The sequence below is a fragment of the Nakamurella deserti genome (assembly GCF_003260015.1).
Classification (GTDB): domain Bacteria; phylum Actinomycetota; class Actinomycetes; order Mycobacteriales; family Nakamurellaceae; genus Nakamurella; species Nakamurella deserti.
In genome coordinates this window covers 57,047-114,717 of record NZ_QCXS01000003.1, presented here as the reverse complement: position 1 = coordinate 114,717, position 57,671 = coordinate 57,047, and the positions used below count along the sequence as shown (strand labels likewise).

The window sequence follows — 57,671 nt, the reverse complement described above, 5'->3', positions numbered from 1 at the left end:
AGCGCGAACCCGACGCGCACCGGGAACACCGCGAACCACAGCAGCACGAACCCGACGCGCACCGGGAACACCGCGAACCACAGCAGCACCGTGAGCAGCGCGAACCACGCCAGCGCCGGGATTCCCGACTCCGTGAGTGCGGTGGCCGGCGCCGACACCGCTACCGACACCGCGGGCGCCGGGCACCACGGCACGAACGCCGCGAACCCCGGCGATCTGACGACGGCGTCCCCGGACCGGGTGGCCCCGTCGATGCCGCGGCACCTGCTCTCGGCGGGGCAACTGTCCCGGGACGCCGTCGAGCACCTGCTCGACACGGCGCAGCGGATCGACCAGGCCATCGCCGGCCGGGAGATCCGCAAACTGCCGACGCTGCGCGGCCGCACGGTGGTCAACCTGTTCTACGAGGACTCGACCCGCACCCGGATCTCGTTCGAGGTCGCGGCCAAGCGGCTGTCCGCGGACGTCATCAACTTCTCCGCCAAGGGCTCCTCGGTGTCCAAGGGCGAGTCGCTGAAGGACACCGCCTGGACGCTGCAGGCCATGGGCGCCGACATCGTCGTCTGCCGGCACTCGTCGTCGGGCGCGCCGCAGCGGCTGTCGAACTGGGTCGAGGGTCACGTCGTCAACGCCGGCGACGGCACCCACGAGCACCCCACCCAGGCGCTGCTGGACGCCTACACGCTGCGCCGCCACCTCGGTGACCTGGCCGGCCGCCGGATCGTCGTCGTCGGTGACGTGCTGCACTCCCGGGTGGCCCGGTCCAACGTGCTGCTGCTGTCCACGCTCGGTGCCGACGTCACCCTGGTGGCGCCGCCGACGCTGCTGCCGGTCGGAGTGGCCGCCTGGCCCGCCCAGGTCGACTACGACCTGGACCGGGCGCTCAGGGGCGCCGATGCGGTGATGATGTTGCGCGTCCAGCGCGAGCGGATGGGCGGCGCGTTCTTCCCGACCGAGCGGGAGTACAGCCGCCGCTACGGCCTGGACGCCCGCCGCCGCGACCTCATCGCCGGACACGGCATCGTGCTGCACCCCGGCCCGATGAACCGTGGCATGGAGATCGCCCACGACGTCGCCGACGGGCCGAACTCGGTCATCGTCGAGCAGGTCGCCAACGGTGTGACGGTGCGGATGGCCGTGCTGTACACGCTGCTGGCCAACGAAGGAGCAGGCGTATGAGCGGCACCGTCCTGATCACCGGCACCCGCCCGTACGGTGGCGAGGCCGTCGACGTGCTGCTGGCCGACGGGGTCGTCGCCGCCATCGGCGCCGACGCCGCGGCCGGTGCCGACGCCGACGCCCTGCGGGTCGACGGCGCGGGCACGGTGCTGCTGCCGGGCCTGGTCGACCTGCACACCCACCTGCGCGAGCCGGGCCGGGAGGACGCCGAGACGGTCGAGACCGGTTCGCGCGCCGCCGCTCTGGGCGGTTACACCGCCGTCTTCGCGATGCCCAACACCGATCCCACCGCCGACACCGCCGGCGTGGTCGAGCAGGTCTTCCGGCTCGGGCAGGCCGTCGGCCTGGTCGACGTGCAGCCCATCGGCGCGGTGACCGTCGGACGTCGCGGGGAGCGGCTCGCCGAGCTCGCCGCGATGGCCGACTCGGCGGCGAACGTCCGGGTGTTCTCCGACGACGGCGACTGCGTCTCCGACCCGTTGCTGATGCGCCGGTCGCTCGAGTACGTGAAGACGTTCGGCGGGGTCATCGCCCAGCACGCCCAGGAGCCGCGGCTCACCGTCGGTGCGCAGATGCACGAAGGTGACGTATCCGCCCGCCTCGGCATGGTCGGCTGGCCGGCCGTCGCCGAGGAGGCGATCATCGCCCGGGACTGCCTGCTCACCGACCACGTCGACTCCCGGCTGCACGTCTGCCACCTGTCCACCGCCGGTTCCGTGGCGGTGATCGCCGCGGCCAAGGCGCGCGGCACCCGGGTCACCGCCGAGGTCACCCCGCACCACCTGGTGCTGACCGACACCCTCGCCGAGGACTACGACCCGGTCTTCAAGGTCAACCCGCCACTGCGCACCGCGAGTGACGTCGAGGCGGTGCGGCGCGGTCTGGCCGACGGCACCATCGACATCGTCGCCACCGACCACGCCCCGCACGCCCCGCAGCACAAGGAGTGCGAGTGGGACCAGGCGAGCCCAGGGATGCTCGGGCTGCAGACCGCGCTGTCGGTCGTCGTCGACACCATGGTGAACCCCGGGCTGCTGGACTGGCGCGGCGTCGCCCGGGTGATGAGCGAGAACCCCGCCGCCATCGGCGGTCTCGTCGACCACGGACGCCCGGTCGCGGTGGGGGAGCCGGCCAACCTGACGCTGGTCGACCCGGCCGCCGAGTGGACCGTCCGGGGCGCGGAGCTCGCCAGCCTGTCGGCGAACACGCCGTTCGAGGGCCACGTGCTGCCGGCGCGGGTCGTCGCCACCTTCCTGCGCGGTCGCCCGACCGTGCTCGACGGCCGACTGCAGGATCCGACCGCAGCCGCGGCCACGACTCCGGCCGGACGGAGCTGACATGGACTGGCCCCGTCTGTGGCTCACGCTCGCCATGGTCGCGCTGTGCGTCGGTCTCGGCGCCCTGCTCTACCTGGGGTGGCGCCGCCGCGGCAACCGGCAGTCCGGCTTCCCGGCCCTGCGCGCGGTGCCCGAGATCTCCGGTACGCCACTGGCTCCGCCGCTGTCCGGCATCTACGTGTCCACCACCGTCTCCGGCCGCTGGCAGGAGCGCATCGTCGTCCAGACCGTGGGCCGCCGCGCCAAGGCGACGCTCGAGCTGTCCTCCGACGGCATCCTCGTCGACCGGGTGGGCGAGTCCGCCCTCTGGATCCCGCAGGCCGACCTCGTCGCCGTCGGCACCGCGCCGGGCGTCGCCGGCAAGGTGATGGGCCTGGCCGACGGCATCCTGCTGATCACCTGGCGATGGGGCGACACCGACGTCGACACCGGTGTGCGCACCGACGACCCGGACGCCCAGGTCGACTGGATCGCCGCCGCCGCACGACTTTTCCGCACCACCCCGGGAGCAACCACATGACCCACAGTCCTGCAGTCCTGGTCCTCGAGGACGGCCGTGTCTTCGGCGGCAGCGCGTTCGGCGCCACCGGCACCGCCTTCGGCGAGGCCGTCTTCGCCACCGGCATGACCGGTTACCAGGAGACGCTGACCGACCCGTCCTACCGCCGTCAGGTGGTGGTGGCCACCGCACCGCAGATCGGCAACACCGGCTGGGTTCCCGAGGACGACGAGTCCGCCGGCATCCAGGTCGCCGGGTTCGTCGTCCGCGACCTGTCGCCGGCCCCGTCGAACTGGCGCGCGTCGCACTCGTTGCCCGATGCGATGACCGCGCAGGGCGTCGTCGGCATCTCCGGCATCGACACCCGGGCACTGACCCGGCACCTGCGCAGCCGTGGGGCGATGCGCTGCGGCATCTTCACCGGCGACGCCGTCGTCGGGACCGACGACATGGTCGCCGCCGTCCGGGAGATCCCCGACATGGCCGGGCTCAGCCTGACCGACGAGGTGTCCACCACCGAGACCTACACCGTGCCCGCACAGGGCGAGCCGCGGTTCAGCGTCGCCGCGGTCGATCTCGGGATCAAGGCCAACACCCCACGCTCGTTCGCCGCCCGCGGCATCACCACCCACGTGGTGCCGGCGTCGGTGACCCTGGAGGAGATCCTCGCGCTGGGGGTGGACGGGGTGTTCCTGTCCAACGGCCCCGGCGACCCGGCCACCGCCGACCACGCGGTCGCCCTGACCCGGCAGATCCTCGAGCGGCGCATCCCGCTGTTCGGCATCTGCTTCGGCAACCAGATCCTCGGCCGCGCGTTGGGTTTCGGCACCTACAAGCTCAAGTTCGGGCACCGCGGCATCAACCAGCCGGTGGTGGACCACCACACCGGCGCCACGATGGTGACGAGCCAGAACCACGGCTTCGCCGTCGACGCTCCTGCGGGCGAGGACCTCGCGACCGGCTTCGGCACCGTCCGGGTCGGCTTCTCCTCGCTCAACGACGGCGTCGTCGAAGGGCTGACCTGCCTTGACGTGCCGGCCTTCTCGGTGCAGTTCCACCCCGAGGCGGCCGCCGGCCCGCACGACGCCGGCTACCTGTTCGACCGGTTCATCGAGCTGCTCGAGCTGGCTGCGGCCGCTCCGGCCGACACCGTCACCGCCTCCGACGTAAAGGAACTCTGAGCAGATGCCGCGCCGCACCGACCTGAACCACATCCTGGTCATCGGCTCCGGGCCGATCGTCATCGGCCAGGCCTGCGAGTTCGACTACTCGGGCACCCAGGCCTGCCGGGTCCTCCGCGAGGAGGGTCTGCGGGTCAGCCTGATCAACTCCAACCCGGCCACGATCATGACCGACCCGGAGTTCGCCGACGCCACCTACATCGAGCCGATCACGGCCGAGTTCGTGGAGAAGGTCATCATCGACCAGCGCGACCAGGGCTTCCCGGTGGACGCCATCCTGGCCACCCTGGGCGGGCAGACGGCACTGAACACCGCGATCGCGCTGGACGAGGCCGGGATCCTGCAGAAGTACGACGTCGAGCTGATCGGCGCCGACATCCCGGCCATCCAGCGCGGCGAGGACCGGCAGATCTTCAAGGACATCGTCCGCGAGATCGGCGGCGACGTCCCGGATTCCGCGGTCTGCCACTCCATGGAGGAGGTCCGCGCGACGGTCGAGAAGCTCGGCCTCCCGGTCGTCATCCGGCCGTCGTTCACCATGGGCGGCCTCGGGTCCGGCCTGGCCTACACCCCCGACGACCTCGAGCGGATCGCGTCCATCGGGCTGGCCGCGTCGCCGGTCCACGAGGTGCTGATCGAGGAGTCGGTGCTCGGCTGGAAGGAGTACGAGCTGGAGCTGATGCGCGACGGCGCGGACAACGCGGTCGTGGTCTGCTCCATCGAGAACATCGACCCCATGGGGGTGCACACCGGCGACTCGATGACCGTGGCCCCGGCCATGACCCTGACCGACCGCGAGTTCCAGAAGATGCGCGACGTCGGCTTCCAGGTGCTCCGTGCGGTCGGGGTGGCCACCGGCGGCTGCAACATCCAGTTCGCGATCCACCCGGACACCGGCCGGATGATCGTCATCGAGATGAACCCCCGGGTGTCGCGGTCGTCGGCGCTGGCCTCCAAGGCGACCGGTTTCCCGATCGCCAAGATCGCCGCGAAGCTCGCCATCGGCTACCTGCTGGGCGAGATCGCCAACGACATCACCAAGGCCACCCCGGCGGCGTTCGAGCCGTCGCTGGACTACGTCGTGGTCAAGATCCCGCGGTTCGCGTTCGAGAAGTTCCCGGGCGCGGACCCGACGCTGACCACCACGATGAAGTCGGTCGGCGAGGCGATGAGCATCGGCCGCAGCTTCGCGGAGGCGTTCGGCAAGGCCCTGCGCTCCATGGAGACCAAGAACCTGGGCTTCTTCACCACTCCCGACCCGGACGGGGAGACCGTCGACGCTCTCCTCGCCGCGGCCGCGGTCCCCACCGACGGCCGCATCTTCCAGGTCGAGCGGGCGCTGCGGCTGGGCGCCTCCGTCGCGCAGGTGCACGACGCCACCGGCATCGACCCGTGGTTCCTCGACCAGATCGTGCTGATCCAGTCGGTCGCCGCTGAAGTCACGGCCGCGGAGGAGCTCTCGGCCGACCTGCTCCGGAAGGCCAAGCGCTACGGGCTGAGCGACCTGCAGATCGCCCGGGTCCGCTCCACCGCAACGGCTGTCGTGTCCGAGAAGAGCATCCGCGAGGTCCGGCGGGCGCTGGGTGTGCGACCGGTCTACAAGACCGTGGACACCTGTGCCGCGGAGTTCGAGGCGTTCACGCCGTACCACTACTCGGCCTACGAGACCGATCCGGCCGCCGAGTCCGAGGTCGCCCCGCAGACCGAGCGGCCCAAGGTGATCATCCTCGGGTCCGGCCCGAACCGGATCGGCCAGGGCATCGAGTTCGACTACTCCTGTGTGCACGCCGCGATGGCGCTGCGCGACGCCGGCTACGAGACCGTGATGGTCAACTGCAACCCCGAGACGGTGTCCACCGACTACGACACCTCCGACCGCCTCTACTTCGAGCCGCTGACGGCCGAGGACGTCCTCGAGGTCATCGCCGCCGAACAGGAGTCGGGCACCGTCGCCGGCGTCATCGTCACCCTCGGCGGCCAGACCCCGCTGAAGCTGGCCGGCATCCTCGAGGAGGAGGGCGTCCCGCTGCTCGGGACCTCGCCCGACGCCATCGATCTCGCCGAGGACCGGGCCCGCTTCGGGGCGCTGCTCGCCGAGGCCGGGCTGCCCGCGCCGTCGTTCGGGATGGCCACCTCGTTCGACGACGCGTCCGCCGTCGCCGCCCGCATCGGGTACCCGGTGCTGGTCCGGCCGTCGTACGTGCTGGGTGGCCGCGGGATGGAGATCGTCTACGACGAGCCGTCGCTGGCCGACTACATCTCCCGTGCCACCGAGATCACCGACACCGCCCCGGTGATGGTCGACCGCTTCCTCGACGACGCCATCGAGATCGACGTGGACGCGCTGTGCGACGGCACCGACGTCTACCTGGGCGGCGTGATGGAGCACATCGAGGAGGCCGGCGTGCACTCCGGCGACTCGGCCTGCGTGCTGCCGCCGATCACCCTGGGCCACAGCGACATCGAGAAGGTCCGCCGCTACACCGAGCGGATCGCCCTCGACGGCGGGGTCCGCGGGCTGCTCAACGTCCAGTACGCGCTCAAGGGCGAGACCCTCTACGTGCTGGAGGCCAACCCGCGGGCGTCCCGGACGGTGCCGTTCTCGTCCAAGGCGACCGCCGTGCCGCTGGCCAAGGCCGCCGCGCGGATCATGACCGGCTCCACCATCGCCGAGCTCCGCTCCGAGGGCATGCTGATGCCCCACGGCGACGGCGGCACCCTCCCCGACGGCGCCCCGGTGGCGGTCAAGGAAGCGGTCATGCCGTTCCACCGCTTCCGGCGCCCCGACGGCACCGGCGTGGACACCGTCCTCGGACCCGAGATGCGGTCCACCGGTGAGGTGATGGGCATCGACGCCGCCTTCGGGCCGGCGTTCGCCAAGTCCCAGACCGGCTCCTACGGCTCGCTGCCGCTGAAGGGCACCGTGTTCGTCTCGGTGGCCAACCGCGACAAGCGGTCGATGGTGTTCCCGATCAAGCGACTCGCCGACATCGGCTTCACCGTGGTGGCCACCGCCGGCACCGCGGAGATGCTGCGCCGCAACGGCATGGCGGTGCAGGTCGTGCGCAAGCACTTCGAGGGTGCGGGCAACGTGGTCGAGATGATCCGGGCCGGCGAGATCGATCTGGTCATCAACACCCCGTACGGCCAGTCCGGCACCCGCGTCGACGGTTTCGAGATCCGCACCGCCGCGGTCAGCGCCGACATCCCCTGCATCACCACGGTCGCCGGTGCGGCGGCGGCCATCCAGGGCATCGAGGCGATGGTCCGCGGCAACGTCGGTGTCGCGTCGCTGCAGAACCTGCAGGCGCGGCTGCGCGCCGCCGTCGAGAAGGCCGATGTGGCGGCCGCCGCGGCGTCGGCTGCGGTGTCGTGACCGTCCTCGAGCGCGGTTACACCGCGGCGGTCCGGCCGGTGCTGTTCCGGCTCGGCCGCGGCGACGCCGAGCTGGCCCACCACCGCACGCTGCACGCCCTGCACGCCATCGGCCGGCGCCCGCGGGCCCGCGCGGCCGTGCAGCGGCTGCTGTCGGCCGATCGGTCTCCGCGCCGGGTGTTCGGCGTGACCTTCCCGTCCGTGGTCGGGGTGGCCGCCGGGATGGACAAGGACGGCAGCGCGCTGAACGCCTGGCCCGCACTGGGTTTCGGGTTCACCGAGGTCGGCACCGTGACCGCGCACCCGCAGCCGGGCAACGAACGGCCGCGGCTGTTCCGGCTGGTCGGCTCGCAGGGCGTGGTCAACCGGATGGGGTTCAACAACGCCGGCGCGCGCCGGCTCGCCGCCCGCCTGGACGACGTGGGGCCGCTGCCCACGCCGCTCGGCATCTCCATCGGCAAGTCCAAGGTCACCCCGGTGCACGGGGCGGTCGAGGACTACCTGACGTCGCTGCGGATGTTGCACGCCTACGCCGACTACATCGCGGTCAACGTGTCCTCGCCCAACACCCTGGGACTGCGAGCCCTGCAGGAGAAGCGGCCGCTCACCGAGCTCCTCGGTGCGCTGACCGGCGAGGCGGCCGACCTGGCCGGTGACGGTGGCCGCCCGGTGCCGATCCTGGTCAAGATCGCCCCGGACCTGTCGGACTCCGCGATCGGCGAGGTGCTCCAGGTCTGCGCCGACACCGGGGTGGCCGGCGTCATCGCGACCAACACCACCGTCGGCCGCGACGGCATCGTCGCCCGCGACCTGGTGCCCGCGGGGGAGCCCGGTGGCCTCTCTGGCGCCCCGCTGACCGTCCGGGCCCGCGAGGTGGTGCGGTTCGTGACCGGCCACACCGACCTGCCGGTGATCGGCGTCGGCGGCATCATGAGCGCCGACGACGGGCTGGCCATGCTGGACGCCGGGGCGTCTCTGCTGCAGATCTACACCGGGCTGATCTACCGCGGGCCGGGGCTGGTCCGCGCGATCAACACCGCCGTCGCCGCCCGCGACTGAGACCACCCGCACCCCGTGCGGCCCGGACCCGCGGCCGCCCGAACAGAGAGCAGGACCGTCGATGACCGCCGCTTCCGGAACACCGTTCGGCGAGCGGCTGGCCGCCGCGATGCGTGAGCGGGGGCCGCTGTGCGCGGGCATCGACCCGCACCGCGCGCTGTTGTCGGCCTGGGACCTGCCCGTCACGGTCGCCGGTCTCGAGCGGTTCGCGATGACCACGGTGGAGGCGCTCGGCGCCGAGGTCGCCGTGCTCAAGCCGCAGTCGGCGTTCTTCGAGGTCTTCGGCAGCGCCGGTGTCGCGGTGCTGGAGAAGGTGCTGGCCGCCGCGGCCGACGCCGGCGCGCTGACGTTGCTGGACGTGAAGCGGGGCGACATCGGCTCCACGATGGGTGCCTACGCGCAGGCCTACCTCGCCGACGGGGCGCCGTTGGCCGCCGACGCCATCACGGTGTCGCCCTACCTCGGGTTCGGGTCGCTGGACCCCGCCCTGGATCTGGCCGCCGAGACCGGCCGCGGTGTCTTCGTCCTGGCCCTGACGTCCAACCCGGAGGGCCCGCAGGTGCAGCACGCGGCGGGCGCCGGGGGAGTGCTGGTCGCCCAGCAGATCGCCGACGCCGCGGCCGCGCGCAACGCGGGCGCCGCCCCGCTGGGTTCGGTCGGGCTCGTCGTCGGGGCCACCGTCGGCGAGACGGGCGTGCACCTGGGCCGCGTCAACGGACCGCTGCTGGCGCCGGGCATCGGCGCCCAGGGGGCCACCGCCGCCGACCTGCGCACCGTCTTCGGCGATGACCTCGGCGCGGTGCTGCCCAGCAGCAGCCGCGAGATCCTGGGCGGCGGGCCGTCGGTCGCCGGGTTGCGCGACGCGGCCCGGCGCACGATCGACGAGGTCCGCGCCGCCCTCGGCTGAGGTCGCACCGGGCGTTCCGCGCCTGACGAGGTCCCCGAACCCACCCTCGACGCCGCCGGCCAGCACACGGTGATGAGACGTCCTCGATGGATCGTCACCTGTGCGGCGTGCGGGGCTTGCATCGTGCGGAGATGACGCCGCCCCGGCGCCGACAAGTGGCCGGATGTCCCGCCGACCTCGGTTCGTGCTCGCTCCGGACGCGTCTACCGACTCGTCACGCGTCTTCCTCCCGCAGGTCGACCTCCCAGTTGGTCCGCTGGATCTGCACGTCCAGCTCACGCAGGTCGCGGGCGGTGTCGTCGGCGCGCCGGCGCAGCTCGGCCACCGGGAGCGCGGAGATCTGCCGGAGCTCGCTGCGCATCTGCCGGTAGCCGCCGTCGGCGCCGTGGGCGGCGTTGGCGGCGGAGGTCAGCACCGAGTGCCGGGACCGCAGGGTCTCGCGGTGGGCCAGCGCGGCGGTCATCGTGCGGCCGTCGCCGATCCGGGTGGCGGCGTTGGTCAGGTTGACCGCGACCACCAGCGACTCGATGCGGTCGAGCAGCGCCGACACCTCGACGATCAACGCTGCGGCGTCCTCGGACGGTTCCTCGCCCTCCTGGAACCGGGCGTTGGCCACGATCCGCGACCGCAGCTGGTCGACGCGGCGCTGCAGGTCCGCCCTGATCATCAGGGCCTCGGCGAGCTTCACCGCGCCCATGATGCCACCGCCCACCGGCACCGGCCGCCGGTGGTGCGGACGCCCCCGGAACGGCTCCCGGCGGGTGCGGGGCGCGCCGACGTACCCTCGGCCGCATGGCGCCGACGCTCACCGTGCAGGCCCCGGTTCGACCCGCCGGCGGGCGCCGCGGGCTCGGCGTCCTGATCCTGGCCGCCGCCGTCGTCCTCGTCCTGGTTGCCTCGGCCGCGCTCGACCGGGGCGTGCCCGGCACCCCGACCGCGCGACCGCTGCCGCCGCCGCCGCCGGTCGGCAGCTGTCTGGACCTGACGCGCACATCGGTGTCGGTGGTGCCGTGCGGGGCTCCGCACCACGCGGAGGTGCTGCAGACCTGGCCCGCCGGGACGATCCCGGAGGGCGTCGGCGACTTCCGGTCCGTCGCGGCCTACCCGTTCGGCGGCGGCGGTCAGGTCAGCACCGCGGGATGCGCGGCGGCGCAGACGGAATGGGTGCACCCGGCGGACCTGCCGGGCGCGGCGTTCTGGAACCCGACGAGCCCGGTGGTCGACAGTCAGCTCCTGGCCGCGCCGCCGTCGGAACGCACCCCGACCCGGGGGTGGGCCGCCTGCATCCTGGTCGCCCCGGACCGGCAGCCGGTCACCGGCAGCCTGCGTGGCACCGACGCCGCGGCGCCGCCGAGCCGGTTGAGCAGCTGTGTGCAGGCCGCCACCAACGCCTGGGGGCCGGTCACGCTGACGTGCGACCAGCCGCACCGCATCGAGGTCCTCGCGTCGTTCCGCATCCGGTCCGTCTTCGACGAGGCGCAGCGTTTCACCGGGATGCCCGACGACGACACCCTCGCCGCCGCCTGCACCGATCTGGCCGCGGCGGTCACCGGCGCATCGGACCCCACGTTCGGCGGCCGCCTGCAGGTCAGCGCGGTCTCGCTGTTCCCGGCCTCGATCCGCGAGATCGACGCCGTCGACCCGGCCGGCAACGCCGTCCGCACCTACATCCCGTTGCCGCAGTGCGTCGTCGAGCTCTTCGGCGAGGGCACCCTGACCGGCACCGTCGTGGGCCTCGGCGCCGGCGCGCTCCCGTTGGGCTGACCGCCCGGGTCGGAACGGGGTCCGGCGGCGGGTGTCAGCTCCAGCTGTCGGGCCGGATGCCCGGCACCCGCGACGCCGTCCGGCCCGCCCACCGCACCTCCTCGGCGAAGGTGATCGCGTTGTCCACCGCCGCGCACCGGCCGTCGTTGTTGAAGTAGACGAAGAAGTCCTGCCAGTCCTCGCTGACGTCGACCCAGCGGCGTACCCAGGCGGCCAGGCTGTGCCGGTGGTAGTTCGGTGCCGGGTCGGCGTCACCCCAGTGCAGCCGCAGATAACCCCAGTCGGTGGTGCGCCACAGCGGGCCCCACGGCTGCCCACCGCGGTCCACCCACACCCAGCAGGCCCGACGTTCCTCCAGCAGCTGCCGCACCTCGTCGATCCACCAGCTCTCGTGGCGCACCTCGACGGCGACGCGGGTGCCGGCCGGGAACGCGTCGAGCGTGCGGGCCAGCGCGCCGACGTCGACCTGCAGCGTCGGCGGCAGCTGCACCAGGATCGGCCCGAGCTTCGGTCCGAGTCCCTCGGCGCGGCCCATCAGCCGGGCCACCGGCTCCTCCGGCTCGGCCAGCTTCTTGATGTGGGTCAGGTAGCGCGACGCCTTCACCGTGATGATCGCGTCGTCGGGGCTGCGCGCCCGCCAGCCCTGGAACGTCGTCAGTGGGGGCAGCCGGTAGAAGCTGACGTTGAGCTCGGTGGTGCGGAACCAGGTCATGGTGTGCTCGAACCAGCGCCGCTTGGGAACCCCCTGGTGGAAGCGCCACGCCCAGTCGTTGTACTGCCAGCCCGACGTTCCGATCAGCACCGGCATCCGCGCACCCTCCGTCCGGGCCGCCGTCGTCGCGCGTTCTGCGACCGGTGCCCGTCCCCGCAGTTCTACCCGGCGCCCTCGACGGGGATCCGACGCCGGCCCCGCCCTGCCGACGAGGATGGGGCGTGCGTGCCGCCACGGCTGCGGCCGGGCCTTGCCCAGCGGGTAATCTCAGCGGGGATCGACCCGGGTGCCGCGCGCCCGATCGGTCCGACGACGGGGCCTCCCGCAGGTCCCGCGACCCGAGCGGCGATGCCGTCCGCGCCCCGTGCCGTTCCAGAGGAGTTCCATGTCAGCCCCCGCCTCCACCGCCGCGACGTCCCACCTGGTGGCGGACCGCATCGGCCACCTCGACTTCAAGGTCGCCGACCTCTCGCTGGCCGAGTACGGCCGCAAGGAGATCACCCTGGCCGAGCACGAGATGCCGGGCCTGATGTCGCTGCGCCGCGAGTACGCCGACGTCCAGCCGCTCAAGGGCGCCCGCATCGCCGGCTCGCTGCACATGACCGTGCAGACCGCCGTGCTCATCGAGACCTTGACGAGCCTCGGCGCCGACGTCCGCTGGGTCAGCTGCAACATCTTCTCCACCCAGGACCACGCCGCCGCCGCGACCGTCGTCGGCCCCTACGGCACCGAGGAGGCGCCGCAGGGTGTCTCGGTCTACGCCTGGAAGGGTGAGACGCTGCCGGAGTACTGGTGGTGCACCGACCAGATGCTGCGCTGGCCCGCTGCCGGCGATGGCACCGAGCAGGGCCCGAACATGCTGCTCGACGACGGGGGCGACGCGACACTGCTGATCCACAAGGGTGTGCAGTACGAGAAGGCGGGCGTCGTCCCCCCGACCCAGGAGGACGACAGCGAGGAGTACGGCGTTATCCTCGACCTGCTGCGGCAGTCGCTGACCAACGATCCGCAGTACTGGACCCGGGTCAGCCCGCAGCTGCGCGGCGTCACCGAGGAGACCACCACCGGTGTGCTGCGGCTGTACCAGCTGGCCGCCGCGGGGGAGCTGCTGTTCCCGGCGATCAACGTCAACGACTCGGTGACCAAGAGCAAGTTCGACAACAAGTACGGCGTCCGGCACTCGCTCATCGACGGCATCAACCGCGCGACCGACGTCCTCATCGGCGGCAAGGTGGCGCTGGTGGCCGGGTACGGCGACGTCGGCAAGGGCAGCGCGGAGTCGTTGCGCGGCCAGGGCGCCCGTGTGGTCATCGCCGAGATCGACCCGATCTGCGCGCTGCAGGCGCTGATGGACGGCTTCCAGGTCACCACCATCGACAAGGCCATCGGCGAGGCCGACATCGTCATCACCACCACGGGCAACAAGGACATCATCACCGTCGCGCACATGCAGGCGATGAAGCACCAGGCGATCCTGGGCAACATCGGCCACTTCGACAACGAGATCGACATGGCCGGGCTGGCCCGCATCCCCGGGATCCACAAGACCGAGATCAAGCCGCAGGTGCACCTGTGGACGTTCCCCTCGGGCCGCACGATCCTGGTGCTCTCGGAGGGACGCCTGCTGAACCTGGGCAACGCGACCGGCCACCCGTCGTTCGTGATGAGCTCGTCGTTCGCCAACCAGGTGATCGCCCAGATCGAGCTGTTCACCAAGTACCAGGAGTACGACCGCGAGGTCTACCGGCTGCCCAAGCAGCTCGACGAGAAGGTCGCCCGGATCCACGTCGAGGCGCTGGGCGGGGAGCTCACCCGGCTCACCAAGGAGCAGGCGGAGTACATCGGCGTCGACGTCGAGGGCCCGTTCAAGGCCGACCACTACCGTTACTGAGCCTGCACCACTGACGTCCGGGACGGCGCGCGGATGATGCCGCGCGCCGGGTGGGAAGGGGATCCGTGGTCGGCAGGCTGCTCGTGATCGAGGGGCTCGACGGTTCGGGCAAGGCGACGCTCACCGCGTCGCTGAGCGCGAAGTGGAAGGCGCAGGGTCGCCGCGTCGCGCAGCTGGCGTTCCCCCGGTACACCGACAGCGTCTACGCCGAGCTCGTCAGGGACGCCCTGTACGGCAGGATGGGCGACCTCTCGGACTCCGTCCACGGGACCGCGCTGCTGTTCGCGCTGGACCGCCGGGACGCCGCCGACGAGATCCGCGACCTGCTCGCCGGCAACGACATCGTGCTGCTCGACCGCTACGTCGCATCCAACGCGGCGTACGGTGCGGCGCGGCTGGGGGCGCCGACCGCCCCGAACGACTTCCCGTCCTGGGTCCGCGAGCTCGAGGTCGAGCGGTTCGGGGTGCCGGTCCCGGACCTGCAGATCCTGCTCGACGTCGAGCCCGCGGTCGCCCGGGCGCGAGCGTTGCGCCGGGCCGACGAGTCCGCCGACCGGGCGCTGGACAACTTCGAATCCGACGGCGGCCTGCAGCGCCGGACGGCGACGATGTACGCGGCCCTGGCCGACGAGCAGTACCTGTCGCCGTGGCGGGTGCTGCGGCCCGCCGCGGGGGGTGCGGTGCCGATCCCCGCGGACCTGCTCGGTCCCGCCTGAGGTCAGACCTGACGCATCGAGGCCTGCAGCAGGTTCTGCGCCAGACCCTCCTTGCGGATGCGGGTGTCCACGTAGAGCAGCGCGATCACCCCCGCCGTCCAGGGCACCGTCACGGCGGCGACGAGGGCCTGCACGGCCAGTGCCACGACGGTCGCGGACACGGTCGCCGAATCCGGCAGCAGACCCAGCAACGCCGAGCTGACCAGCGAGGCGATGAGCTGGGCCAGCACGGCGATGCCGAGGATGCGGGCGCGGACGCCGCGGGTCAGCCGGGCCGACCGCTGCAGCGCCGCGACGGCCCCGGCCTTCTCGAGCACGACCACCGGGGCGGCGAGCAGCAGCACCGACAGGACGAGGAAACCGGGGACGAGGAAGAGCATCAGCCCGGCCAGCACCAGCACGGCCACCACGACCGACACCGCGACGAGCGCGACCCAGCGGCCACGCATGCGGTCGAGGACAGCCCGTGCGGTGGGGGTGCGGCCGAGGGAGGCGTCGCCGACCAGGGCGGTCGCGAGCCCGGACACCGCGATGATGGTCAGGTAGCTGAACACCGCGCCGACCAGCAGCGGGAGCACCAGCGACAGCGGCGGCAGCTCGAACCGGCCGGCCTCGAAGCGGCGCAGCCAGGCGGTCTCGGCGGCCGGCGCGTCGTCGGGGAACAGGGCGAGGACGCCGAAGACGGCCGCGCCGCCGAGCAGGGTGCCGGCCAGGGCGACCAGGCACAGCAGCGCGGCGTGGGTGCGGACGAGTCGCCACGCGGCGCCGAAGACGTCACCCACGCCCAGCGGCCGCAGCGGGATCAGTCCCGGCCAGGGCGCGCCCTGCGGGTCGCGCCGACCGGCCGGCGGGGTCGGGGACGGCTTCCAGGGTTGGCTCACCGGTCCATCGTCCCAGGCGTGGCCGGGCGGCCCGGCCGCCACGGGCGTGACCTGCGACGGCCGTCGACCCGATCGGCCGCGCCCGATCGGCGGCGCCCGACCGGGCGTCGGCACCCCGGCAGCGCGCGACTCCTGTCACCATGGACCCATGAGATCCCGTGTGCTCGTCGTGGACGACGACCCGGCCCTGGCCGAGATGCTGACCATCGTGCTGCGCGGTGACGGCTTCGACACCGCCGTCGTCCGCGACGGCGCGAAGGCGGTGGACGCGTTCCGGGAGACCCATCCGGACCTCATCCTGCTCGACCTGATGCTGCCCGGGATGTCGGGCCTGGAGATCTGCAAGGAGATCCGGCTGGAGTCGGGGCTGCCGATCATCATGCTGACGGCCAAGACCGACACCGTGGACGTCGTCCTGGGCCTCGAGGCCGGCGCGGACGACTACATCGTCAAGCCGTTCAAGCCCAAGGAGCTGACGGCGCGGATCCGCGCCCGGCTGCGCCGCACCGACGTGGGCGCCGCCGAGCGGCTGCGCGTCGCCGACATCGACATCGACGTCCCCGGGCACCAGGTCACCCGCGACGACGAGCAGATCTCGCTGACCCCCCTGGAGTTCGACCTGCTGGTCGCGCTGGCCCGCAAGCCCCGGCAGGTGTTCACCCGGGAGGTGCTGCTCGAGCAGGTGTGGGGCTACCGGCACGCCGCCGACACCCGGCTGGTGAACGTCCACGTGCAGCGGCTGCGCAGCAAGATCGAGCGCGACCCGGAACGTCCCGAGGTGGTCCTGACCGTCCGCGGCGTCGGGTACAAGGCCGGCGCCCAGTAATGCCGGGCCTGCCGGGATGAGCCGGCCGGCCGAGGTCCCCGTGGCCCGGGCGGCCCGCTTCGGGGTGTCCCGGCCGGTCGCGAGTACCTCGCGGTCCGTACCCGCCCGGGTGCGCCGCTTCGGCGGCTTCCTGCTGCGGTCCTTGTGGGTCCGGGTCATCGTCGCCACGATGGCGTTGTCCGCGCTGGTCATGGGGGTGCTCGGGGTCGCCCTGCAGAGCCAGATCACCGAGCGGCTGCTGCAGAACAAGGTCGACGCGGCGGTGGCCGAGGTGGATGCCGCGCGGCAGTCGGCCGCCGACAACCTGGTCGGCGCCGAGGTCGACCCGAGCCGCGTGCAGGGCCGGCTGAACCTGGCGCTGGAGCAGCTCGCCGACCCGGCCGGCGGTGACGGCAGCAGCAGCCAGGGCTCCAACGCCGGCGTGTTCGAACCGGTGCTGATCCGGCGACCGCTGCTGGCCGACGAGGTCGGCGCGGGGCCTTCGTCGGACGTCCCCGAGTCGCTGCGCGAGCGGATCCAGGCGGGCCAGCTGGCGTCGCAGTACGTGACCGTCATCCGGGACGGCCTGCAGGTCCCGGCGCTCATCGTCGGTGCGCCGGTGAGCACCCGCAACGAGAGCTACGAGCTCTACCTGATCTACCTGCTGTCCGGTGAGCAGCAGACGCTGGACCTGGTCCGCAACACCCTGCTCGTCGGTGGTGCGCTGCTGTTGCTGCTGCTGGCGCTGATCGCGGCGCTGGTGGCCTACCAGGTCGTCCGGCCGGTGCGGCAGGCCTCGGCCGCCGCCAGCCGGCTCGCCGGCGGCGCCCTCGACGAACGGATGGCCGTCCGCGGCCCGGTGGAGCTGGCGCAGCTGTCGCGGTCGTTCAACGGCATGGCCCAGGCGATCAAGGCCCAGATCCGCCGCCTGGAGGAGTTCGGTCAGCTGCAGCGGCAGTTCACCTCGGACGTCTCGCACGAGCTGCGGACGCCGTTGACCACCGTCCGGATGGCGGCCGACCTGCTGCACGCCGACCGCGAGGAGCTGCCGCCGCACCTGGCCCGCTCCACCGAATTGATGGTGGACGAACTGGACCGTTTCGAGGTGCTGCTCGCCGACCTGCTGGAGATCAGCCGCTACGACGCCGGCATGGCTGAGCTCAACGCCGAGGTCATCGATATCCGGTCGGCGATCGGCAACGCGATCTACACCGTCACCAACATCGCCGCCCAGGCCGGGGTGCAGATCATCACGATGCTCCCGGACGAGCCGGTCCGCGCCGAGATCGACTCCCGGCGGATCGAGCGGATCCTGCGCAACCTGCTGGCCAACGCCATCGACCACGCGGAGGGCCGGCCGGTCGAGGTCGAGCTGGCCGCGGACGACACCGCGGTGGCCGTCGTGGTCTCCGATTCCGGGGTCGGTCTCAAGCCGGGGGAGGCCGGGCTGGTGTTCAACCGCTTCTGGCGCGCCGACCCGTCCCGGCAGCGGCAGACCGGCGGCACCGGCCTGGGCCTGGCCATCTCGCTCGAGGACGCGCGCCTGCACGGCGGCTGGCTGCAGGCGTTCGGCCGACCCGGCGACGGAGCGCGGTTCCGGCTGACGCTGCCGCGCCGGCAGGGCACCCTGCTCCTCGGTTCGCCGCTGCCGCTGGACCCCGACGAATCCGCCGGCCCGGTCGGACCGGCCTCGGTCAGCCAGTTCACGCACTCCGTGCCGGAGGAGATGCAGCTGCCGGTGAGCGCGGTCCCCGTCGCCTCCGGCAACGACGGGCTGCTCAGCGCCGCGGCGCTGTCGGCGCTGTCCAGCGGCTTCAATTCCGGCGCGGCCGCCGACCCCGACGAGCACCGTCCGGAGCCGACATGAGGTCGAAGCTGGTGATCCTGCTGGTCGCGGCGCTGGTGGCGGTCACCGGTTGCGCGACGGTACCCAGCGGTGGGGATCCGATCGACTACACCCAGGTCGCCGACCCCGGCACCCAGGTCCGCGAGACGACCCCCGCCGACGGGCTGAGCCCCCAGGAGATCGTCCGCGGGTTCGTCGCCGCCGGTGCGCGCATCGACCAGGACCTGCCGCTGGTCGCGGCCCGTTCGTACCTGACCGACGCGGCCAAGGTGTCCTGGCGCACCGACCAGGGCGGCGTGATGATCCTGTCGGCCAGCCCGCGCTACGACGTGCTGACCGGACCGAGCGGCGCCGGCGACACGGTCCAGCTGTCGGGGACGTCCGACGGCTACCTGGCCTCCGACGGGTCGTACGTGCCCACGCCGCGGACCGAGTTCACGGTGGCGATCGCACTGGTCCAGGTGAACGGCGAGTGGCGCATCCAGAACCCGCCGGAGCAGCTGATCCTGTCGGTCAGCGATTTCAACCTGGCCTTCACCCAGCGCGAGGTCTACTTCCTCAACCACGCCGGGACCCTCGTCGTCCCGGACCGGCGCTGGCTGCCGAACAGCTCCCTGTCGCCGGGGACGCTGGTCAGCCGTTTGGTCGACTCGTTGATCGCCGGCCCCAGCACGCCGCTCATCGGCGCCGTCCGCAACAGTCTGCAGGGCGCCCGGCCCCGCGTTCCCATCACCGCCACCGCCGACGGCGTGCTGCAGGTCGACCTGACCGGGTTGCCGTCGCTGACCGCCGCGGCCGCCCGCGGGGTGGCCGCCGAGCTGGTCTACACGCTGCGGCTGGACGCCGCGCGGATCCGGATCCTCGTCGACGGCACGCCGCTGGACGCCAACCAGGCGATCTGGACGACCGGGGTGCTCGGCTCCTTCGACCCCGACGGCGTCCCGGGCTCCGGGCCCACCAGCACGGTCGGCTACTACGTCACCGACCAGGGCGCGGTGGTGAACCTGCGGGGCGTACCCCTGTCGGGCAACGCCGGTACCGGCGAGCTGGCCGCGGTGAGCGCCGGGATGTCCGCGGCCACCGGCGACCTCGCCGTGGTCGGCGGACCGGAGGGCGCTCAGACCCTGTACGTCGGTGCGCCGCTCGCGCCGGAACCGATGGAGCCGCGGCTGACCGCGCAGACCTTCACCCCGCCGTCGTTCTCCCGCAGCGGCGACGAGGTGTGGACGGTGATCAACGGCGCCACCAGCCCCGAGGTCGTCCGGCTCCTCACCGACGGCAGCCGCTACCCGGTGGACTCGTCGAGCCTCGCCGGGCTCGGCCCGGTCACCGGCCTGGCCCTGTCGTCCGACGGCGCCCGGGTCGCGGTCGTGGCCGACGGCGGCCTCTACCTCGCGTCGGTGATCTACGCCGACGACGCCACCGCCGGGGGCGACAGCGGCGGGGGGTCCGGGGTGGCCACCGTGGGGGTGCCGGTGCGACTGCGCAACGACCTGACCGTGCGCACGGTGCTCTGGTCGAACTCGCTGAACCTGCTGGTCGCGGCGTCGGACCCGGCGAGCACCTACCGCGCCGTGTGGCGGATCGGGGTGGACGGCCGGCAGCGGTCCGCGCTGAGCACCCGTGGCATCGTGGCCGACGTCGATGCGGTGGGTGCCACCGGTGCGCTGCCGACGCTGATCAGCTCCGGTGGGGTGATCCTGCAGCTGCGGGGCGACGACAGCAGCGGTGACTGGGTGCCGGTGGACCCCGAAGGCGCCACCGCGGTCGGCCGGTGGCCGCTGTACCCGGCCTGACGCTCGTGCGGCCGTGGCGCCGTGTCCCGGGGCGGTGCGTGCCGGGTGCGCAGTGCAGGGGGTGCCGTGCCGGGCGGAAGGTGCCGGGCGAGCGGCGCGGGTGCGCGGTGCAGGGCGGTGCCGGGCTGAGCCGGGTGGGTGGCGCCGGGTGGGTGGCACTGGTGCGCGGTGCTGAACGGGCGGCGCAGGGTCGGCGGCGGTCGGGTGGTGCCGGGTGCGCGGTGCTGGGCGGGTGGTGCCGGATGGCTCGGTGGTCGGCGTCGGGCGGGCTCAGCCGGAGCCGGGTCGCACCGGCGTGTCGCCGCGCCCGGCCGACGTGTCGGACCGTCCGGCGTCCACAGCGCGCCAATCGGTGGACACTGTCCACCGCGGCGGATTCCCGACGCCCGCTCGGGCTGGCGTCGCGGCAGGCTCCGCGCATGTGGACCACGCTGCTCGACCTCGTCCTGCCCCGAACCTGCCCGGGATGCGGTGCCGCCGTGCCGTGGTGCGCGTCCTGCGCGGCGGTCCTCGGGGGACGTCCGCGTCGGGTGCTGCCGCCGCCCACCGACGACGCGTCGGACGTGCCGCCCGCGTACGCGCTGACCCGCTACCGGGGGCCGGTCCGGGCGGCGGTGCTGGCCGCGAAGGAGCACGGACGGCGGGACCTGCCCGCGGTCCTCGGGGATGCGCTGGGTGCCGCACTGGTGCGGTTGACCGCCGTGTCGGTGGTGCTCGCCCCGCTGTGGCTGGTGCCCGCCCCGACCCGGCCCGCGGCCGCGCGCCGCCGCGGTGGCGACCCGATGACGGCGATGGCCCGGGCGGCGGCGACGGTCGCGGTGGCCGCGGGCCTGCCCAGCGGGGTCGCACCGTGTCTGTCGACCGGGCGTGGCGCCCGTGACTCGGTGGGGCTGGACGCGGCCGCCCGCCGGGCCAACCTCCAGGGGCGCGTTCGCTGGCACGGACGGGCCGCGCCGCCCTCCGGTGCGCCGGTCGTCCTCCTCGACGACGTCCTCACCACGGGCGCCACCGCGGCGGCCGCGGCGGCCGTGCTGCACCGTCGAGGCCATCCCGTCCAGGCGGTGCTCACGCTCGCCGCGGTACCCCCGATGGCCCGGTGAGCGCGGCGATCACGTTCTGTGACAACGGATTCGACCAGGAGTGGTACCGCCCTTGCGCGGTCCGTGAAGTCGCGTAGGTTCGGGCGTACATCCCTCGGTGCTGGGCACCGCGTACGCCGCCACACCCGGTCTCCGGGGGACCGGCGTTCCACCTTGAAAGCCCAACCGGTCCGAGAACGGCCGGAGCGAAGGAGGAGATGTGGACATCGTTGTCACCGGACGCAATGTCGAGGTCCCGGAGCACTACCGGGCCAAGGTCGCGGACAAGCTGAGCCGGATCGAGCGGTACGACTCCAAGATCGTGCGCGCAGAGATCGCCCTGAGTCACGAGACCAACCGGAGGCTGGCCAAGGTCTGCCAGAAGGTCGAGATCACGCTGGTGACCAAGGGCCCGGCCGTCCGCGCCGAGGCCAAGGCGGAGAACTTCTACGCCGCCCTCGAACAGGCCATGGACAAACTCGAGAACCGCGCCCGGCGGGCCCACGACCGCCGTCAGCACAAGAGCCACGACCGCACTCCCATCACCGCACTCCCGCACGACAACGAACTCGTGGGCTCCCTGGTCGACGAGGCGACACAGAACCAGAACGGGAGCACCGCGACGCTCGTCGAGACCGAGGAATCCGACTCCTACGGTCAGGGCGCCGACGGGGGTCCGGGAAGGGTCGTCCGGGTCAAGGACCACCCCGCGGACCCCATCACCGTCGACCAGGCGCTGTTCCAGATGGAGCTCGTCGGGCACGACTTCTACCTGTTCAACGACGCCGACACCGGGCTGGCCACCGTGGTCTACCGGCGGCACGGTTTCGACTACGGCCTCATCCGGCTGGCCGGCTGAAGCGACGGGGCCGCGGCCGTCCCTCCGGGGCGGTCGCGGTTCCCGCGTCGGCGGGGACCCCGGCGTCGCTGGCACCGAGCCCTATGACGGGGCCGGGTCGACGCCCGCCGGGCCGACCTTCGCGGTGGCGGCCCCCACGTGGTGAGCAGCGCCTACCATGGACGAGTCGAGGACGACTCGGCTGCTGCACGCTGCCATGTACGTGCGGGTCGGGGGACAGCTCGCGACACGCGACCCGGACTCCGGGCGCGGCGGACACCTCAGTGGTGACCACCGTGGCCGGGTCCGATGACTGACTGAGGGTGAACACGTGGTTTTTTCCCGCCTGCTGCGAGCCGGTGAAGCGAAGACGGTCAAGCGGCTGCGCACCATCGCCGACCACATCAACGGCCTCGAGGACGACTACGTCGGTCTGACCGACGCCGAACTCCGCGGCCAGACCGACACGTTCAAGGCCCGGCTCGCCGACGGCGAGACGCTGGACCACCTGCTGCCGGAGGCCTTCGCGGTGGTCCGCGAGGCCGCCAAGCGGACGCTGGGCCAGCGGCACTTCGACGTCCAGCTGATGGGCGGCGCCGCGCTGCACCTGGGCAACATCGCCGAGATGAAGACCGGTGAGGGCAAGACCCTGGTGTCGACGCTCCCGGCGTACCTCAACGCGCTGGCCGGCAAGGGCGTCCACATCGTCACGGTGAACGACTACCTCGCCAAGCGCGACAGCGAGTGGATGGGCCGCGTGCACCGCTTCCTGGGGCTCGAGGTCGGGGTCATCCTCAGCCAGCTGACGCCCGAGGAGCGCAAGGCCGCCTACGACGCCGACATCACCTACGGCACCAACAACGAGTTCGGCTTCGACTACCTGCGCGACAACATGGCGTGGTCCAAGGACGCCCTCGTCCAGCGCGGTCACGCCTTCGCCGTCATCGACGAGGTCGACTCCATCCTCATCGACGAGGCCCGGACGCCGCTGATCATCTCCGGTCCGTCCGACCAGTCGTCGAAGTGGTACAGCGAGTTCGCCCGGCTGGCCCCGCGCCTTGTCAAGGAGACCGACTACGAGGTCGACGAGAGCAAGCGCACCGTCGGCGTCACCGAGGAGGGCGTCGCCAAGATCGAGCGCGCGCTGGGCATCGACAACCTCTACGAGTCGGTCAACACCCCGCTCGTCGGATTCCTCAACAACGCGCTGAAGGCCAAGGAGCTCTACAAGAAGGACCGCGACTACATCGTGGTCTCCGGCGAGGTGCTGATCGTCGACGAGTTCACCGGACGCGTGCTGCACGGCCGCCGCTACAACGAGGGCATGCACCAGGCCATCGAGGCCAAGGAGGGCGTCGAGGTCAAGGCGGAGAACCAGACCCTGGCGACCATCACCCTGCAGAACTTCTTCCGGCTGTACGAGCGGCTGTCCGGCATGACGGGTACCGCGCAGACCGAAGCCGCGGAGCTCAACCAGACCTACAAGCTCGGGGTGGTGCCGATCCCGTCGAACCGGCCGGTGCAGCGCCTCGACGAGGCCGACCTCATCTACAAGACCGAGGACGCCAAGTTCGACGCGGTGGTCACCGACATCGCCGAGCGGCACGAGAAGGGCCAGCCGGTCCTCGTCGGTACCGCGAGCGTCGAGAAGTCGGAACTGCTGAGCAAGAAGCTGCTCCGCGCGGGGATCCCGCACGAGGTCCTCAACGCCAAGAACCACGCCCGGGAGGCCGCGATCATCGCGCAGGCCGGCCGGGTGGGTGCGGTCACCGTGGCCACCAACATGGCCGGTCGAGGCACCGACATCATCCTGGGCGGCAACGTCGACTTCGCCGCCGACCTGGACCTGCGCAACAAGGGTCTGAGCCCCACGGACACCCCCGAGGAGTACGAGGCGGCGTGGCCGGAGGCGGTCGAGGCGGCCACCAGGAAGACGGCCGCCGAGGCGGAGAAGGTCCGCGACGCGGGCGGTCTGTACGTGCTGGGCACCGAGCGCCACGAGTCGCGGCGCATCGACAACCAGCTCCGTGGCCGGTCCGGCCGGCAGGGCGACCCGGGTGAGTCGCGGTTCTACCTGTCGCTGGGTGACGACCTGATGCGCCGGGTGGGCGGGCAGACCGTCGAGGCGCTGATGACCCGGCTGCGGATGCCGGAGGACATGCCGATCGAGCACAACTTCGTGTCCAAGGCGATCAAGAACGCCCAGACGCAGGTCGAGCAGCAGAACTTCGAGATCCGCAAGAACGTCCTCAAGTACGACGAGGTCATGAACCAGCAGCGCACCGTCATCTACGACGAGCGCAAGCGCGTGCTCAACGGCGAGGACCTGCACGAGCAGGTCCAGCACATGATCACCGACGTGATCGACGCCTACGTCACCGGTGCGACCAGCGAGGGATACTCCGAGGACTGGGACACCGACGCGCTGTGGGCGGCGTTGAAGACGCTGTACCCGATCAGCGTCACGCCCGAGAGTGTCGCCAAGGACCACGGTGACCTGTCGGCGGACAGCCTCAAGAAGGCCGTCCTCGACGACGCCCGCGCCGCGTACGTGCGTCGCGAGGAGTCGCTCGGCGCGCCCATCATGCGCGAGCTCGAGCGTCGGGTCGTGCTGTCGGTGCTCGACCGGAAGTGGCGCGAGCACCTGTACGAGATGGACTACCTCAAGGAGGGCATCGGCCTGCGGGCGATGGCGCAGCGCGACCCGCTGGTCGAGTACCAGCGCGAGGGCTACGACATGTTCCAGGCGATGCTCGACTCGCTGAAGGAGGAGTCGGTCGGGTTCCTGTTCAACCTGCAGGTGCAGGTGACGGCAGCCGAGCCGGCGCCGTCGCCGGCTCCCGCAGCGGAGGTCCCCGCGACCACTCCGGCGCCCGCGGTGGCGTCGGCGGGCAACGGTGCGGCGGCCAACGGCACCGCCCCCGCGGCGAACGGGCAGGCCACCGGGAACGGGCAGGCGGCTGCACCGGCCGCGCGTCCGCAGGTGGTCCGCCGCCAGCAGCGTCCCGTGGAGGCGCTGCCGAGCCAGCAGAAGGTGCCGACCCCGGTGGTCGAGGGACCGTCGGCGCTGCGCGCCAAGGGTCTCGGGGCGCCGGCCGGGAAGCAGCAGCAGCTGACCTACACCGGTCCCAGCGAAGACGGCGGCACGCAGTCCACGGCGACCCGCAAGAGCGCGGGGGCAGGCACCGTCGAAGCGCCGGCCTCGCGCAACTCCCCGTGCCCGTGTGGTTCGGGCCGCAAGTACAAGCTCTGCCACGGGCGCCCCGGCGCCTGACCTCCCGGTCCCGCAGAACTCCCGTCACCGTTCCGGTGGCGGGAGTTCTGTCGTTGGGGGTGTTGCGGACGGTTTCGGTGTGCCCTCCAGCAAGGGGCTTACGCGGGGCTTACGCGGGGCTGCGGGGCGGACCGGCCGGCGGGCCCATCCCGCCGCCGACCTTCGTGCCCGATGTGTGTGTGGTCATGACGGTGACCCGTTGGCCGCCAGGTGGTCGCTCAGGGGGCTGAGCCGGTCTGTTCATCGGCGTGGAGTCGGCCGAGCCTGCAGGCTGGGCATGGCCTGATTCAAACGGCACACTCAGCCGTCGGTGATGAGTGACCGGCCGGGGGTCGGTCGTCGACGGGAGCGACCCCGAGGGGGTCGCATCGCGGTCTGCCCACGGAATCTGGATGTGCCGAGCCTGCAGGGTGGGCACGGCCTGGTTCGTGCGGCACACCAGCCGACGTCATGGGCGACCGGACGGTGACGGAAGCGGGCTTGACCACCGAGCGACCGAGGTCTCGTGTCGGTCTGCCCACCGGATTGGAATACGCTAAGCCCGCATGTCTGATAACAGCCCAGTTCGTAGGGCACACCCGGCTGTCGGTGGTCAGCGACCGGCCGGGGGGCCGGGTTGTCGACGGGACCGACCCCGAGGGGGGCGTCGCCGGTCTGCCCACCGAATTTGGATGTGCCGAGAGTGCAGGGTGGGCGCGGCTTGATTCGTGCGGCACACCTCAGCTGACGTCATGGGCGACCGGCTGGGGGCCGGGTGTGTCGACGAGAGTGATCCGGTCGCACCGCCGGTCTGTCTCTCGGCTCGGAGTGTGCCGGGAGTGCAGGGTGGGCGCGGCTTGATTCGTGCGGCACACCAGCCGACGTCATGGGCGACCGGCCGGGGGCCGGGTGTGTCGACGAGAGCGATCCGGTCGCACCGCCGGTCTGTCTCTCGGCTCGGAGTGTGCCGAGAGTGCAGGGTGGGCGCGGCCTGATTCGTGCGGCGGCGGACCTCGCCGGCGGTGATCAGCGACCGGCCGGGGGGCCGGGTTGTCGACGGGACCGGCCCCAAGGGGGGCGCATCGCCGGTCTGCCCACGGAATCTGATTCTGCCGGGCCTGCAGGGTGGGCGCGGCCTGATTCGTGCGGCACCTCAGGGCGGCAAGTCATGACCTGCCGGTGAGACCGAAGCCGAGCGCGCCCACGGCAGCGGACCGACTGTCGGACGATCGGTTTACCCCTCGAATTTGATTCCGCTGAGCCTGCAGGGTGGGCACGGCCCGATTCGTGCGGCACCTCAGCGGGCGGCAATCCAAGAACTGCCGATGACGCCGAAACCGGACGCGTCGACGGCACCGGACCGACGGCCGTGCGCCGCCGTGCCCATCGGATCGCGTCCGGCTGAGCGGGTGCACGGTGGCACGGCGTGATTTCGTGCGCCAGATCGGGGCCACCGCTGCGGGCGTGGTCGGCGCGACGGACCGCACGCACCTCGCTGGAACGGTGTGGGCGACCGGACTGCGACACATGGCCGGAGCGGGCCCCGACACCCAGTCGCGTTCGGCCCGTGCGGACTTCCTCGAAGACGGTGAAGAGCCCGGATCAGCCGATCTGCAACTCGGTGACCCGCCACCGACCGTCGATGCCCTGCATCCGGAATGCGAGCGCCGCCGCCCGGTTGCCCCGGCGGAACACCGCGCTGGCTTCGGCGACTCCGTCGGTGGGCTCGCTCGCCCGCACCGACATCAGCTTGGGCGGGCTGCCTCCCGCACGGACCCGGACCTTCAGACCGGCGAAGACCTCCGGTGAACAGTGGGTGCTCAGCTGGTTGAGCTGACGCAACCCGGCCAACGCTTCGAGAATTGCCCGCGACAGCACCCCGGCAGTCTGGCGTGGGTCGGGGAGCGCGCTGCTGCGGGTTCGGCTGACGCCCATGTCAGCGTCGTTGCACCAGCCCGGCACCGTCCAGTCCGCGACCGGTGCGCCGATCGACCGGGACAGGGTCCATCGGGCCGCCGACCCCGCGACCGGCCCGTAGCCCGGCCGCTCGTCGTCGAACGGCGGCTCCGAGTCCGGCACGGGCACGAGGTACATGCGCCGCGCCGGCAACGGCCGGGCCGTCGCCGCGCCCACCGGCGTGGTTCTGCCGGCACGCAGACGCGCCGGCGACGGCGCCGGACGGGTGGGCACCGGCTCCGTCGGCACGGCGTCGGTCGCGGTCGGGGGCGAGGTGCGGGTCTCTGTGGAGAGCGCGGTGGTCATGACGGGAGGTCCTCTCGGTCGGACGGAATGGTGAGCTGCCAGCCGGGCTCGATGTGCCCGGGGTCGTCACCGATGAGGGCTTGGTTCGACGCGTACCAGTGCGGCCAGGCGAGGGCGACATCGACGTCGGTGGCGTCAGCTGGAAGGTGGGCGGCGGCCAGCGACCACAGGGAGTCGCCGGCGACCACGGTCACCGTCGAGAACGGTGACGCCGGTGCGGACGGCGCGGAGGGCGGCGAAGCGGACCCGTCGGTGGCTGCGCCGGGCGGAGTGGCGCCCGGTGGCGGGGCCGGCTCTGCTGCCGGTGGCGCCGAGGCGGATGGCAGGTCTGTCGGATCGGCGGCGGTGCCGTCGTCGGCCGTGGGTGCCTGGACGGTTCCGAGGACGCCGGATTCTGCGGTCGTGGTCGCCGCTTTCGGAGCTGCTTCGGCGACGTCGGCGGTCGCGGGGGACCCGGCGACCTCGGCCGAGGGTGTGCCGGCGCTCGTCGTCGGACGTTCGTCCGCTGCGTCCGGCGCATCCGCTGCGGTGGTGCTCGCGACACCGGCCGGCGGTGGAGGCGGGCTGTCCGGCGTCGGGGAGGTGATGGAGCCCTTGGCCACCGATAGCGGCGGCGGTGGTTCCGTCATCGTGTCCGGAGCCGCGGAGGTGATGGAGGCGGTGGGGACCAACGACGGTGGCGGCGGTGGTGGTTCCGTCACGGGGTCCGGCGCTGTCGCAAGCGGGGGATCGACCGGCCAGTCGAGGTCCACCGTCAACCCCGGTGCCGTGCCGGAGGTGCTGCCGGGGCTCGTGGCGATCGGTGTGTCGGCGGCTGCTCCCGGCGCACATCCGGCCATGGCCGCCATCGCCCCGACTCCGACAGCGGTGATGACAATGCCGCGCAGGGTCTTGGGCAACAGGAGCTGGGCCAGTCGGGTGATGACCACGTTCCGGCGCCGACCGCGTAGGAGCGTATGGGCAGCGAGCCAGAGGATCAGGACTCCGGCGAGCCACGCGACGAGGGTCCAGGTCACGACGGTCGCCACGACCAGGGCGGCGTGATCCAGCTGTGCCGAGACGCCAGCCGGAACCTGCGCCGAGAACGCGTCCGCTGGTGACGGCAGAACGCTGACCAGGACAGCAAGGGTCGCGGCAACGCCGATGAGCACCGACCACGCCCTCAACGTACCGAGAGATCCGGGCGCAGATCGCTGCATTTGACGCTGTTTGCTGTCGTTCGCCATCAGTGCACCGTAAGAAGGGCCAGGGGCCAAGTCAAGCCAAACAACATCAAACGCTCGAATCATGACCGTTGGAAGGAGTCGCTGGCCGCCTGCTGCCCACACTGCGACAGCCATTCACTCGGAGGGACGCTGTTCATCCATTCGCCGCACATCTTTGGTGCAAGTACGCACAGCCTGTGGCGCCGGCGTGTTCTGGTGGGGGCATGCGCTGGGACGATCTGTTCGACAGCCTCGACCGGCAGTTCGAGGAACTCCTCGATGCCGCCGAGGACGCTGAGCAGGCGGATCGTGCCCGGGTCGCCTTCGGTGCGGTACCGGCTGTCGAACGGTTGGTCGGCGCCCTGGGGAGCACCGTGCGCCTGCGGCTGGCCGGCGATCGTCAGGTGACAGGCGTGCTGGATCGTGTCGGTCCCGACTTCGTGCTGCTCCGCGAGTCGGCAGGGGTCGATCTGCTCGTGGCCTGGTCGGCCGTGGCCTGGGTCGAAGGACTGTCACGCCGCACCGGGCCGGGCCTGGGAACCGTCGACGGTCGTCTGGACCTGCGCAAAGCGGTCCGGTCGGTGGCGCGGGACCGTGCCGCGGTCACGGTCCACACCACCCACGGGACCGACCTGTCCGGCACGATCGACCGCGTCGGTGCCGACTTCTTCGAGCTCGCCGCGCACGCAGCCTGGGAGACGCGCCGAAGTGGCGCGGTCCAAGGTGTCGTTCTCGTGCCGCTGGCCGCGGTGCTGGTGATCCGATCGGCGCCGCTCGGATGAGGGCGGCGACAGCGGGCGGGTATCCGCCGGGTCCGGCCGGCGGCGGTCACCGCGGGCCGGTGCCGCACGTCGGGTCGCGCGGTGGCTGCACCGACCGGCGCGACGACGCCGCGCCGTTCCTGGCCGGGCGTACCGCGGCCCGTTCCTGCTCGGTCGTCGTCGGCTACGAGGTCGGTGCCGGCGGCGGCGGTCACCGCGGGCCGGTGCCGCACGTCGGGTCGCGCGGTGGCTGCACCGACCGGCGCGACGGCGCCGCGCCTTTCCTGGCCGGGCGTACCGCGGCCCGTTCCTGCCCGGTCTTCGTCGGCTACGAGGTCGGTTCCGACGGCGGAGATGACTGCAGGTCGGTGCTGCACGTCGGATCGGGCGGTGGCTGCACCCACCGGCGCGACGGCGCCGCCTCGTCCCGGGCGGGGCGTACCGCGGCTCGTTCCTGCTCGGTCATCGTCGGTCACGCGGCCGGTTCCGGACCGGTCGTGCCGCGTGGTCTCACATGCCGTTCGCGCCGTCGTGATCGTCGGCGGGGCGCGACGGTGGCCCGGGCCGACGGTGGATCCGTCCGCGGCGGGACGTCAGCGTTCCGCTGTCTCCGACAGCTCGGCCGGCAGCTCGGCGAGCTGCGCGGCCGTCCGCCGGTAGGCCTGCTCGATGTACTCCTCGAGCTTGGTCCGCTCCACCCGCCACTGGTTGCGGCCACCGATCTGGATGCCCTGCAGATCGCCGCTGCGCACGAGCGCGTACGACTGCGACATGGAGATGTTCAGGATCTCCGCCACGTCGGCGAGCGTCAGGAAACGTTCGGTCGTCACCCGGGGTCCTTCCTCTGCTGTCCCGGTCCACCGGGGTGCCGCGCCGCGATGTCTGTGGACAACGCCGTCGACGGACACGCTTGAACGTCTTTGATGTGATTCTGGCACCGACCGCGCCTTCCGAGTCCCGACCATCCACACCGTGAGCCCGCAGCGTCGGCGTTCCGCACCACGAGGAGAGCAGTTCATGGCAACGCAGGCACCGGGACGGTCGCCGCGTCGGTTGACCACCCCGCGCTGGCTGGACCCGCGCGTCGTCGGCGGCATCCTGCTGGTCGTCGTCGCCGTGGTCGTCGGCGCCCGGGTGGTCGCGGCGAGTTCCCAGACCGCGCCGATCTGGTCCGCGGCCCGCCCGCTCGCGGTCGGCACGGTGCTCACCGCCGGTGATCTGGAGCCGCTCGACGTCAACCTCGGTGAGGCGGGTGGCCGGTACGTCAGTGCGGGATCCGACCCGGTCGGCCGCACCGTGGGCACCCCGCTGCAGGCCGGCGAGCTGGTGCCGGCCGCGTCGCTGGGTGACCCGCCCGACGGTCGCATCGTGGTGGTCCCGGTACCGGCCGACAAGTTCCCTCCGGGGGTGGACCACGGCTCCGTGATCGACCTGTACCTCAGCCGTGAGTCGCTCAGTGGGGGCGACACCACCGTCGAGACCGAGCTGCTCGACGGTGGTCTCACCGTCCAGTCGGTGACCGCGCCATCCTCCGGTGGACTGTCCGGAGCGTCCGCCACCCAGTTCCAGGTGGCGGTGCTGGTCGACGCGCGCACCGCGGACGAGCTGGTCCGCACCCTGCCGCAGGGCGAGGCCGTCGTCGTCCTGGTGGCCGGCGCATGAGCGGCGCGGTCCCCGGTGTGGTGACGGCCGGGTCGGGCCAGCCGTGGGAGAGCGACCTGGTGACCTCACTCGAGCGTCCGGGCGCGCCGATGACCGTCGTACGGCGGTGCGCCGACATCGGTGAGGTGCTCGCGACCGCGGCGACCGGACGGGCGCGGATCGCCGTGGTCGACGGGAGCCTCCGGCGCTTGGACACCGAGGCGGTGCAGCGGCTGCGGTCCGCCGGTGTCACCGTGGTCGGGGTGTTCGCCTCCGGCGACACCCGGTCCCGCGCCCGGCTCGAGCGGCTCGGTGTCGAAGCCCTCGTCGGCGACACCGACGGTGCGGACGCGGTGCTGGCCGTCGCCCGGCAGGCGGTCGCCGACCGCCGCGCCGTCGAGCCACCACCGGGAGTAGCCGCCGACCCCGTGTCGGCGCTGCCACCCACGGGCACCCAGCCACCGGCCGCGGATCAGCCACCTGACGACCTGACCGGCCCGCCCGGGCGACTCGTCGCGGTGTGGGGCCCGACGGGTGCCCCGGGACGGTCCACCGTCGCCGCCGGACTCGCCGACGCGCTCGCCGCACAGGGCACCGAAGCGTTGCTGATCGACGGCGACGTCTACGGCGGCGTGCTGGCCAGCGCCTTCGGCGTCCTGGAGGAGTCACCCGGGCTCGCCGGCGCCTGCCGGGCGGCGGCCAACGGCCGGCTCGGACCGGCCGATCTCGACCGGTTCTGCTGGGCGGTCGGACCGCGTCTGCGGCTGCTCACCGGAATCGCGCGTTCCGACCGCTGGCCGGAGATCAGGCCCTCCTCGCTGGCTCCGCTGCTGACGGCCGCCCGGCAGCTGGCCACGGTCACGGTGGCCGACTGCGGCTTCGCCATCGAGGCGGACGAGGAGCTGAGTTTCGACACCCTCGCGCCGCGCCGCAACGGGGCCACGCTGACCCTGTTGGACGCCGCCGACCGGGTCCTGGTCGTGGGCTCCGCCGACCCGCCAGGAATGGAACGGCTGGTCCGGGCGCTGTCCGACCTGCGGGAGACGCTGCCCGGGGTGACGCCGGAGGTGGTGCTGAACCGGGTGCGCTCCAGCGTCGGCCCGGCCGCCGACGCCCTCGCCGCGCTGCGACGGTTCACCGGGATCGAGGAGGCCACCGTGCTGCCCGACGACCGGGCGGCCACGGATGCGGCCTGGGCGCGTGGGCTCGGGCTGTCCGAGGCGGCGCCGAAGTCCGAGCTGCGCACCCGACTCGCGGCCCTCGCGCGCACGTCGGAACTCGTCGGGGCCTGACCGCGCCCGGCACGCCGACCCGTCGCGGCGGTGGCGACGTCGCTCCGCCGGAGAACCCCGTCCCGGTCGCCGGCCGGGGCGTGCACCCGCCCCCGGACCATCCGTGCCAACATCGACGGCATGACTGACCGGCTCTCTCCCGCCGACGCCGGCTTCCTCTACACCGAGGACGCGACGACACCGATGCACGTCGGCGGGGTCGTCATCCTGCAGCCCACCGGCCCGTTCGACTACACCGCCATCGTCGAGCTCGTGGAGGCGCGGCTGTCGCTGGTGCCGCGGTACCGGCAGAAGGTGCGGTTCGTGCCCGGCCGGTTCGCCCGGCCCGTGTGGGTCGACGACGAGGACTTCGACCTGATGTACCACGTACGGCGCTCGGCGCTCGCGAAGCCGGGGTCGGACGCTCAACTGGCCGACCTGGTCGGCCGACTGATCTCGCGGCCGTTGGACCGGTCTCGTCCCCTCTGGGAGCTCTACGTCGTCGAGGGCCTGTCGGACGGCCGGGTGGCGCTGATCAACAAGACGCATCACGCGATGGTCGATCGGATGGGTGCGGTCGACGTCGCCGCCGCCATCCTCGACCTCACGCCGCAACCCCGCCCGGTCACCGAACGGCCCTGGCTGCCGACCCCGGCGCCCAGCGACATCGACCTGGTGGTCGACGCCGTCGTGGACATCTCGACCCGTCCGGCCGAGGTGGTCGACGCCGTCCGACTGGCCGCGCTGGACGTGCGGGCGACCGTGGACGGGGTCGGTCGGACGCTGGCCGGGATGTGGCACGTCGCCCGCCGGGCCGTCCGGCCGGCGCCACGATCGATGCTGAACGTGCCGGTCAGCGGGGCCCGCCGGTTCGCCGGGGTGTCGGTGGACCTCCGCCGGTTGAAGACCATCCAGGACACCCACGGCGGCACCATCAACGACATCATCCTGACCCTGATCGCGGGGGCGCTGCGGTCGTTCCTGGTGTCGCGGGGGGAGCCGGTGCTCCCCGGGACGACGCTGCGGGCGCTGGTGCCGGTCTCGGTGCGCACCGCCGCCGACACGGCGGCGCCGGTCGAGTCGTACCTGATCGACCTTCCGGTGTCCGAACCCAATCCCGTCATCCGGCTGCACCAGGTGTCGTTCGCGATGGCCGGCCACACGGAGTCGGGGCAGAGTGTGGCCGCGGACTCGCTGATGGAGCTGGGCCGCTTCGCGCCGTCGACGCTGCACATCCTGGGCGCCCGGGTCGGCTCGCAGCTCGGCCGGCGGCTGTACAACCTGCTCGTCACCAACGTGCCCGGGCCGCAGGTGCCGCTGTACGCGGCCGGCATCCCGGTCGACGCGATGTATCCGGTGGCGCCGCTCTCGCAGGGGCAGACCCTGGCGGTGTCGGTCACGTCCTACAACGGCCGGGTGTTCTTCGGGCTCACCGCCGACCGCGACGCGATGCCCGACCTGGACGACTTCGGACCGTTGCTGCAGGAGGCGGTCGACGAGTTCCCGGCCACCGCGACCCGGCGGGCCACCCGTCCCGCACCGGCCGGGACCGCGACCCCGACAACGCGATCCACGGCGAATGCGCCCAAGCAGGAACCGACGGCGACGTCCGCCGCGTCGCCGGCCGTGGCGGACGCTTTGGCTGCCCCGACTGCGCCACGGGCGGCCCCCCGCCCGCGGGAAGTCTCCGACGCGGTGGGTGCACCGCCGGCTGCAGCACCACGCAGGGCGTCGCGCAGGGCCGGGCCGCCGGACGGCGCGGCGACGCCGGCCGCCGTTCGCTCGTCGAGGGCCTCGCGCACGGCGGGCTCGTCGGACGGCGCGGCAACGGCAGCGGGTCCGCGTTCGGCGCGAGCATCACGGACGAACGGATCGTCGGACGGCGGGGCGTCATCGGCGGCGGGTGCGCGCTCGTCGCGGGAGTCGCGCACGACCCCGTCGGATGCTTCGGCGGCGCCGGCAGCGGGTCCGGGCTCGGTTCGGGCGCGCGCTGCCACTGCTCCCACCGACGGCGCCGGGGCCACCGGCGCTTCCAGCGAAGAAGCATCGGCCGGGAGTGCCGCGACCCTGTCCGCGACGCCTGCCGACGCCCTGCGTGGAGTAGCGGCGCCCGTCGACGCTCGACTCGCTGTCACCGCGCCTCCCGGCGTGTCGCCTGATGTCGCGACGCCGGCGAACGCCCTGCCTGCTGCGGCCACGCCTGCTGCGGCCACGCCTGCTGCGGCCACGCCGGCGAACGACACGCCGGCGAACGACACGCCGGCTTCGGCCACGCCTGCCGCTGCCACGCCTGCTGCGGCCACGCCGGCGAACGACACGCCTGCCGACGCGGTGCCTTCCGATGCGACGCATGACGACGACGTGCCCGCTGTCGCCCCATCGTCGGACCCGGAAGCACGACCGGGTCCGACGTCCACCGACCCCCGCCCAGGTGCGCGAGCGCCGCGGCGGCGCACCGGAAGCCCCCGCCCGGCGCCGCGACCGGCCCCGCCGCACCCGACGCCCGCTGCCACCGCCGACACCGCAGCGGCCACCACACCCGACCCACCTCACCCGATCCCCGAAGCGGAGACCGCCGAATGAGCGTGCGCGTGTACGTCCCCACCACCCTGAGAGGTCTGGCGGCGGCGGTGCGCGACCAGGAGGTCGGTCCGCTGCGCGGGACCGCCTTCGCGGTCACCCGTGAGCTGACCCGTTCCGCCCCCGGCGCCGACACCGAGGAGTTGGAGTACCTGGCGATGGTCGACGCGGCCCGGGCGTCGCTGCGCCTCATCGGCGCCCAGGGCGAGGACACCCCGTCGCTGCGGGTGGTGATCGCCGCGGACGTGGACGGCGAGGTGCGGGAGCGTGAGGACCTCGACCGCTCGGTCGTCACCCTCGGCGCGCCGATCCCGTGGCGCGCGGTCGCGGCCGTCCATCTGGACGGCGCCGACGCCGCCGACGCGGTGGCCGCTGCCGCGGCCGCGGTGGACGCGGCCGACCTCGGCGACCTCGACGCGGAATTCGTCGTCGGCTCGGCCGAGGACTTCGAGCTCGCCTGGTACGCGCCGGGCGAGATCGTCTACCTGTTGCAGGAACTGGGTCTCGACCCGGCGAACTGACCGCTCCCGCACCGGATCCGGCGCGGCGACCGCGAGAAGCCCCGGAACGACGCAGAGCCCGCCACCGTGAGGTGACGGGCTCTTCGCCGCCGGGGCCCGGTCGGGGCGGGCCGCAGACGGATCAGGCGTTCTTGGTGAACTCGATCTCGATGGCGATCTCGATCTTGTCGCCGACGACCTTGTTGCCGGCGCCCCACGCCAGGTCGATGGTCACGCCGAAGTCGTTGCGGTTGATGGTGGTGTGCGCGGTGAAGCCGGTGCGCGTGGCGCCGTAGGCGTCGACCGTCTCGCCGGCGAACTCGGCGTCCAGGACGACCGACTTGGTGACGCCGTGCAGGGTCAGGTCGCCGACGAGCTTGAAGTTCTCGCCGTCGAAGTCCTCGACCGCGGTGGAGACGAAGGTGATGGTCGAGTGCGTGTCGGTGTCCAGGAAGTCGCCGGAGCGCACGTGGGCGTCGCGGTCGGCGTTCTTGGTGTTGACCGAGGTGGCGTCGATGACGGCGGTGACGCTGGCGCCCTCGATGCCCGACTCGGGAACGACGAGCTCGGCCGAGGTCAGCTCGAAGGTGCCCTTCACCTTGCCGACGGCCATGTGACGGACGCGCAGGGCGATGTCGGAGTGGACGGCGTCCCCGGCCCAGGTGCCTGCGGAGAGGTTGGCGATCGCGGTGGTCATGACGAGCCTTTCGGTAGGTGGTACCCGGTTATATGAGCGTTCAACAACTTGGGTCCGAGCTTATTCCGTCCGGCCCCAGTTTGTGAAGCTTCAACTACCTGCGGATCGGTGACCCCGCTCACATTCGGTGACCGAGCTGGATGATGCGCGCGCATGGATGCGCAGCGTCAGTCGGTGTCCTCGTCGGGCGCGGTCTCGAGGTCCTCGCCGGCCAGCGACCGCAGCAGCCGCCGGAACGACGCCAACCGCTCGGGCGTCGCGCCGCCGTCGGCCACCAGGACGTCGAGCGCGCAGTCGAGCACCGTCGGCGGGCCGAGGTGCGAGCACCCGGGCGGGCACGCGGCCGTGGCCTCCAACAGGTCGTCGAAGGCCAGCAGCAGGTCGTCCGCGGTGACGTGGGCCAGCCCGAACGAGCGCACCCCGGGGGTGTCGACCACCCAGCCGCCGTCGGGCAACCGCAGAGCCAGCGCCGAGCTCGACGTGTGCCGACCCTTGCCGACCGCGGTCACCAGCCCGGTCGCGCGGTGGGCGTCCGGCACCAGCGCGTTGACCAGTGTCGACTTGCCGACGCCGGAGTGCCCGAAGAGCACGGAGGTGCGGTCGGTCAGCAGGTCCCGCAGGGCGGGCAACCCGACGATGTCGCTGCCCTTGCCACCCGGCCGCGAAGTCGCGACGACGGTCAGTCGCAGCCCGGCGTAGGCGGCGACGAGGTCCGCGGGATCGGCGAGGTCGGCCTTGGTGAGCACCAGGACGGGGTCGAGGTTGCCGGCGTAGGCCGCGACCAGGCAGCGGTCGATGAAGCCCGGGCGGGGGACCGGGTCGACCAGGGCGCACACGATCACGAGCTGGTCGGCGTTGGCGACGACGATCCGCTCGGCGGTGTCGACGTCGTCCGCGCTGCGCCGCAGCACCGACGACCGGTCGGCGATCCGGACGATGCGGGCGAGGGTGTCGGGGTCGCCGGAGATGTCGCCCACCACGTCGACGCGGTCACCGACGGCCACGCCGCGACGTCCGAGCTCGCGGGCCCGCATCGTCACCACCACCCGCTCACGCTTCGTGTCCTCCGCCACCAGCACGCCGTAGCGGCCCCGGTCCACCGTCAGGACGGTGCCGCGGACGGCGTCGGTGTGACCGGGGCGGGTCTTCGTCCGGGGCCGGGAACTGCGACCGGGCCGGACCCGGACGTCGTCGTTGTCCCAGCGCTCACCCAGGGTGCTCATCGCCGGCCCGCTCGGCCGGCGAGCAGGTCGTCCCACATCACCGCGAAATCGGGCAGCGTCTTGGCGGTGCAGGCGATGTCGTCCACCACGACGCCGGGGACGCGCAGGCCCACGATGGCGCCGGCGGTGGCCATCCGGTGATCGGCGTACGCGCGCCAGGGGCCGCCGTGACCGACGTTGCCGGTGAGGTGCAGCGCGTCGTGGTCCTCGACGACCTCCGCGCCGAGTCCGGCGAGATCGGCGGCCAGTGCGGAGATCCGGTCGGTCTCGTGACCGCGGATGTGCGCGATGCCGCGCAGGTGGCTGGGGCCGTCGGCGAGGGCGGCGAGGGCGGCGACGGTCGGGGTCAGCTCGCTCACGTCGTGCAGGTCGACGTCGATCCCGGTCAGCCGGTCCGGTCCGGTGACGGTGAGGTCGGTGCCGTCCAGCGTCACCGTGCAGCCCATCCGGGTGAGGATGTCCCGGATCTCGGCGCCGGCCTGGGTGGTCTCGGCCGGCCAGTGCGGGATCGTCACGGTGCCACCGGTGACCGCGGCCGCGGCCAGGAACGGCGTGGCGTTGGACAGATCGGGCTCGATGGGTTCGGTCCACGGCGCGACCGGTCCGGGGAGGACCCGCCAGCGGTTCGCCTCGGAGTCGTCGACCTCCACACCCACCGCCCGCAACGCCTGCACCGTCATCTCGATGTGCGGCATCGAGGGCACCGGCGTGCCGTCGTGCACGACCGTGACGCCGTCGGTGAAGCTTGCCCCGGACAGCAGCAGGCCGGACACGAACTGCGAGGAGCCGGCCGCGTCGATCACCACCGTCCCACCGCGGAGCGACCCGGTGCCGTGCAGCGTGAACGGCAGCGCGTCCCCGTCGATGCGGGCACCCAGGCCACGGAGGGCGCCCAGCACGGTGCCCATCGGCCGGGTCCGGGCGTGCGGGTCGCCGTCGAACCGCAGCTCGCCGTCGGCGGTGGCGGCCAGTGGCGGGAGGAAGCGCATCACCGTCCCGGCCAGGCCGCAGTCGATGTCCGCGGGGCCGCGCAACGGTCCCGGCGTCACCGTCCAGTCGCCGGCGCCGTCGGCGACACCGACCCCGAGCGAGCGCAGCCCGGCGGCCATCAGGGCGCTGTCGCGCGACCGCAGCGGCGCCACCAGCGTGCTCGGCCCGGTCGCCTGCGCCGCGAGGATCAACGCCCGGTTGGTCAGCGACTTGGACCCCGGGACGGCGACGGTGCCGGTGACCGGGCCGGTCGCCACCGGTGCGGGCCAGCCGTGCAGGAGGGTGTCGGGTGCGCCGGTCATGCCGTCCATGATCCCGCACGACTCCGGCCCGGGCCCGCACCGGTCGCGGCGGCGGGGGACAATCGAGCGCATGTGCGGTCGTTACGCGAACTCGGCATCCACCGCGAACCTCTACGGGCTCTTCGGCGTCGACGAGGTGGTCGACGACGACCTCGAGCCCTCCTGGAACATCGCCCCGACCGATCCGGTGCGCGCCGTGCTGCAACGCCCACCCCGGGAAGCGGCCGACGACGCCGCCGCGGTCCGGCAGCTGCGGACGCTGCGCTGGGGACTGGTGCCGAGCTGGTCCAAGGACGCCAAGGGTGGCGCCCGGATGATCAACGCCCGGCGCGAGACGGTCGTGGAGAAGCCGGCGTTCCGCAAAGCCGCCGCGGCGCGCCGCTGCCTGCTCCCGGCCGACGGCTACTACGAGTGGCGCACGACCGACGAGGGCAAGGTGCCGTACTTCCTGCACGCCCCGGACGACGCCATGCTGGCCTTCGCCGGCCTGTACGAGCTGTGGCGTGACCCCGAGAAGGCCGACGACGATCCCGCCCGGTGGTTGTGGACGTGCACCGTCATCACCCAGCAGGCCACCGACACCCTCGGCGAGATCCACGACCGTTGCCCGGTTCTCGTCCCGTCCGAGCTACGGGACGCCTGGTTGGACTGCACTGCCGGCGATGCGGCGGTGGCCAGTGAGCTGCTGGCCGCGATGCCGGTCCCGCAGCTGGAACCCCGGATCGTCTCGACCGCGGTGAACAGCGTCCGCAACGACGGTCCGGAGCTCGTCGCGCCGGCGGCGGCGCCGGCCGCCGAACCCGTGCAGCTGGAGATGCGATTCTGACTACTCGCCGGTGGCGATGCGGGCGAACCGGCCGTCGGTGACGGCCCGCAGGTCCGCCGGCGCCAGCTCGACCTGCAGACCCCGCTTCCCGGCGCTGACGAACACCGTCGGGAACGTCTCCGCCGAGGCGTCGATGACCGTGGTCAGCCGCTTGCGCTGACCGATCGGTGAGATGCCGCCGGCCACGTACCCGCTGGACCGCTCGGCGGCGGCGACCGCGGCCATCGCCGCCTTCTTGCCGCCGGCGGCGGCCGCGAGCGCCTTCAGGTCGAGTTGCGCACCCACCGGTACGACGCCCACGACCAGCACCTGGTCGACCTGGGCGACGAGCGTCTTGAACACCCGGAACGGATCCAGCGACAACGCCGCGACCACCTCGTCGCCGAAGGCGGTCGACCGCGGGTCGTGGTGGTACGGGTGCAGGGTGTGCGGGACGCCGGCACGCACCAGCGCGGCGATCGCGGGCGTCGGGGCGGCGGCCATCAGCGGACGCCGGGGGCTCGGAGGGTCGACATGGCCGGGAGCCTAACGCCGATCTCGACACGCCCGGCCGGGGCGGTGGCCCGTGGGTGACGCCGGGCGGCGCCGGCCGTTGCGGGTCGGCGGAACTCCTCCCACATGCGAGATCCGGCGCCCGGCAGAGCGGACGCGGCCGGCGCCTCCGCCGCCCGGTTCGCCGGCTGCGCGTTGCTGCCGGCGCCTCTGCCGCCGGGTCCGCCCGCCCGCGCGTGTCGCTGCCACGCCTCCGCCGCCCGCTGCCGGCGCCTCCGCGGCCGGTTCGCCCGCTGCGCGTTGCTGCCGGCGCCTCTGCCGCCCGCCCGCCTGTGTCGCTGCCGGCGTAGCATCTGCCGCCCGGTCCGCCCGGTCCGCCCGGTCCGCCCGGTCCGCCCGGTTCGCCCGCTGCGTCGCTGCCGGTGCCTCTGCCGCCCGGTCCGCCCGCCCGCCTGTGTCGCTGCCGGCGTAGCCTCTGCCGCCCAGTCCGCCTCTGCCGCCCGGTCCGCCCGGTCCGCCCGCTGCGTCGCTGCCGGTGCCTCTGCCGCCCGGTCCGCCCGCCGTGGGCGCCGCTGTCGGCGCCGCCTCCGCCCGGTCCGCCCGCCGCGAGCGTCACTGCTACGCCGTCGGACCGGCGGCCAGGACGGACCATTCGGCGTGACGGGTGAAACGATCGCACCCACGGGGGGTTGGGCTGGTCCGGTCGGGTGGGTGTCCGCGTCTTCTCGACCGGGGTCCATGTCCGCAGCGCCCGCGGTGGCCCACAATGACCGGGAACTCCCGGGAGCAGCCCGGGACGGGGCAAGCGGCGGCGCCGCGGTCGGGAATCGACGCATGGGTCTGTCCATCATCAGCGGTTGGTTCCCGGTGCTGTTCCTGGTCCTGGGGATCCTCGCGCTGGTCGCGCTGCTGGTCGACCGGGGCCGCTCATGGTGGCTGCGCCGGGTGCCGATCGCGGTGCTCGCGGCCGCGGCGGTGACGGCGGTGGCCGTGTGGTTCACCGACGGGGTCTGGCACCCGTTCGCCGACGATCTGCCGCCGACCGCGGTCGTGTGGATCGGGTTGACCCTGGTGGCGCTGGCACTGGCCGTGGTGCGGCGCGGCCGGGCGTGGGTCCGGGTGCTGGCCTTCGTCGGGGTGCTGGTGGTCGGCCTCGCGGGTGCCGTCCAGGTCAACCGGTCCTTCGGGGACTACCCGACCCTCGCGGCGCTGCTCGGCGAACCGCTGGCCGACCAGGTGGACGCGTCCGACGTCCTCGGGACCGGGACGTCGGCCGTCTCGCAGTCCGGCGACGCCCCGCTCACCTCCGTGTGGACCGCGCCGTCCGGCCTGGCGGACAAGGGCAGGGTGACCACGTCGCCGATCCCCGGCACGGTCTCGGGTTTCCAGGCGCAGGACGCCTGGATCTACCTGCCGCCGGCCTACGCGGCCACGCCGCGGCCCCTGCTGCCGGTGCTGATCCTGCTCGCCGGCCAGCCCGGAACACCCCGGAACTGGTTCGACGGCCCCAACCTGGCGGGCACCATGGACGCCTACGCGGCCGCGCACCAGGGCATCGCCCCCGTGGTCGTGGTGGCCGACTGGCTGGGCGAGGACGCCAACGCCAACCCGCTCTGCGTCGACAGCGCCGCCGGCGGCAACGACTTCACCTACCTCAGCAAGGACGTGCCCGACTGGATCAGGGCGAACCTCCAGGTCGATCCGCGTCCCGACCGGTGGGCCGTCGGCGGGTTGTCCGCCGGGGCCACCTGCGCCCTGCAACTCGCGACCAACGCGCCGGACGAGTTCCCGACGTTCCTGTTCTTCTCCGGCCAGCTGGAACCGACGCTGTCCGACCGGGCGGACACGGTCAACACCCTGTTCAACGGTGACGAGGACGCCTTCCGCAAGATCAACCCCGCCGACATCATGAAGACCCGGACGTTCCCGAACACGGCCGGGATGTTCGCGGCGGGTGCGAGCGACACCGAGTACGGCCCCTCCACGAAGACGATGTCCGAGGCCGCGAAGGCCGCGGGCATGCAGGTGCAGTACCAGACCGTGCCCGGCGCCCACGACTTCATCACCTGGGGGGAGTGCCTCGCGGCGTCGATGGACTGGCTCGGCACCCGGCTCGACATCACCGGTTGACCGGCGGGCCGGGCGCGGGAATGAATGCGGCGGGCGTCGCTGTTGGGACGGATGAAGGCGGGCCGGGAACAGCTCCGGCCGCCGCACCCCCGCACCGACACCGCACCAGGGAGGAACTGCCGTGGCCGACACCCTCGTCGCCGTCCTCCCGCGGACGGTGCGGCTGCGCCGCCCCGGTTCGCGCGACGACCGTCGCCGGACCGGAACCCCTGCCCGCAGGCCGGTAGTGTCCGGGACGAGTCGTCCGGACGCCTCGTTGTCAGCGTCCGGCTCCCAGGAGGGGCAGGTAGCGCAGGTGGCCGAGCAGGCTGGCATCGGATCCGACGCCGCGGCGGGTACGTCAGAGAGCATGCTCGCTGACCCCACCCCCACCGTCGACGAATCCACCGACGTCGGCACCGACGGCGACCGGCCCGCGCCGGTGCGCGACGAGGAACTGGCGGAACGCTTCACGGCCGACGCCATGCCGTTCCTGGACCAGCTCTACGCGGCGGCCATGCGGATGACCCGCAACCCGGCCGACGCGCAGGACCTCGTCCAGGAGACGTTCCTCAAGGCCTACGCCGCATTCGGCTCGTTCCGCACCGGCACCAACCTGCGGGCGTGGCTCTACCGGATCCTGACGAACACCTACATCAACGGTTACCGCAAGAAGCAGCGGCAACCGCAGGTGTCCCCGACGGACGAGATCGGCGACTGGCAGTTGGCGGCCGCCGAGTCCCACACCTCGTCGGGCCTGCGCTCGGCGGAGATGGACGCGCTCGACCGGCTCCCCGACACCGACGTGAAGGCGGCTCTGCAGGAGCTGCCCGAGGAGTTCCGCATCGCGGTCTACCTCGCCGATGTCGAGGGCTTCGCCTACAAGGAGATCGCCGAGATCATGGACACCCCGGTCGGCACCGTGATGTCCCGCCTGCACCGCGGCCGACGCCAGCTGCGGGAACTCCTGACCGACTACGCGACCGAGCACGGGTTCATCCGCGCCGGCGCCCAGACTCCGGCCGGAAAGCCGGCGAGGTGACCTCATGAGCGACAACACCCGGACCGCCCCCGATCCCGCGGCGCACGACGACCACGATGCCGAGACGGAGTGCCAGGCCGTCCTCCGCGACGTCTGGGTCTTCCTCGACAACGAGCTCGACCCCGAGCGACGCGCGGTGGTGGAGCGGCACCTCGTCGACTGTCCGCCGTGCCTGGACGAGACCGACCTCGGTCACCGGCTCAAGACGCTGCTGCACCGCAGCTGCGGCGGGGACACCGCGCCGGCGTTCCTGCGCGACAAGCTGGTCGCCGCGCTGAGCGCGCGGACCGACGGGCCGCCCGCGACCTGACCGCCCCCGGACACACGAAAGCCGGAGCTCCCCGCGGGGACTCCGGCTTTCGTCGTACCTGACGACGTCAGGCACTGGCCTGACTACGTCAGGCGTTGGGGCGCTTACCGTGGTTCGCGCCGCCCTTCTTACGGGACTTGCGCTTGCGTCCACGCTTGCTCATGGCGACTTCCTCTCTCGACGACGGATGCACCGGTGTCACCGGTGCCGGACCTCAGTCCACGCGACCGCGGACTGCGAACTTCGGGCCTGCCGGAGCGACGAGGCCGTGGATGCCCTCCATCGTCTCACGTCCGGGCGGCGCCTCCCGCCACCATCACGACGCCCGCCGGTCCCCGGGACGGCCGTGGTTTGATGGACGTGCCGGTGCCGAGGGTGCCGGCGGGAACTGCTGTCCAGGGCACGGGCCGACGAGGGCCTGCGGCCGCAGCCGGAGGTGGGCGATGTCGGAGAAGGTCCTGGCCGAGATGGTGGCCAACGTGTGGAAGGTCCAGGTCGCCGAGGGTGACACCGTCGCCGAGGGCGACACACTGGTCATCCTGGAATCCATGAAGATGGAGATCCCGGTGGCCGCCGAGACCGGGGGCGTGGTCTCCACGCTGGCCGTCGCCGAGGGCCAGGTCGTCCAGGAGGGCGACCTCATCGCCGAGATCTCCTGACCGAACGACCTCCCGACCGAACCGCTCCAGCGAGGCCCGCCGCCCGCCGAACCCCACGGACTGACCACACCTGATGTCGACGCTCTCCGATCTCCTGGCCGAACACACCGACCTTCCCGGGGCGGCCGTGGACCACCTGCAGCGTCTCGTGGGGGAGTGGCAGCTGCTGGCCGACCTGTCCTTCTCCGACCTCGCGTTGTGGGTCCGCAAGGAGGACTCGGGCTACGTCTGCGTCGCCCAGGTGCGCCCGACCACCGGCGCCACCGTCTGGCCCGACGACCTGGTGTCGCGGAAGGTCTCCGAGCGCAACTACCCGGTGGCCGGGCATGCCTGGGCCACCGGGGAGGTCACCACCGAGGAGATCTCCACCCTGCCCAACCGGCTGCGGATCCGCCGGGTGGTCATCCCGGTACGCCAGGGCGGCCGCATCATCGCCGTGATGAACCGGGACAGCGAGCTGATGGACCACGGCGACTCCAGCCTGCTGGAGACCGTCTACCTCGAGGCCGCCGACGACCTGCTGCAGATGATCGCCGAGGGCACCTTCCCGGCGTCGGACCTGCCGTCCGAACTCATCACCGGGCCGCGGGCCGGCGACGGGCTGCTGCGTCTCGACGACGCCGGCGTCGTGACCTACGGCAGCCCCAACGCCCTGTCGGCCTACCACCGGCTGGGCCTCACCGAGGGGCTCCTCGGGGTGCCGCTGATCGAGCGCACCAAGCCGCTGATCCCGGACCCGTTCGACGCCGCCGAGCTCAGCACCCGCATCACCGCCGCGGTCGAGGGCCGGCCGACGTTGCGGATGGAGGTCGAGGCGCGCGCCGCCGCGGTCGTCTTCCGGGCCCTCCCGTTGTGGCGCAACGGGTCGTCGGTGGGCGCCCTGGTGCTCGTCCGCGACGTCACCGAGGTGCGTCGTCGTGACCGCGCGCTGCTCAGCAAGGACGCGACCATCCGGGAGATCCACCACCGGGTCAAGAACAACCTGCAGACCGTCGCGGCGCTGCTGCGGCTGCAGGCCCGCCGGTCCGATCAACGGGCCGTGCGCCGGGCGCTGCAGGAGTCGACGCGCCGGGTGGCCACCATCGCGCTGATCCACGAGACGTTGTCCACCTCGGTGGACGACCGGGTCGACATGGACCAGATCGTCGACCGGCTGGTGCCGCTGATCTCCGACATCGCCGCCGCGGAGGGCACGGTCCGGGTGCAGCGGCTGGGGTCGTTCGGGGTGCTCAGCCCGCAGCTGGCCACCCCGCTGGTGATGGTGCTGGCCGAGATCGTGCAGAACGCCGTCCAGCACGCCTACGCGCCCGCCGACGACGCCGGTCTCGTGCTCATCACCGTCGACCGGTCCGCGCGCTCACTGGACGTGCTGATCAGCGACGACGGCCAGGGCCTGCCGGCCGGGTTCGACCTCGACCAGGCGTCCGGGCTGGGGCTGCAGATCGTCCGCACGCTGGTGACCGCGGAACTGCAGGGCACCATCCAGATGGGTACCGCCGAGCAGCGCAAGGGCACCGAGGTCATGCTGAACGTGCCGCTGAAAGGCCGCAGCTGACCCACCCGCGGCGCACTCGGCTCCACGCCGTCGGCGGCGACCACGTCGGTCGACGTGGGCGTGCCGGCCCGTCGTCGCCGCCTGCTGGCTTCGGTCCCGACCGAACGGCGGACGCGTGCCGCCGCAGCGGTCCGGACCACGGACGACGAAAAGCCCCGGTCCGCAGTGCGGACCGGGGCTTCGTCGCCGGAGTTCGGGGTTCGACCCCGCCCTACGGCAGGGGTGCTACAGGCTGCGGGCTCGGGCGCGGGCACGGCGACGCTTGAGCGCACGGCGCTCGTCCTCGCTCATACCGCCCCAGACGCCGGCGTCCTGACCGGTCTCGATGGCCCAGCTCAGGCACTCGCTCGTGACCGGGCAGCGCTGGCAGACGGCCTTGGCCTCAGCGATCTGGAGGAGCGCCGGCCCGGAGTTCCCGATGGGGAAGAAGAGTTCCGGGTCTTCGTCGCGACAGATCGCGCGGTGACGCCAATCCATGTTCAATTACTCCTTGTGTCCGGCGGGAAATGAGCCCGCCACGGCTGCTCTCGAGTGATCGAGACCTGTTGATGCTTTCACGCATACCCGCGAAGTCAAGGTCAAAACATCAGAGGTTGCCTAAGTCACGTTTCGTGAATGTTACGTGAATATGTGCTCCGACCCTCGTCAGATCGATTCAGACGGTGTACTGCCGGACGGCGGGCCGGCGGTCGGTCCTCACCCTCCGTACGCGGATCCGCAGCGGGTGCACCCCGTTCAGACCAGTACCCGCAGCGCATCCGGAACGGACGAGAAAGCGACCTCTGTCCGCTTTCCGAGGTAATCCCCGTCGACCTGGAAACCGATCGGGCGGGCGCTGCGGACGGTCAGTGCGGGGATGTCGTCGTGCCGGATGAGCTGCCGCCCCCGGGGGTCGCCGTCCCGGCGCAGCAGCGCCGTGCCCACCCGTAGCACCGTGGGCAGCGACAACGACCGCAACGCGAACACACCCAGCCCGCCGTCCAGGCTGGTCCCCGGGTTGGTGCGGACAGGACGGCTCCCGACGAACGTCCACGGGTCCACGTTCGAGACGAAGGTGAGCACGCCGCCGTCGATCGGCGGTCGTCCCGGGATCTCCAGTCGTAGCGGCCCGGCGCCGCGGTCACCGCGGACGTAGAGCTTCAGCAGCTCGCGCACGTGCATCGCGTTGGAGATGGTGCTGCCGTCGGCGCGCTGCTTCTCCACCTCGGCCACGACCTCGGCGTCCAGCCCCAAGCCGGCGTTGAAGGTGAAGTAACGGTCGTCGGCACGGCCGAGGGACACCGTGCGCACCCGCCGCTGCGACAGCGCCTCGAGGATCTGCTCGGTGGCGTCGGTCGGATCGGGCGCGAGCCCCAGCGCACGGGCGAAGACGTTCGTCGACCCGCCGGGCACCACGGCCAGGACCGGACGTCGGGAGCCGGGCGGGTTCTGCATCAACCCGTTGACCGTCTCGTTGACGGTGCCGTCACCCGCGTGCACGACCACCAGGCCGAACCCGTCGGCGGCCGCCCGCGCCGCGAGCTCGGCGGCATGCCCACGGCCGGTGGTGTGCGCGATGCGCAGCTTCATCTGACTCGCCAGTGCGTGCGCCAGCAGATCACGACGCCGGGCGGTGGTGGCGGTCGCGTGCGGATTGACGATCAACAGGGCGCGCATGTGTGCCCGGAGCCTACCGGCGGTCCCCGCGCCGCCCGCGTCGACGGCGCTGTGACGAAGCCCGGGGGCGGGGCGCGATTAGCCTGGGTGCCGTGAGCGCCCCCGTCGATCCGCCGCCCGTCAGCATCCCGCCGCCCCCGCCGGTCCGGCTGGCGGCCTGGGTGGCCGTCGCCCAGGCCGCGCTGGTCGTCGTCGTCGCCGTGGTGGTGATCCTGGCCCGCGAGGACGCCGACCTGAAATGGGCGCTGGCCACCGCGTCGTACTTCGTCGTGCTCGCGCTGCTGATCGCCGCGGTGGCCCGCGGGCTGCTGCTGGGGCGGCGCTGGGCGCGCACCCCGGCTATCGTCGTCGAACTCATCTTCGCGCTCGTGGGCTTCTACCTGGCCGTACCCAGCGCGCAGGTGCTGCCGGGGCTCGCGCTCGTCGTCGTCGGGGTGGGCACCCTGGCGCTGCTGCTGTCCAAGGCGTCCAACGAGTGGATCAGGCGGTTCCCGTCCCTGTTCGGGCCAGCGCCGGACCGGTGAGCCGGAACGTCGTCCAGCCGTCCATCGGCTCCGCGCCGAGCGCGCGGTAGAAGTCGATGCTGGGGGTGTTCCAGTCCAGTACCGACCACTCGACCCGGGCGTAGCCGCGGCTCACCGCGATCGCGGCGAGATGGCTCAGCAGGGCCTTGCCGAGCCCGGAGCCGCGGTGCTCCGGCCGGACGTAGAGGTCCTCGAGGTGGATCCCGTGCACGCCCTCCCAGGTGGAAAAGTTCAGGAACCACATCGCGAAGCCGGCGACCGTACCGTCGACCACGGCGACCTGGGCGAACACCGACGGCTGCGGCGCGAACAGCGCAGCGGAGAGCAGCTCGGCGGTGACATGGCACTCGTCCGGCAGTTTCTCGTACAGCGCCAGTTCGTGGATCAGGCCGACGACCGCGGCGACGTCGGCCGGGGTGACGTCGCGGATCCGCGGATCGGCCGGGGTGTGCGGGGGGTGCAGGTCGGGCACGCGTGGTCTCCGGTTCGTGACGGGGTCGGGGGTGGAGTGACTCGCTGAGTCGGGGTCACTGCGGGTCGGAGGCCGGTGGGCCCGGCTCGGTGGGGGCGCTCAGTGGTGGCGCTCGGGAGTGCCGGTCGAGGCGTTGGCCGGCCCCGGCGGCACGTTCGCGTGGTCGATGATCGGGTCGCCCCGGTAGGAGCCCAGCACCGTCACACAGGCCGGGTCCTGGGCGAGGACCCGCGCGCACCCGGCGTCCAGTCCCACCCACCGGGCGGCGAGCACCCGGCTCATGTGCCCGTGGCAGACCAGGGCGACGTCGCCGCCGGCCAGCAGGCCACGGGCCCGGTGCAGGACCCGGTCGGCCCGCTCGCCGATCGCGGCCGGGGAGTCGCCACCCGGGGCGCCGTCGGTGAACAGGCTCCACCCGGGTCGTGCGTCCCGGATCTGCGCGGTGGTGAGGCCCTCGTAGTCGCCGTAGTTCCACTCGGCCAGGTCGGGCTCGATCTCCGGTTGCAGGCCGGCGAGCTCGGCGGTGCGCCGGGCCCGCACCCGGGGGCTGGCCAGCACGGTCACCGGGTGCACCCGCAGCGCGGTGAGGATCTCCGGGATGCGGCGCGCCTGGTCCTCGCCGTGGGGCGTCAGGTGGATGTCGGTGACCGAGGTGTGCCGGCCGGTGGCGCTCCACTCGGTCTCGCCGTGGCGGATGAGCACGATGCGACCGGGCGCGACCGCCGTGGGCAGGGCCGGGTCGGGGGAGGTCGGGGTGGCTGCGGGCGGTGCGGGGTCGGCGCTGGTCACGTCAGTCAACCTAGCCGGGCGACGACCGCGGTCGTGACCGGTGCGGCGAACGACCCGGGCCCCGTCGCGACCTGCGCGACGGGGCCCGGGGTGGAGCGGGGCAGCTCAGACGGTGGTCAGCGTCCGAACGCCTTGGCGATGACCTGCTTCTGCTCGACCTCGTGCACCCGGGCGGAGCCGGCCGACGGTGCCGCCATCGCGCGCCGCGACGACCGGGACAGGCCCAGCAGCCGCGGAGAGGCCTCGGGCAGCGCCTCGACCAGGAACGGCCACGCGCCCTGGTTCTTCGGCTCCTCCTGGCACCACAGGAAGCTCTTCGCGTTCGGGTACATGTCGAGCACGTAGTTGAGCTTGCGTCGGGGGAGCGGGTACAGCTGCTCCAGCCGCACGATCGCGGTGTCGGTGATGTCGTTGGCCGTCCGGTAGGCGTCCAGCTCGTAGTAGATCTTGCCGGTGCACATCACGACCTTGGTGATCGCGCCGTTGTCCGCCGCGGAGGTGTCCGGCAGCACCGACTCGAACTTGCCCTCGGTGAAGTCGGTGACCGAGGAGACGGCCGCCTTGTTGCGCAGCATCGACTTCGGGGTGAACACGACCATGGGGCGGTGCACGCCGTCGAGGACGTGCCGGCGCAGCAGGTGGAAGTAGTTCGCCGGCGTCGACGGGATGGCGACCGTCATCGAACCCTCGGCGCACAGCTGCAGGAACCGCTCCGGCCGACCGGAGGTGTGGTCCGGGCCCTGACCCTCGTGGCCGTGCGGCAGCAGCAGCACCACACCCGACTGCTGGCCCCACTTCGCCTCACCGGACGACAGGTACTCGTCGATGACCGACTGGGCGCCGTTGACGAAGTCGCCGAACTGCGCCTCCCACAGCACCAGCGCGTCACGGTTGGCCACCGAGTAGCCGTACTCGAAGCCCAGTGCGGCGTACTCGGTCAACGCCGAGTCGTACATCAGGACGCGTTCCTGGTCGTCCGACAGGTGCTGCAGCGGCAGGAACTCGGTGCCGTTGTGCCAGTCGATGAGTGCTGCGTGCCGTTGCACGAAGGTGCCACGGCGGGTGTCCTGGCCGGCCATCCGGACGAGCCTGCCGTCCATCGCCGTCGCGCCCAGTGCCAGCAGCTCGCCGAACGCCCAGTCGATACCGCCCTCGCGGCTCATCTGCACGCGGCGGTCGAGGACCGTCTTGACGCGCGGGTGCGGGACGAAGCCCTCGGGGAACTCCAGCGCCACGTCGGCGATGCGCTCCAACTGCGCCTGGGTGATCGTCGTGTCGACCTTCGGCGGGATCGGCTGCTCCTCCTCCACCGAGGGGGAGGCGACGGCCACGGCCCGCTCCAGCTCGCGGACCTCGTTGAACACCCGCTCGAGCTGCCGGTGGTAGTCCTTGAGCGCGTCCTCGGCGTCCTCGGCCGAGAGGTCACCGCGACCGATGAGGGCCTCGGTGTAGATCTTCCGGACGGAGCGCTTGCCGTCGATGATCTGGTACATCAGCGGGTTGGTCATCGAGGGGTCGTCGCCCTCGTTGTGACCGCGCCGGCGGTAGCAGACCATGTCGATGATGACGTCGTTGCCGAACGTCTGGCGGTACTCCACGGCGAGTTCGGCGGCCCAGACGGCAGCCTCCGGGTCGTCACCGTTGACGTGGAAGACCGGTGCCTCGATCATCTTCCCGACGTCGGTGCAGTACTCCGAGGAGCGCGACGCCTCCGGGGCGGTGGTGAACCCGACCTGGTTGTTGATGATCACGTGCACGGTGCCGCCGGTGCGGTATCCACGCAGCTTCGACAGGTTCAGGGTCTCGGCGACCACACCCTGACCGGCGAACGCGGCGTCACCGTGCAGGGCGATCGGGATGACCGAGAAGCCGCTCTCGCCGCGGTTGATGATGTCCTGCTTGGCCCTGACGACCCCCTCCAGCACCGGGTCGACGACCTCCAGGTGCGACGGGTTGGCCACCAGGGTGACCTCGACCTGTCCGTCGCCGAACGGCCGGATGTACTTGCCGTTGGCGCCCAGGTGGTACTTGACGTCCCCGGAGCCGTGCGCCTGGCCCGGGTCCATGTTGCCCTCGAACTCGCGGAAGATGTTCGCGTAGGGCTTGCCCACGATGTTGGCCAGCACGTTGAGCCGGCCGCGGTGGGCCATCCCGATGACGACCTCGTCCAGCGAGTACTCGGCGGCCTTGTTCAGCACGGCGTCCAGCAGCGGGATGACGGTCTCGCCGCCCTCCAGCGAGAAGCGCTTCTGACCCACGTACTTGGTCTGCAGGAACGTCTCGAAGGCCTCGGCGGCGTTGAGCCGGCCCAGCAGGTACTTCTGCTTGTCCAACGGCGGCTTCGGGCGCTTGGCCTCCACCCGCTGCTGGATCCAGCGGCGCTTGATCGGATCCATGATGTGCATGTACTCCACGCCGACGGTGCGGCAGTAGGAGTCGCGCAGCACCCCGAGGACGTCGCGCAGCTTCATGAACTGGGCACCGTTGAAGCCGCCGACCGGGAACTCCCGGTCCAGGTCCCACAGGGTGAGGCCGTGGGACAGCACGTCGAGGTCGGGGTGGCGGCGCTGGCGGTAGTTCAGCGGGTCGGTGTCGGCCATCAGGTGGCCGCGGGTGCGGTAGGCGTCGATGATCTCGAGCACCCGGGCGGTCTTGTCGACGGCGCCGTTGCGACCGGCGTAGATGTCGGAGACCCAGCGGACCGGCTCGTAGGGCAGGCGCAGCGCGGTGAAGACGTCGTCGTAGAAGTCGTCCTCGCCCAGCAGCAGGTTGTGGATACGCCGCAGGAACTCGCCGGACTCCGCGCCCTGGATGATGCGGTGGTCGTAGGTCGAGGTCAGCGTCATCACCTTGGAGACGCCGAGCTCGGCCAGCGTGTGCTCGCTGGCGCCCTGGAACTCCGCCGGGTACTCCATCGCGCCGACACCGACGATGGTGCCCTGACCGCTCATCAGGCGGGGCACCGAGTGCACGGTGCCGATACCGCCCGGGTTGGTGAGCGAGATGGTGGTGCCGGCGTAGTCGTCGGCGGTCAGCTTGCCGCTGCGGGCCTTGCCGACGACGCCCTCGTAGGCCCGCCAGAACTCGACGAAGTTCATCTCGTCGCAGTTCTTGATGGGCAGCACCACCAGGCTGCGCTGGCCGTTCTTGCCCGGGAGGTCGATGGCCAGGCCGAGGTTGACCGCGGCCGGGCTGACGTGGACGGACTTGCCGTCGACCTCGCCGTAGTGGGCGTTCATGTTCGGGTAGTCGCGCAGTGCCCGGACGATGGCGTAGCCGATGAGGTGGGTGAACGAGATCTTCCCGCCGCGCTGGCGCTTGAGGAAGTTGTTGATCACGATGCGGTTGTCGGCGAGCAGTTTCGCCGGGACCGCGCGGACCGAGGTCGCGGTCGGGATCTCCAGCGACGCCGTCATGTTCTTGCTGACCGCGGCGGCCATCCCGCGGATCGGGGTGGTCACCTCCTCGCGGTCGGCGGCATGGGCGGCCGAGCGGGCCGGCGGCGCGGTGGTGGCGCTGTGGTTGGCGGTGCGCGGCGCGGGCGGCGGCGCGGTGCTCGGAGCGGCGGCCTTGGGCGCCGCGGCGGCGGGGGCCTTGGGCGCCGCGGCGGCGGGGGCCGGTGCGGCGGCGGGGGCCGCGGCAGGCGCCGGTGCGGCGGCGGGCTTCGGCGGGGCGGGGGTGGCCGCGGCCGGGGCCGGGGACGACTGCGGGGCCGGGGCCGCGGCCGGGGCGGTGGTCGCCGCCGGGGCGCTGGTCCCGTTGCCGGAGGAGGTTCCGTTCGGGCCGGCGGTGACTCCCAGGCCGGCGAAGTACTCCCGCCAGCTCTCGTCGACACTCTTCGGGTCGGCGATGAACTGCTGGTACTTCTCCTCGACAAACCAGTCGTTGGGTCCGAATTGGGGCACTGTGGCTGACGACACCGTCGCTGTCCGCCTTGTCTGTCTCTCGCGATGTGTAAATGTCCGAACCCAAATCTAGACCTGTGTGCCGCTCCGTGTGGGACCCGGTGAGCGTGCGGGGACTGTGGGCTAGGTCCTCGGGACCGATTCAGTTCCGCTGTTCAGGTCCGCGTACGGGCCCGGGACGGCGAGCAGCGCCGCGTGCGGTCCCTGCTGGACCACCCGGCCTCCGGCCATCACCACGACCAGGTCCGAGCGGGCGGCGGTGGTCATCCGGTGCGCCACGACAACGGTCGTACGCCCCCGGGCGAGCCGGTCGGTGGCCTGCAGCACGGCCGCCTCCGCGGCGGGATCGAGCGCCGCGGTGGCCTCGTCGAGCAGCAGGATGTCGGGATCGACGAGTTGGGCGCGGGCCAGCGCGACGAGTTGTCGTTGGCCGGCGGACATGTTGCGGCCCCGGTCGGTCACCGGGTGCCGGAAGCGACCCGGCAGGCGGGAGATGGCGTCGACCGCGCCCACGGCGCGCGCCGCGGCCTCCACCTCGGCGTCGGTGGCGTCGGGTCGTCCGTAGGCGATGTTGTCGCGGACGCTGCCGCGGAACAGGTGATTCTCCTGCGGGACGACCCCGAGGCGCCGACGGTAGGCCGGCAGGTCGTAGTCGCGGACGTCCACCCCGTCGACCCGCAGCGACCCCGCGGTGACGTCGTAGAACCGGGCGATCAGCTTGACCAGGGTCGACTTCCCCGCGCCGGTCGCGCCGACGACGGCCACGGTGATCCCCGGCTCGACGTGCAGGTCGACCCCGGTCATCGCCTCCCTGCTCTCGCCGGCGTAGTGGAAACCGACCTCCGCGAGGTCGATGCGCCCGTCGAGCCGGTCGACCGGCCGGGGGGCGTCGGCCCGCGGAGTGGACACGGGGGTCGCGAGCAGTTCCCGGATGCGGGACAGACCCACGGCGGCCTGCTGGTACCCGTCGAAGGCCTGGGAGAGCTGCTGGATCGGGGCGAAGAAGCTGTCCAGGTAGAGCACGAAGGCCAGCAGGGTGCCCACGCTCAGGGTGCCCGCCGCCACCTGCCCGGCCCCGACGCCCAGCACCACCGCCGCGGCGACCTGGGACAGGAACACGATGCCGGGGAAGTAGATGGAGATCGCCGTCTGTGCGCGCATCCGGGACCGCTGGTAGTCCGCGCTGCGCGCGGCGAAGGCGGTGCTGTTGCGCTCCGATCGGCCCAGCGCCTGGGCGACCCGCAGCCCGGCGGCGTTCTCGGCGAGGTCGGCGTTGACCACCGACACCTTCTCGCGCGCGTCGTCGTAGGCCTTCGCCGAGATGCGCCGGAAGACCAGGGTGGCGACCACGATCACCGGCAGCGTGGTGAAGGCCAGCAGTGCCAGCGGCAGGTCCATGACCAGCAGCACGACGATGATGCCGACGAAGGTCACCAGTGACACCACCGAGGAGACGAGCCCCGTCTGCAGGAACGTCGAGAGCGCGTCGATGTCGGTGGTCATCCGGGTGAGGATGCGGCCGGTCTGCTGGCGCTCGTAGAAGTCCAGGCCGAGCCGCTGCAGGTGGCGGAAGCTGCGGACCCGCAGTTGGTAGAGCACGGTCTCGCCGGCGCGGCTGGAGGCGACCCCCTGGGCACGTTCGACCAGCAGCGTGAGGACCGCGACGGTCAGCGCGGTCAGGCACGTGAGGCCCAGCACGCCGGCGGCGGCGACGGTCACCCCGTGGTCGACGCCGTACCGGATCAGCGCGGGGAGGGCGAGCCCGGCGGCACCGTCCAGGGCGACCAGGACCAGTGCCGCGAGCAGCAGCCAGCGGACGCCGCGGAGCAGGTTCCGCAGCCGGAACGGGGCATCCGCGTCGGTGCTGGTCTCGTCGGCCGGGACGTCACGGGCGGGCGGGAGCGCACGGAGCTGCTCGAGCAGTTCCGGGGTGGCGGGCATCCCCGAGAACATCCCGCCGCCGGCCATCATGCCGCCGCCCCCCGGGCGACCGCCGCCGTGCGCCGGGCCGATGCGGTCCCCACCACCGGGCACCGCCCGATCGGGGCCGGCGTCGTCCGGGAGAGCCGGCCAGAGGGCGGGGGTGGTGCCGTCCGCGCCGGGGGCGTCCCGGTCGTCGTCCACGGCAAGCGGCCCGGTGCCGGTGGCGACCGGCCCGTCGGCGTCCATCCCGTCGAGCAGGCCGGCGAAGCGCGGTGACCGGGCCCGCAGCTCGGCCGCGGTGCCGATGTCGGTGACCCGGCCCCGGTCCACCAGGGCGATGCGGTCGGCCAGGTCCAGGGTGCTCCGCCGGTGGGCGATCAGCAGCGTCGTGCGCTCGGCGGTCACCGCCCGCAGGGTCGCGTGGATCGCCGCCTCGGTCGTCGGGTCGACGGCGCTGGTGGCGTCGTCGAGGATCAGCAGTCGCGGATCGGTCAGCAGCGCCCGGGCCAGCGCCAGCCGCTGCCGCTGACCGCCGGACAGGGTCAGCCCGCGCTCGCCGATGACCGTGTCGTAGCCCTCCGGGAGCCTGCGGATGAACTCGTCGGCCTCGGCGGCGAGGGCCGCCCGGTGGATCTGCTCGTCGGTGGCGTCCGGCCGGCCGTAGGCCAGGTTGTCGCGCACGGACGCGGAGAACAGGAACGCCTCCTCGAAGACCACCCCCATCGCCGCGCGCAGCTCGAGCAGCGACACCGTGCGGACGTCCACGCCGCCGAGCGCGACGGTGCCGCGGGCCGGGTCGTAGAAGCGGGGGAGCAGCAGCGAGATCGTCGACTTGCCGGAGCCCGAGGCCCCGACCAGCGCCACCGTCTCGCCCGGCCGGACGTGCAGGTCGAAGTCGTCCAGCACCGGCTCGTCGGCGAGATAGCCGAACCCCACGCCGGTCAGGTCCACGCCGAGCGAACCGGCGGGCAGGGGCGTCGGCTGGACCGGATCGGTCACGGTGGACCGCGAGTCGATGACCTCGAAGACGCGCTCGACACCGGAGCGGGCCTGCTGGGCCATCGTCAGCAGCAGCGCCACGGTGCGCGTCGGTCCCACGATCTGGAACACGTAGCCGTTGAACGCCACGAAGGTCCCGAGCGAGATGTCCCCGTGCATGGCGAGCAACCCGCCGAATCCCAGGACGCCGATCTGGCCCACGGTGGTGATCAGCGGGAACGCCGGGGTCAGCGCCGCGGTCGTCCGGGCGACGCGCAGTTTCTGGGCGAACAGCGTCCGGGCGCCGTCCCGCAGCCGCCCCGTCTCCCGGTCCTCCTGGCCGAAGCCCTTCACGACGCGGACGCCGGTGACGTTCTCCTCGACGATGTCGGTGACGTCGGCCGCCGTCTGCTGGGCGGCCCAACCCGCGGGGAACAACCGGCGGCGGGTGAGCCGCACGACCCACACCACCAGCGGCACCATCACCACGACGACCAGGCTCAGCAGCGGTGAGAGGACCACCATGACGATCAGCGACACCGCGAACAGCACCGCCTGACCGGCCGCGAGGGGCAGGAACGCCAGCAGTCCCTGCACCAGCCCGAGGTCGGTGTTGGCGCGGGACACGATCTGCCCGGTGCGGAGCTGGTCCTGCAGGGCGCCGTCGAAGGTCTGCATCGAGGCGAAGATCCGTTGCCGCAGGTCGTGTTGCACCGCCAGCGACAGCTTGCCGCCGGTGTAGCGGCGCAGGAAGGCGAGTCCGTACTGCACCACGGCCAGCACCAGCAGCGCGCCGACGAGCAGCCCGATCCGGGAGGTGTCCCGGCCGACGGCGTCGTCGACGACCCAGCCGGTCAGCAGCGGGACCAGCGCTCCGAGCCCCAGTCCGCCGAGCGCGGCCACGACCACCACGACCGTGAGCACGCGGTGTCCCCAGCAGACCGCGAACAGGCGGCGGACCCAGCGGCGCGGTGGCGGGTCGGAGACGGCACCGGCCGGTCCGCCGCCCCCGGTGGCCGCCGACCGGCCGGGAGCGATCACCGCCTGGTCCGCCGACACGTCCGTCACAGTAGCCACGGCCGCCGACAGAGCCGGCCGCCGCGACGTCGCGGCTGGTCGGGCCCCGCGGGAGGTCCGTGCGGGGACGGTGTCGGCGCACTGTGCCACGATCGTGGCGTGACCCAGAACCCCGTCCCGCCGACCGCGCTGTCGACCAGGGCCGTGCACGTGCCGGTCCCCACCGAGGTGCGCGGCCGCCCGGTGTCGGTGCCGATCTACCAGACGTCGGTCTTCGCCTTCGACGACGCCGACGCGATCACCGACGCCCTGAACGATCCCCGGGGCCAGTACGGCTACTCCCGCTTCGGCAACCCGACCGTCCGCTCCCTCGAGCAGGCGCTGGCCACCCTGGAGGGCGCCGACGCGGCGGTGGCGACGTCGTCGGGGATGGCGGCCATCACCACCGCGCTCAGCGCCAACCTCGTCGCCGGCGACCACCTGGTCGTCCAGGCGTCGATCTACGGCGGCACCGCCGGGCTGCTCGCCGACCTGACCCGGCGGTGGAACATCCGCATCACCGAGGTGCCGGGAGACGATCCGGACGCGCTGGCGGCGGCGATCGAGCCGACCACCCGGTTGCTGTACCTGGAGACCATCTCCAACCCGGTCACCGCCGTCGCCGACATCCCCGGGATGGCGGCGGTGGCCCGACGTCACGGCGTGCTGACCGTCGTGGACAACACGTTCGCCTCGCCGATGATCTGCCGGCCGTTGCACCACGGCGCCGACATCGTCGTGCACTCGACGACGAAGTACATCGGTGGCCACTCCGACCTCACTGGCGGTGTCGTCGCCTACGCCGACCCGGAGCTGTTCACCCGC

General features: G+C 72.5%; 47 protein-coding genes (2 of these 47 running past the window's edge). 29 read left to right on the top strand and 18 right to left on the bottom strand.

Annotated elements, in window-relative coordinates; translation table 11 throughout:
- Positions 1-158 carry the start of a hypothetical protein gene (locus DB033_RS20755; protein ID WP_157970690.1) on the bottom strand. Its footprint begins 214 nt before the window's first position, so 158 of the gene's 372 nt are visible here — the first part of the coding sequence; its start codon is at positions 156-158; the stop codon falls past the left edge of the window.
- Between the two features lie 94 nt (positions 159-252).
- On the opposite strand from DB033_RS20755, the gene DB033_RS13910 reads away from it, so the two are divergent.
- The 7 genes from DB033_RS13910 (at position 253) to pyrF (ending at position 9,537) form a co-directional block, all read left to right on the top strand.
- A complete protein-coding gene (locus DB033_RS13910; RefSeq protein WP_111768307.1) occupies positions 253-1,179 on the top strand; it encodes an aspartate carbamoyltransferase catalytic subunit in 927 nt (308 codons plus the stop codon).
- On the top strand, positions 1,176-2,516 hold the full coding sequence (locus DB033_RS13905) for a dihydroorotase (protein ID WP_111767562.1): 1,341 nt from the start codon (positions 1,176-1,178) through the stop codon (positions 2,514-2,516). The genes DB033_RS13910 and DB033_RS13905 overlap by 4 nt, the downstream gene beginning before the upstream one ends.
- A 1-nt stretch (position 2,517) precedes the next feature.
- The gene (locus tag DB033_RS13900; RefSeq protein WP_205843900.1) at positions 2,518-3,036 is read left to right on the top strand and encodes a PH-like domain-containing protein; all 519 of its coding nucleotides are present in this window, start codon (positions 2,518-2,520) and stop codon (positions 3,034-3,036) included.
- Positions 3,033-4,196 (top strand): glutamine-hydrolyzing carbamoyl-phosphate synthase small subunit, encoded by a 1,164-nt coding sequence (carA, locus tag DB033_RS13895; RefSeq protein WP_111767561.1) that lies wholly within the window; start codon positions 3,033-3,035, stop codon positions 4,194-4,196. The genes DB033_RS13900 and carA overlap by 4 nt, the downstream gene beginning before the upstream one ends.
- Positions 4,197-4,200: 4 nt before the next feature.
- Complete coding sequence (carB, locus tag DB033_RS13890) at positions 4,201-7,572, top strand: carbamoyl-phosphate synthase large subunit (protein ID WP_111767560.1); 3,372 nt, start codon at positions 4,201-4,203, stop codon at positions 7,570-7,572.
- Positions 7,569-8,630 carry a quinone-dependent dihydroorotate dehydrogenase gene (locus DB033_RS13885; RefSeq protein ID WP_111767559.1) on the top strand — a complete coding sequence of 354 codons (1,062 nt, stop codon included), beginning with the start codon at positions 7,569-7,571 and terminating at the stop codon, positions 8,628-8,630. The genes carB and DB033_RS13885 overlap by 4 nt, the downstream gene beginning before the upstream one ends.
- Positions 8,631-8,691: 61 nt before the next feature.
- Complete coding sequence (gene pyrF, locus DB033_RS13880; RefSeq protein WP_111767558.1) at positions 8,692-9,537, top strand: orotidine-5'-phosphate decarboxylase; 846 nt, start codon at positions 8,692-8,694, stop codon at positions 9,535-9,537.
- Between the two features lie 214 nt (positions 9,538-9,751).
- On the opposite strand, the gene DB033_RS13875 is transcribed toward pyrF, so the two are convergent.
- Positions 9,752-10,225 carry a DIP1984 family protein gene (locus DB033_RS13875; RefSeq protein WP_111768306.1) on the bottom strand — a complete coding sequence of 158 codons (474 nt, stop codon included), beginning with the start codon at positions 10,223-10,225 and terminating at the stop codon, positions 9,752-9,754.
- Between the two features lie 104 nt (positions 10,226-10,329).
- On the opposite strand from DB033_RS13875, the gene DB033_RS13870 reads away from it, so the two are divergent.
- On the top strand, positions 10,330-11,301 hold the full coding sequence (locus DB033_RS13870; RefSeq protein ID WP_111767557.1) for a septum formation family protein: 972 nt from the start codon (positions 10,330-10,332) through the stop codon (positions 11,299-11,301).
- Positions 11,302-11,335: 34 nt separating this feature from the next.
- Here DB033_RS13870 and DB033_RS13865 read toward each other — a convergent pair whose 3' ends face one another.
- The gene (locus tag DB033_RS13865; protein ID WP_111767556.1) at positions 11,336-12,109 is read right to left on the bottom strand and encodes a DUF72 domain-containing protein; all 774 of its coding nucleotides are present in this window, start codon (positions 12,107-12,109) and stop codon (positions 11,336-11,338) included.
- A 289-nt stretch (positions 12,110-12,398) separates the two neighbouring features.
- On the opposite strand from DB033_RS13865, the gene ahcY reads away from it, so the two are divergent.
- The gene (gene ahcY, locus DB033_RS13860; protein WP_111767555.1) at positions 12,399-13,904 is read left to right on the top strand and encodes an adenosylhomocysteinase; all 1,506 of its coding nucleotides are present in this window, start codon (positions 12,399-12,401) and stop codon (positions 13,902-13,904) included.
- Positions 13,905-13,969: 65 nt separating this feature from the next.
- Positions 13,970-14,620, top strand: coding sequence for a dTMP kinase (locus DB033_RS13855; RefSeq protein ID WP_205843898.1), 651 nt, complete (start codon positions 13,970-13,972; stop codon positions 14,618-14,620).
- Between the two features lie 2 nt (positions 14,621-14,622).
- On the opposite strand, the gene DB033_RS13850 is transcribed toward DB033_RS13855, so the two are convergent.
- Positions 14,623-15,501, bottom strand: coding sequence for a hypothetical protein (locus tag DB033_RS13850; RefSeq protein ID WP_157970689.1), 879 nt, complete (start codon positions 15,499-15,501; stop codon positions 14,623-14,625).
- Between the two features lie 148 nt (positions 15,502-15,649).
- On the opposite strand from DB033_RS13850, the gene mtrA reads away from it, so the two are divergent.
- The 6 genes from mtrA (at position 15,650) to secA (ending at position 25,139) form a co-directional block, all read left to right on the top strand.
- Complete coding sequence (gene mtrA / locus DB033_RS13845) at positions 15,650-16,327, top strand: MtrAB system response regulator MtrA (RefSeq protein WP_111767552.1); 678 nt, start codon at positions 15,650-15,652, stop codon at positions 16,325-16,327.
- A 16-nt stretch (positions 16,328-16,343) separates the two neighbouring features.
- Positions 16,344-18,173: an MtrAB system histidine kinase MtrB gene (gene mtrB, locus DB033_RS13840; protein WP_111767551.1), complete on the top strand. Its 1,830-nt coding sequence runs from the start codon at positions 16,344-16,346 to the stop codon at positions 18,171-18,173.
- The gene (locus DB033_RS13835; RefSeq protein ID WP_111767550.1) at positions 18,170-19,948 is read left to right on the top strand and encodes an LpqB family beta-propeller domain-containing protein; all 1,779 of its coding nucleotides are present in this window, start codon (positions 18,170-18,172) and stop codon (positions 19,946-19,948) included. Before mtrB ends, DB033_RS13835 begins: the two co-directional genes overlap by 4 nt.
- 419 nt (positions 19,949-20,367) lie before the next feature.
- Entirely contained in the window at positions 20,368-21,048 is a 681-nt protein-coding gene (locus DB033_RS13830) for a ComF family protein (protein WP_157970688.1), read from the top strand.
- 199 nt (positions 21,049-21,247) lie between these two features.
- Entirely contained in the window at positions 21,248-21,886 is a 639-nt protein-coding gene (hpf, locus tag DB033_RS13825) for a ribosome hibernation-promoting factor, HPF/YfiA family (RefSeq protein ID WP_111767548.1), read from the top strand.
- A gap of 310 nt (positions 21,887-22,196) precedes the next feature.
- Positions 22,197-25,139 (top strand): preprotein translocase subunit SecA, encoded by a 2,943-nt coding sequence (gene secA, locus DB033_RS13820; RefSeq protein WP_111767547.1) that lies wholly within the window; start codon positions 22,197-22,199, stop codon positions 25,137-25,139.
- A 1,581-nt stretch (positions 25,140-26,720) separates the two neighbouring features.
- On the opposite strand, the gene DB033_RS13815 is transcribed toward secA, so the two are convergent.
- Both DB033_RS13815 and DB033_RS20750 read right to left on the bottom strand, forming a co-directional pair.
- On the bottom strand, positions 26,721-27,380 hold the full coding sequence (locus DB033_RS13815; RefSeq protein ID WP_111767546.1) for an Rv3235 family protein: 660 nt from the start codon (positions 27,378-27,380) through the stop codon (positions 26,721-26,723).
- Positions 27,377-28,720, bottom strand: coding sequence for a LysM peptidoglycan-binding domain-containing protein (locus tag DB033_RS20750; protein WP_157970687.1), 1,344 nt, complete (start codon positions 28,718-28,720; stop codon positions 27,377-27,379). The genes DB033_RS13815 and DB033_RS20750 overlap by 4 nt, the downstream gene beginning before the upstream one ends.
- An 89-nt stretch (positions 28,721-28,809) precedes the next feature.
- Here DB033_RS20750 and DB033_RS13800 point away from each other — a divergent pair, with 89 nt between their 5' ends.
- Positions 28,810-29,367, top strand: coding sequence for a hypothetical protein (locus DB033_RS13800; RefSeq protein WP_111767543.1), 558 nt, complete (start codon positions 28,810-28,812; stop codon positions 29,365-29,367).
- 572 nt (positions 29,368-29,939) lie between these two features.
- Here DB033_RS13800 and DB033_RS21145 read toward each other — a convergent pair.
- Complete coding sequence (locus tag DB033_RS21145; protein WP_205843897.1) at positions 29,940-30,176, bottom strand: helix-turn-helix domain-containing protein; 237 nt, start codon at positions 30,174-30,176, stop codon at positions 29,940-29,942.
- A gap of 187 nt (positions 30,177-30,363) precedes the next feature.
- Between DB033_RS21145 and DB033_RS13790 the strand changes: the two genes are divergently transcribed.
- The 4 genes from DB033_RS13790 to DB033_RS13775 all read left to right on the top strand — a co-directional run bounded on the left by DB033_RS13790 (position 30,364) and on the right by DB033_RS13775 (position 35,359).
- A complete protein-coding gene (locus tag DB033_RS13790) occupies positions 30,364-31,008 on the top strand; it encodes an SAF domain-containing protein (RefSeq protein WP_111767542.1) in 645 nt (214 codons plus the stop codon).
- Positions 31,005-32,279 (top strand): CpaE/TadZ family protein, encoded by a 1,275-nt coding sequence (locus DB033_RS13785; protein ID WP_111767541.1) that lies wholly within the window; start codon positions 31,005-31,007, stop codon positions 32,277-32,279. Before DB033_RS13790 ends, DB033_RS13785 begins: the two co-directional genes overlap by 4 nt.
- Before the next feature lie 120 nt (positions 32,280-32,399).
- A complete protein-coding gene (locus DB033_RS21140; protein ID WP_111768304.1) occupies positions 32,400-34,841 on the top strand; it encodes a WS/DGAT/MGAT family O-acyltransferase in 2,442 nt (813 codons plus the stop codon).
- Positions 34,838-35,359, top strand: a complete 522-nt coding sequence (locus DB033_RS13775) for a DUF6912 family protein (RefSeq protein WP_157970686.1) — start codon at positions 34,838-34,840, stop codon at positions 35,357-35,359. The genes DB033_RS21140 and DB033_RS13775 overlap by 4 nt, the downstream gene beginning before the upstream one ends.
- A gap of 121 nt (positions 35,360-35,480) precedes the next feature.
- Here the strand turns inward: DB033_RS13775 and DB033_RS13770 are convergent, their stop codons facing one another.
- The 3 genes from DB033_RS13770 to aroA form a co-directional block, all read right to left on the bottom strand.
- The gene (locus tag DB033_RS13770) at positions 35,481-36,035 is read right to left on the bottom strand and encodes a YceI family protein (protein ID WP_111767539.1); all 555 of its coding nucleotides are present in this window, start codon (positions 36,033-36,035) and stop codon (positions 35,481-35,483) included.
- Positions 36,036-36,202: 167 nt separating this feature from the next.
- The gene (gene rsgA / locus DB033_RS13765) at positions 36,203-37,258 is read right to left on the bottom strand and encodes a ribosome small subunit-dependent GTPase A (protein WP_111767538.1); all 1,056 of its coding nucleotides are present in this window, start codon (positions 37,256-37,258) and stop codon (positions 36,203-36,205) included.
- Entirely contained in the window at positions 37,255-38,550 is a 1,296-nt protein-coding gene (gene aroA / locus DB033_RS13760; protein WP_111767537.1) for a 3-phosphoshikimate 1-carboxyvinyltransferase, read from the bottom strand. The genes rsgA and aroA overlap by 4 nt, the downstream gene beginning before the upstream one ends.
- Positions 38,551-38,620: 70 nt before the next feature.
- Between aroA and DB033_RS13755 the strand changes: the two genes are divergently transcribed.
- Positions 38,621-39,376 carry an SOS response-associated peptidase gene (locus DB033_RS13755; RefSeq protein ID WP_111768303.1) on the top strand — a complete coding sequence of 252 codons (756 nt, stop codon included), beginning with the start codon at positions 38,621-38,623 and terminating at the stop codon, positions 39,374-39,376.
- On the opposite strand, the gene ybaK is transcribed toward DB033_RS13755, so the two are convergent.
- Positions 39,377-39,859, bottom strand: coding sequence for a Cys-tRNA(Pro) deacylase (gene ybaK, locus DB033_RS13750; RefSeq protein ID WP_111767536.1), 483 nt, complete (start codon positions 39,857-39,859; stop codon positions 39,377-39,379).
- An 843-nt stretch (positions 39,860-40,702) separates the two neighbouring features.
- On the opposite strand from ybaK, the gene DB033_RS13745 reads away from it, so the two are divergent.
- The 3 genes from DB033_RS13745 to rsrA all read left to right on the top strand — a co-directional run bounded on the left by DB033_RS13745 (position 40,703) and on the right by rsrA (position 43,329).
- Positions 40,703-41,998, top strand: a complete 1,296-nt coding sequence (locus tag DB033_RS13745) for an alpha/beta hydrolase (protein WP_111767535.1) — start codon at positions 40,703-40,705, stop codon at positions 41,996-41,998.
- Between the two features lie 349 nt (positions 41,999-42,347).
- Positions 42,348-43,019, top strand: a complete 672-nt coding sequence (locus DB033_RS13740; protein ID WP_111768302.1) for a sigma-70 family RNA polymerase sigma factor — start codon at positions 42,348-42,350, stop codon at positions 43,017-43,019.
- A gap of 4 nt (positions 43,020-43,023) precedes the next feature.
- Positions 43,024-43,329, top strand: coding sequence for a mycothiol system anti-sigma-R factor (gene rsrA, locus DB033_RS13735; protein WP_111767534.1), 306 nt, complete (start codon positions 43,024-43,026; stop codon positions 43,327-43,329).
- Between the two features lie 88 nt (positions 43,330-43,417).
- Here rsrA and DB033_RS21820 read toward each other — a convergent pair whose 3' ends face one another.
- Positions 43,418-43,492 carry a 50S ribosomal protein bL37 gene (locus DB033_RS21820; protein WP_420814074.1) on the bottom strand — a complete coding sequence of 25 codons (75 nt, stop codon included), beginning with the start codon at positions 43,490-43,492 and terminating at the stop codon, positions 43,418-43,420.
- Positions 43,493-43,772: 280 nt separating this feature from the next.
- On the opposite strand from DB033_RS21820, the gene DB033_RS13730 reads away from it, so the two are divergent.
- Positions 43,773-43,988, top strand: coding sequence for a biotin/lipoyl-binding carrier protein (locus DB033_RS13730; RefSeq protein WP_111767533.1), 216 nt, complete (start codon positions 43,773-43,775; stop codon positions 43,986-43,988).
- A gap of 73 nt (positions 43,989-44,061) precedes the next feature.
- On the top strand, positions 44,062-45,543 hold the full coding sequence (locus tag DB033_RS13725) for a sensor histidine kinase (RefSeq protein ID WP_111767532.1): 1,482 nt from the start codon (positions 44,062-44,064) through the stop codon (positions 45,541-45,543).
- A 225-nt stretch (positions 45,544-45,768) separates the two neighbouring features.
- On the opposite strand, the gene DB033_RS13720 is transcribed toward DB033_RS13725, so the two are convergent.
- Positions 45,769-46,020 (bottom strand): WhiB family transcriptional regulator, encoded by a 252-nt coding sequence (locus DB033_RS13720; protein ID WP_111767531.1) that lies wholly within the window; start codon positions 46,018-46,020, stop codon positions 45,769-45,771.
- A gap of 258 nt (positions 46,021-46,278) precedes the next feature.
- On the bottom strand, positions 46,279-47,199 hold the full coding sequence (locus DB033_RS13715; RefSeq protein WP_111767530.1) for a diacylglycerol/lipid kinase family protein: 921 nt from the start codon (positions 47,197-47,199) through the stop codon (positions 46,279-46,281).
- Positions 47,200-47,291: 92 nt separating this feature from the next.
- Between DB033_RS13715 and DB033_RS13710 the strand changes: the two genes are divergently transcribed.
- Positions 47,292-47,723, top strand: a complete 432-nt coding sequence (locus tag DB033_RS13710; RefSeq protein ID WP_111767529.1) for a hypothetical protein — start codon at positions 47,292-47,294, stop codon at positions 47,721-47,723.
- Here DB033_RS13710 and DB033_RS13705 read toward each other — a convergent pair.
- The 4 genes from DB033_RS13705 to DB033_RS13690 form a co-directional block, all read right to left on the bottom strand.
- Positions 47,680-48,195 carry a GNAT family N-acetyltransferase gene (locus tag DB033_RS13705; protein WP_240615900.1) on the bottom strand — a complete coding sequence of 172 codons (516 nt, stop codon included), beginning with the start codon at positions 48,193-48,195 and terminating at the stop codon, positions 47,680-47,682. The genes DB033_RS13710 and DB033_RS13705 overlap by 44 nt on opposite strands.
- Before the next feature lie 99 nt (positions 48,196-48,294).
- Positions 48,295-48,927 (bottom strand): histidine phosphatase family protein, encoded by a 633-nt coding sequence (locus DB033_RS13700; protein WP_170315587.1) that lies wholly within the window; start codon positions 48,925-48,927, stop codon positions 48,295-48,297.
- A 173-nt stretch (positions 48,928-49,100) separates the two neighbouring features.
- Positions 49,101-52,889: a multifunctional oxoglutarate decarboxylase/oxoglutarate dehydrogenase thiamine pyrophosphate-binding subunit/dihydrolipoyllysine-residue succinyltransferase subunit gene (locus DB033_RS13695; RefSeq protein ID WP_240615898.1), complete on the bottom strand. Its 3,789-nt coding sequence runs from the start codon at positions 52,887-52,889 to the stop codon at positions 49,101-49,103.
- 123 nt (positions 52,890-53,012) lie between these two features.
- A complete protein-coding gene (locus DB033_RS13690) occupies positions 53,013-56,849 on the bottom strand; it encodes an ABC transporter ATP-binding protein (protein ID WP_240615897.1) in 3,837 nt (1,278 codons plus the stop codon).
- Between the two features lie 117 nt (positions 56,850-56,966).
- Here DB033_RS13690 and DB033_RS13685 point away from each other — a divergent pair, with 117 nt between their 5' ends.
- Positions 56,967-57,671 carry the 5' portion of a trans-sulfuration enzyme family protein gene (locus tag DB033_RS13685; protein WP_205843895.1) on the top strand. 495 nt of this gene lie beyond the right edge of the window, so the window shows 705 of its 1,200 coding nt (coding positions 1-705); it begins with the start codon at positions 56,967-56,969; its stop codon lies beyond the right edge, outside the window.

What these genes read in the sequence shown, in the direction of transcription:
- DB033_RS13910 (WP_111768307.1), top strand. Translation starts at nt 253, where the DNA reads ATGCCGCGGCACCTGCTCTCGGCGGGGCAACTGTCCCGGGACGCCGTC.
- DB033_RS13905 (WP_111767562.1), top strand. Translation starts at nt 1,176, where the DNA reads ATGAGCGGCACCGTCCTGATCACCGGCACCCGCCCGTACGGTGGCGAG.
- DB033_RS13900 (WP_205843900.1), top strand. Translation starts at nt 2,518, where the DNA reads ATGGACTGGCCCCGTCTGTGGCTCACGCTCGCCATGGTCGCGCTGTGC.
- carA (WP_111767561.1), top strand. Translation starts at nt 3,033, where the DNA reads ATGACCCACAGTCCTGCAGTCCTGGTCCTCGAGGACGGCCGTGTCTTC.
- carB (WP_111767560.1), top strand. Translation starts at nt 4,201, where the DNA reads ATGCCGCGCCGCACCGACCTGAACCACATCCTGGTCATCGGCTCCGGG.
- pyrF (WP_111767558.1), top strand. Translation starts at nt 8,692, where the DNA reads ATGACCGCCGCTTCCGGAACACCGTTCGGCGAGCGGCTGGCCGCCGCG.
- DB033_RS13870 (WP_111767557.1), top strand. Translation starts at nt 10,330, where the DNA reads ATGGCGCCGACGCTCACCGTGCAGGCCCCGGTTCGACCCGCCGGCGGG.
- DB033_RS13865 (WP_111767556.1), bottom strand. Translation starts at nt 12,109, where the DNA reads ATGCCGGTGCTGATCGGAACGTCGGGCTGGCAGTACAACGACTGGGCG.
- ahcY (WP_111767555.1), top strand. Translation starts at nt 12,399, where the DNA reads ATGTCAGCCCCCGCCTCCACCGCCGCGACGTCCCACCTGGTGGCGGAC.
- mtrA (WP_111767552.1), top strand. Translation starts at nt 15,650, where the DNA reads ATGAGATCCCGTGTGCTCGTCGTGGACGACGACCCGGCCCTGGCCGAG.
- mtrB (WP_111767551.1), top strand. Translation starts at nt 16,344, where the DNA reads ATGAGCCGGCCGGCCGAGGTCCCCGTGGCCCGGGCGGCCCGCTTCGGG.
- DB033_RS13835 (WP_111767550.1), top strand. Translation starts at nt 18,170, where the DNA reads ATGAGGTCGAAGCTGGTGATCCTGCTGGTCGCGGCGCTGGTGGCGGTC.
- DB033_RS13830 (WP_157970688.1), top strand. Translation starts at nt 20,368, where the DNA reads ATGTGGACCACGCTGCTCGACCTCGTCCTGCCCCGAACCTGCCCGGGA.
- DB033_RS13815 (WP_111767546.1), bottom strand. Translation starts at nt 27,380, where the DNA reads ATGACCACCGCGCTCTCCACAGAGACCCGCACCTCGCCCCCGACCGCG.
- DB033_RS20750 (WP_157970687.1), bottom strand. Translation starts at nt 28,720, where the DNA reads ATGGCTGTCGCAGTGTGGGCAGCAGGCGGCCAGCGACTCCTTCCAACG.
- DB033_RS13800 (WP_111767543.1), top strand. Translation starts at nt 28,810, where the DNA reads ATGCGCTGGGACGATCTGTTCGACAGCCTCGACCGGCAGTTCGAGGAA.
- DB033_RS13790 (WP_111767542.1), top strand. Translation starts at nt 30,364, where the DNA reads ATGGCAACGCAGGCACCGGGACGGTCGCCGCGTCGGTTGACCACCCCG.
- DB033_RS13785 (WP_111767541.1), top strand. Translation starts at nt 31,005, where the DNA reads ATGAGCGGCGCGGTCCCCGGTGTGGTGACGGCCGGGTCGGGCCAGCCG.
- DB033_RS21140 (WP_111768304.1), top strand. Translation starts at nt 32,400, where the DNA reads ATGACTGACCGGCTCTCTCCCGCCGACGCCGGCTTCCTCTACACCGAG.
- DB033_RS13775 (WP_157970686.1), top strand. Translation starts at nt 34,838, where the DNA reads ATGAGCGTGCGCGTGTACGTCCCCACCACCCTGAGAGGTCTGGCGGCG.
- DB033_RS13770 (WP_111767539.1), bottom strand. Translation starts at nt 36,035, where the DNA reads ATGACCACCGCGATCGCCAACCTCTCCGCAGGCACCTGGGCCGGGGAC.
- rsgA (WP_111767538.1), bottom strand. Translation starts at nt 37,258, where the DNA reads ATGAGCACCCTGGGTGAGCGCTGGGACAACGACGACGTCCGGGTCCGG.
- aroA (WP_111767537.1), bottom strand. Translation starts at nt 38,550, where the DNA reads ATGACCGGCGCACCCGACACCCTCCTGCACGGCTGGCCCGCACCGGTG.
- DB033_RS13755 (WP_111768303.1), top strand. Translation starts at nt 38,621, where the DNA reads ATGTGCGGTCGTTACGCGAACTCGGCATCCACCGCGAACCTCTACGGG.
- ybaK (WP_111767536.1), bottom strand. Translation starts at nt 39,859, where the DNA reads ATGGCCGCCGCCCCGACGCCCGCGATCGCCGCGCTGGTGCGTGCCGGC.
- DB033_RS13745 (WP_111767535.1), top strand. Translation starts at nt 40,703, where the DNA reads ATGGGTCTGTCCATCATCAGCGGTTGGTTCCCGGTGCTGTTCCTGGTC.
- DB033_RS13740 (WP_111768302.1), top strand. Translation starts at nt 42,348, where the DNA reads ATGCTCGCTGACCCCACCCCCACCGTCGACGAATCCACCGACGTCGGC.
- rsrA (WP_111767534.1), top strand. Translation starts at nt 43,024, where the DNA reads ATGAGCGACAACACCCGGACCGCCCCCGATCCCGCGGCGCACGACGAC.
- DB033_RS13730 (WP_111767533.1), top strand. Translation starts at nt 43,773, where the DNA reads ATGTCGGAGAAGGTCCTGGCCGAGATGGTGGCCAACGTGTGGAAGGTC.
- DB033_RS13725 (WP_111767532.1), top strand. Translation starts at nt 44,062, where the DNA reads ATGTCGACGCTCTCCGATCTCCTGGCCGAACACACCGACCTTCCCGGG.
- DB033_RS13720 (WP_111767531.1), bottom strand. Translation starts at nt 46,020, where the DNA reads ATGGATTGGCGTCACCGCGCGATCTGTCGCGACGAAGACCCGGAACTC.
- DB033_RS13715 (WP_111767530.1), bottom strand. Translation starts at nt 47,199, where the DNA reads ATGCGCGCCCTGTTGATCGTCAATCCGCACGCGACCGCCACCACCGCC.